Below are 45809 nucleotides of genomic sequence, written 5' to 3'. Positions count from 1 at the left end.
CCGATCCCGGGACTCCCGGCGGTTTCCTGCCGAACGGGGCCGCCGCGAAGGCCGGACTCAACCGCAGCATCCTCGACGCGGGTTGGGGGTTGTTCTTCGGAATCCTGGCGCAGAAGGCTGAGAGTGCCGCTCGCCGCGTGATCCCGGTGGACGCCCGCAACACCTCCCGCACCTGCCCCGCCTGTGGGCACGTCGCCAAGGAGAACCGCGTCACCCAAGCAAAGTTCGAGTGCGTCACGTGCGGGTTCGTGGAGAACGCCGACCGCGTGGGCGCGCTGAACGTCCTGCACAGGGCCGGGCTGGTCCTCTGCGCCGGTGCTTAGCCACCGACACAGGAAGCCCGCCGCTTCAGCGGTGGGTGGAGTCACCTCGATCCTGTCTTCGAGGACGGTCATCGTGGCGCTCCTCCCCGGCTGCCGCTCGATGCGTGCAGCCGCGCGGTACAACGATACGCACGGCGACCAGGACACGCGTGGACGTACTCGTGTTCCCAGGGGGCGGGGAGACTGGAGCCATGAGACTCTTCGCCGCCGTACTGCCCCCCGAGGACGTGGTCCAGGAGCTCGCCGCCGAGGTGGCCCGGTTGCGGAGGCTGCCCGGGGCGGACGGGATGCGGTGGACCGAGCGGGCCGGGTGGCACTTCACGCTCGCCTTCTACGGCGAGGTCGACGACGAGCTCGTGCCCGGGCTGACGGCGCGGCTGGGGCGGGCCGCGGCCCGGACGGACCCCTTCGAGCTGGCCCTGTGCGGCGGCGGCCGGTTCGGGCACGGCAGGGCGCTGTGGACCGGGGCGGAGGGAGACCTGCGCACCATGCGGCTGCTGGCCGAGCGGGCGGAGGCGGCGGCGCGGAGGGCGGGCGTGGCGATGGAGGAGCACCGGCGGTACAAGGCCCACCTGACGGTGGCCCGCAGCCGGGACGCCGTCGACGTACGACCGTACGTGGCGGCCCTGCACGCCTTCCACAGCCGCAGCTGGACCGTGGACGAGCTGGTACTGGTGCGCAGCAACCTGCCGGTGTCGGGGACACCGGGCGAGCAGCCCCGTTACGAGGCGGTCGCCCGCCGGGCACTGGGCGCGGCCGGTTAGGCTCGACGGCGTGGACCCGAAGACCCGGAACCGGATCATGGCCGGTGCGCTCGTGCTGATGTTCGTCGTGGTGGCACTGGCGGCGGCGCTGGGCAATTAGCGCCGCCGCCGGCTGTCGTACGCGCCGCTACCAGGCGAAGGCCTCCGGTGACGGCCCCGGACCAGGGAAGATCTCGTCCAGCGAGGTCAGCAGTTCCTCGCTCAGCTCCAGCTCGACCGCCCGCAGCGCGGAGGCGAGCTGCTCGGCCGTGCGCGGGCCGACGATCGGGCCGGTCACGCCGGGCCGGGAGAGCAGCCAGGCCAGCGCGGCCTCGCCGGGCTCGACGCCGTGCTTGTCGAGCAGGTCCTCGTACGCCTGGATCTGCGCGCGGGACGCCGGATCGGCCAGCGTGTCGGCGGCCCGCCCGGAGGCACGGCGACCGCCCTGTACCTCCTTCTTGAGCACACCGCCCAGCAGACCGCCGTGCAGCGGCGACCACGGGATGACCCCGAGGCCGTACTCCTGCGCGGCCGGGACGACCTCCATCTCGGCGCGCCGCTCGGCGAGGTTGTAGAGGCACTGCTCGCTGACCAGGCCGATGGTGCCGCCGCGCCGGGCGGCGGTCTCGTTGGCCTGGGCGATCTTGTAGCCGGGGAAGTTCGAGGAACCGACGTAGAGGATCTTGCCCTGCTGGACCAGGACGTCGATCGCCTGCCAGATCTCCTCGAACGGGGTGTTCCGGTCGACGTGGTGGAACTGGTAGACGTCGATGTAGTCGGTCCCCAGCCGCTTCAGCGAGGCGTCGACGGCCCGCCGGATGTTCACGGCCGACAGCTTGTCGTGGTTGGGCCACGCCTCACCGTCGGCGGCCATGTTCCCGTACACCTTGGTCGCGAGGACCACCTTGTCGCGGCGCTCGCCGCCCTTCGCGAACCAGCTGCCGATGATGCTCTCGGTACGGCCCTTGTTCTCGCCCCAGCCGTAGACGTTGGCCGTGTCGAAGAAATTCAGTCCCGCGTCCAGCGCGGCATCCATGATGGCGTGGCTGTCGGCCTCGTCGGTCTGCGGACCGAAGTTCATCGTCCCGAGGACGAGCCGGCTGACCTTGAGTCCCGTGCGTCCGAGCTGCGTGTACTTCATGGTCACCAAGCCAACGGCCTGGAGTGCGCTCTATGCAAGAGGGCTCAGTCGTGGGGGAAGTCGTCGGTCTTGAGAACGAGGCCCACACGGGTGGTCGTCATGTCGACCTCCCCGCCGTAGTCGATGGACGTGTCGCTCACATAGGTGCCGTTCTTGGGGTGGGTGAACAGGCGGCACTTGCGGACATAGGGATCGGCGATCAGATAAACCGGCACCTCTGCGAGGGCGTAAGCGGTCTTCTTGGGTTCGTAGTCGTTCTGCGCCGTGTCCTTCGAGATGACTTCGGCGACGAACTCCACGTCCTCGTATCGCCACTTGCCCTTGTCGTCCTTCTGCGCTCCGTCCCTGATCTTCGCCACGTCCGGGCAGAACCCGTTCCGGTGGCCGGGGAAGTCGATGCGGACGTCCGAGAACAGTTTGGCCTGTCGTCCGAATCGGTCTTCCAGGGCCCAGAGGATCATGCGAATGGTTTCCCAGTGAATGTCCCGCTGCGGTGCCATGTAGACAGCCCCCCCGACGATTTCGACCTTGTATCCCTCGGGGACGGGCATCTTCTCGAGTCGCTCGAACATCTCGTCGAGTTGGCGCGTGTTGTCGCTCTCGGCCATCGCGATCCTGTCGTCAAGGACGGTCATCGTGGCGCTCCTCCCCGGCCGCCCGACGGACGAGCGCGGCCGCGCGGTACAACGATACGCACGGTGAGCAGGACATGGGGCAGGGCACATATGCCAGAACCCCCCGGCCGCTACCCCACCTCGTACGGCCCGCCCAGCCCCCACCCCCGCCACATCGCCTCCGCGAAGGCCCCCGCGATCTTGTGCTCACCGCTCTCGTTGGGATGCGTGCCGTCGTACGTGTCCGTGCGGAAGTCGTACGACGCCGGCGGCGGGACGAACAGCAGCGGCGAGTCCGGTCCGTCCAGGTCGGCGACGGTCTTCGCCAGCAGTTCGTTGAAACGGGCGACCTGTTCGGCGAAGGCCGGGTCCGTCTCCACCCGGATGTTCCGGATCACCGGCAGCACCGCCACGCGGACGCGCGGCTCGGCGGCCCTCGCCCCGGCGACGAACGCGCGGACGTTCTCCGCGGTCTGCTCGGCGTTGGTGTAGAAACCCAGGTCGATCAGGCCCAGCGACACCAGCAGCACGTCCGCGCGGCAGGAGCGCACGGTCTCGCCGATCAGCGGGGTCATGTGCTGCCAGCCCTCGCCCCAGCCGGCCAGGTGGGCGCGGGGGAAGTCCGGGTCGGCGTACGCGTACGACGTGGGCGCGTCCGTCGACGGGTCGTGGAGCGTCTCGCGCGGGCCGACCAGCGTGAAGGGGCCGCCGTACGCCGTGCACAGGTGCTGCCACAGCCGGTAGCGCCAGGTGTGTTCACCCGCGCTCCCGATCGTCATCGAGTCACCTACGGGCATGAACCTGAGCACCCGGTCATCATGGACGATCGGTCCGGCCGTCGCGATGTGAGTCCGGACACCACCCGTGAAGTGCGCCGAGTAATGGCACTCTTGGCACATGCGCCGACCCTTCGCCCTGATCGCCGCGACCCTCCTCGTGGGCGCGCTCGCCGTGCCCGCCTCCGCAGCCGACGACGGGAACGAGGGGTTCACGATCGAGGATCCGCGCATCACCGAGTCCAGCGGACTCGCCGCCTCCCGCCTCCACCCCGGCGTCTACTGGACCCACAACGACAGCGACGACGGCCCCTACCTCTACGCCGTCGACAGCGCGACCGGCGAGACCGTCGCCCGCCTCACCCTCACCGGCATCGGCACGCCCCGGGACGTCGAGGCCGTCTCCGTCGGACCCGGCAACAAGATCTTCGTCGGTGACATCGGCGACAACCTCGGCGGCTCGTGGCCGTACGTCTGGATCTACGAGCTGCCCGAGCCGAAGGAGCTCGAGGACGCGACCGTGCGGGCCACCCAGTACGTCGTGAAGTACTCCGACGGGCCCCGCGACGCCGAGTCGGTGATCGTGCACCCGAAGACCGGGCGCGTCTACATCGTCGACAAGAAGGAGGAGGGCGGGCACCTGTACGAAGGGCCCGCCGAGCTGTCGGCGTCCGGGAGCAACGTGTTCCGGCCGGTCGCCCCCGTCGACCTGTGGGCCACCGACGCCGCGCTCTCCCCCGACGGCGAGCGGCTCGCCGTACGCGGCTACTTCGGCGGCATCCACTACGACTGGAACGGCGGGAAGCCGAAGCGCGAGGGCCGGCTGAGCGTGCCGCTCCAGGGGCAGGGGGAGTCCGTCACCTACTCCGCCGACGGCTCCCGGCTGATGTACGGCAGCGAGGGCGGTCGGAGTCCGGTCGAGTCCCGGGAGGCTCCCGGCGGCGACCGCGGGGACGGGGGCGGGAAGGGCGCCCGCGCGGAGGACGGGGAGAACACCGCCGGTGACGGGACCGGGGGCAGCGTCCGGATCGGGGGCGCCGTCGCGGTGGCCGTCCTCGTCGCGGTCCTGTTCGGACTGACCCGGCGGCGTCGCCGGGGCTGAACCGGGCGTCGGCCGGGCGGGGAGCGGTCACTCCGCCGCCCGCCGGGCGACGCACACCTCCAGGCCGTCCAGGATGCGCTGCAACCCGAACTCGAAGTGGTCGAAGTCGGAGCCGAAGGTGTCCTCGGAGAGGGCGGCCAGGACGGGGTAGCGCCCGCTGTTCATGGCCTTCTCCAGAGCCGGCCGCTGCGCCTCCCAGAACTGCGCGTCCGTCAGCCCGGAGCCGCGCTCCGCCTCCAGCTGGTACACCTGCGTACGGGCGGCCCCGACGACATACCCGTCGACCATGATGATCGCCGACAGCAGCTCCGGGTCGGACAGCCCCATCGGCTTGATCCGGGAGAGGACCCTCTCCATTCCGTCCAGCGCGCTCGGGCCCAGGATCGGGCGCGACTGGTTGACCTCCAGCAGCCAGGGGTGCCGGCGGTACAGGGCGAGGGCGGCGCGGCCCAGGGCCTCCAGCGCCGAGCGCCAGCCGCCGTCGCCGAGGTCCGCGGGGTTCTCCGAGGGCCGTTGCACCCGGTCCAGCATCAGGTCGAGCAGCTCGGCCTTGCCGGGGACGTAGCGGTACAGGGACATCGTGCCGGTGCCGAGCTCCGTGGCGATGCGGCGCATCGACAGCGCGCCGATCCCGTCCCGGTCGGCGACCTCGATGGCGGCCTCCACGATGCGCTCCAGTGTCAGGCCCGGTTTCGGCCCCCGGCTGGGCCGTGGGCCCGTGTCCCACAGGAGGTCGAGGGTGCGGGCGATGTCGCCGCTGCCGCTGGTCTCGGTACCGCTCCTGCCGCTGCTCATGAGGGCAGTTTAGGACCGAGCGAAAAAACTGGGTACGGCGTACGCGCAATCGGGTACGGTGTACCCAGTTACTGGAAGGGGGACCCATGAACGAGAACGACGACGACGGTTACGCGGTCCGTGCCGAGGGCCTGGAGAAGCGCTACGGGGAGAAACGCGCGCTCGACGGCTTCGACCTCGCCGTCCGGAAGGGCACGGTGCACGGACTGCTCGGGCCGAACGGCGCCGGCAAGACCACCGCCGTACGCATCCTGTCGACGCTGATCCGCCTCGACGGCGGCCGTGCCACGGTGGCCGGACTCGACGTCACCCGCAGGGCGCGCGAGGTGCGGGCCCGGATCGGGCTCACCGGGCAGTACGCGGCGGTGGACGAGGTGCTCACCGGACGGCAGAACCTGGAGATGTTCGGCAGGCTGTTCCACCTCGGCGGCGGGCGCGCCAAGGCGCGGGCGGTCGAACTGCTGGAGCGGTTCGACCTGACCGACGCCGCCGACAAGGGCGTGGGCGGCTACAGCGGCGGCATGCGGCGCCGCCTCGACCTCGCCGCCTCGATGATCCTCGCGCCGGCCGTGCTCTTCCTGGACGAGCCGACGACGGGACTGGACCCCCGTAGCCGGGGCGAAGTCTGGGAGTCGGTGCGGGCGTTGGTGGCGGACGGCACGACCGTGCTGCTGACCACGCAGTACCTGGAGGAGGCCGACAGGCTCGCCTCCCGGATCACCGTCATCGACCAGGGCCGGGCCATCGCCGACGACACCCCGGACGGACTGAAGAACCTGGTCGGCGGCGACCGCATCGAGGTCGTGGTCGCCGAGCGGTCCGAGATTGCGCGCGTGGTGAAGGTGGTCGCACGGGTCGCCGACGGCGAACCCGATTCGGACGAGGCCGAGTTGCGGGTGCACGCCCCCGTGACCGACCGGGTGGCCGCGCTGACCGACGTCGCACGCACCCTCCAGGACGAGGGCGTACGGGTCGAGGACCTCGGGCTGCGCAGGCCCAGCCTCGACGACGTGTTCCTGCGCCTGACCGGACACCGCGCGGAGAAGGAGGAGACGGCGGCATGAGCGCGCTCGACCTGACCACCGGACCGGCCACGCACGGCCGTGCGTACTGGGCCCTGGCGGACTGCTGGAACATCGTCCGCCGCGGCCTGACCCATTACCGGCGCCAGCCCGTCAACATCGCCTGGCAGCTGGGCTTCCCGATCCTGTCGGTCCTCCTCTACGGCTATGTCTTCGGCAGTGCGATGACCGTGCCCGGCGGCGGGGACTACAAGGACTTCCTGATGCCGGGCATGTTCGTGATGACGATGGCGTTCGGCTTCATCAACACCGCGACCGTCGTGGTCTACGACTCCACCAAGGGGGTCATCGACCGGTTCCGCTCCATGCCGATGGCCTCCTCGGCGGTGGTGGCCGGGCGCGGGGTGACCGATCTGGTCGTCGCCTGCGCCGAGTTGGGCATCATGATGCTGACCGCGCTGGCCATGGGCTGGCGTCCGGACGGCGGCTGGGGCTTCCTGGCGGCGTTCGGGCTGCTGCTGTGGCTGCGGTTCTCGCTGATCTGGATCGGGGTGTGGCTGGGATTGCTGGTGCCCAACCCGGAGGCGGCGGGCGGGCTGTTCGCGGTCGCGTTCCCGCTGACGATGATCTCCAGCATCTTCGTCGCCCCGCAGCTGATGCCGGACTGGCTGGGCTGGATGGCGGCCTGGAACCCGATCTCCTCCACGGCCGCCGCGGCCCGCGACCTGTTCGGCACCCCGGTCGGCGGTGGCGACTCCTGGGTCGAGCAGCACGCGCTGCTGATGGCGGGCGTGTGGCCGCTCGTACTGACGGCGGTCTTCCTGCCGCTCGCGGTGCGCAGGTTCCAGCGGCTCAGCCGGTGAGGTGCTGAAGCGCCGGTGAGGCGGGCGGTGTTCGTGAAGCGAATGCCGCCCGCCTTCTTGACGTGTCCATGGGTTCAAGTCTTCCATGGGGACGCGGGGTGATGGGAGCGCTCCCATCCGTTCCGGGCCCGTACCCGAGAGGAAGCAGCGACATGTTCCGCAGCTTGCGAAGAGCGCTGTGCGTGGCGATGGCGGCGCTCCTGTTGCCGCTGGCGGGTGCGCGGTCGGCCGGTGCGGCGGAGCCGGAGCCGGGCGACGGCTACTGGCACACCAGCGGCCGGCAGATCCTGGACGCGGCCGACCGGCCCGTGCGCATCGCCGGCATCAACTGGTTCGGCTTCGAGACCGACGTCCACGCGCCGCACGGCCTGTGGGCCCGCGACTACAAGAGCATGATCGACCAGATGAAGTCGCTGGGCTACAACACCATCCGGATGCCGTTCAGCGACGACATCCTCAAACCGGGTGCCCTGCCCGGAAGCATCAACTTCGACGGCAAGAACACCGACCTCCAGGGCCTGGACTCGCTCCAGGTGCTGGACCGGATCGTGGCGTACGCGGGCCGGTCGGGCCTGAAGGTCATCCTCGACCGGCACCGCCCGGACGCGGCCGGACAGTCCGCGCTCTGGTACACCCCCGCCGTCCCCGAGTCGACGTGGATCGCCAACCTCAAGGCACTCGCCGCCCGTTACGACGGCGACCCGACCGTCATCGGCATCGACCTGCACAACGAGCCCCACGACCCCGCCTGCTGGGGCTGCGGCGACACCACGAAGGACTGGCGGCTGGCCGCCGAACGGGCCGGCAACGCGGTGCTGTCCGTCAACCCCGAACTGCTGGTCTTCGTCGAGGGCGTCCAGTCGTACAACGGCGTCAACGGCTGGTGGGGCGGCAACTTGATGGGCGTCGCCGACCACCCCGTACGCCTCGACGTGCCGAACCGGCTCGTCTACTCCGCGCACGACTACGCCACCAGCGTGGCCCAGCAGGACTGGTTCAGCGACCCGTCGTTCCCCGCCAACATGCCGGAGATCTGGGACAAGTACTGGGGCTACATCTTCAAGCAGGACATCGCCCCGGTCTGGCTCGGCGAGTTCGGTACGACGCTGGAGTCCGAGGTGGACCAGAAGTGGCTCTCCACACTGGCGACGTACCTGCGGTCCACGTCCGAGCACGGCTCGGACGGCTTCCACTGGACCTTCTGGTCCTGGAACCCCAACTCCGGTGACACGGGCGGGATCCTGAACAACGACTGGACGACCGTGAACACGGTGAAGGACGGGTACCTGGCCGACATCAAGGCCCCGGGCTTCCCGGCCGGTGACCCCGGTGATCCGGACGACCCGGACGAGCCCGGCGGTGACAACCCCGCGTGCAGCGCCGCCTACACCGTCAGCAACGACTGGGGCGGCGGCTTCAACGCCGAGGTGAAGGTCACCAACACCGGTACGACCACGCTGAAGTCCTGGGCGGTGAAGTGGACCTGGCCCGGCACCCAGAAGGTGACGAACATGTGGAACGCCTCGTACACCCAGTCCGGCGCGACCGTCACCGCGACGAACGCCACCCACAACGGCGCGGTCGCGGCGGGTGCCTCGACGGACTTCGGCTTCGGGGGTGCGCCCGGCGGCGGGGGTGCGCCGAGCGTGAGCTGCACGGCGACGTGAGCGACGGGTAGGCGGTGAGGGGAGCGGATCTCCCGGCGACCCGCCGTCGGCGGGCCGTTCCGCCGGGAGATCCGCTCCCCTCGGCGCTTTGCCGCTGGATTCACCCCGGTCGCCGGGCGTAACGGGCGTGGACACCGTTCACCTCTGTGGAGTGTCAAGGTCCGAGGACGCAGGGGCGTACCACGTCGTCGGCGGTGTGCCAGGTGGCGGTCGGTGGCCTGCGCTCCGGGAGCTTCCAGCACTCCTCCTCGCGAGGGAACGGCAGGTAACGCCCTGCGGCGTGGCAGCGTTCGGACCAGCGGCGCCAGCGGGCGTCGTGCGGGTTCGGGAGGCGCCAGACGTACGAGTGCGGAAGCATCGAGGTCTGGCGTGTCATAGTCCGGAGACATATTCACTCGACCGGCTGAACCTACCCTCGTACTGCGGCAGACACGACGGCCGCCCCACTACGTTCCGGCACATGGTCGGTTCACCGCATGACACGCTGCATCAGATCTTCCGCAAGGAACCGGATCTGTTCGCGCGCCTTCTGCCGCGCGTGGGTATCGCGTTCCCCGAGTACCACTCGATCGAGTCCCTGGACACCGATCTCACCGAGATCAGACCGTTGGAACGGCGGGTGGACAGCCTCTTCCGGGTTCGTACGGTGGGTGAAGGGGGTGGCTTTCTGCTCGCGGTCGAATCGCAGGGCAAGCCGGTTCAGGAGAAGCACAACAGCTGGACGTACTACTTGGCGTACCTGTACGCCAAGTACCGTCTGCCGCCGGTCCTGCTGGTGGTGTGCCAGGACAGGGCGACGGCGTCCTGGGCTGCGGAACCCATTCGCGTCGGCAGCTGTTTCCACACCAGCATGCAGATCTTCCCGCTGGTGCTGGGGCCGAAGAACCTTCCGTTGATCGCAGATCCGGAGGAGGCGGCGCAGGACATTCCCGTCACCGCGTTCTCCGTGCTGGCACACGCCAAGGATCCTGGTCTGCTGGCCATAATGGATGGGGTCGGGCCGGTCGTGGGGCCGCACAAGGACTGGGCGGAAATCATCGAGGTGGGTCTGGGCGAGGGCCCGGCCCGTGATTACTGGAGGAAGCTGATGGAGGCGTACACCCCGGTATTCCCTGGCAACGGCACCGTGATGGAGGAGGCGTGGCACAAAGTGCACGCCGACGGTGAGGCGAGGGGCGAGGCGAGGGGTGAGGCGAAGGCTGTGCTGCGGGTGCTTCGCGCGCGGGGTGTCGAGGTCTCCGATGCCGTCTGCGAGCGGGTCATGGCCTGCGTGGACCTGGACGTTCTGGAGACCTGGCTCGACCGCTCCTTGACCGTGGCGAGCGCCGAGGAACTGTTCGCCGGGGAGTGAGGCCGGGGCGGAGCCGCCGACCCCGGGCCTTGCAGACGGAAGGGCGCCCGGTGACTTCTCACCGGGCGCCCTTCACCGCCGTACGCGAGGAATCAGAGCTGCTCGATCACGTAGTCGACGCACTTCGTCAGGGCCTCGACGTCCGCCGGGTCGATCGCCGGGAACATCGCGACGCGGAGCTGGTTGCGGCCGAGCTTGCGGTAGGGCTCGGTGTCGACGATGCCGTTGGCGCGCAGGGCCTTGGCGACGGCGGCGGCGTCGATCTCGTCCGTGAAGTCGATCGTGCCGATGACCTGGGAGCGCTTGGCCGGGTCGGTGACGAACGGGGTGGCGTACTTGGACTCGTCCGCCCAGCCGTACAGGCGGGTCGAGGAGTCCTTCGTGCGGGCCGTGGACCAGGCGAGGCCGCCCTGGCCGTTGATCCACTCCAGCTGGTCGTTCAGCAGGAAGAGGGTGGCCAGTGCCGGGGTGTTGTACGTCTGGTTCTTGCGGGAGTTGTCGATCGCCGTGGGGAGGGAGAAGAACTCCGGGACGTGGCGGCCGCTCGCGTGGACACGTTCGGCGCGCTCGATCGCGGCGGGGGAGAACACGCCGATCCACAGGCCGCCGTCGGAGGCGAAGGACTTCTGCGGGGCGAAGTAGTAGACGTCCGTCTCGGCGATGTCGACCGGGAGGCCGCCCGCGCCGGAGGTGGCGTCCACCAGGACCAGGGAGCCCTCGTCGGCGCCGGCCACCCGCCGGATCGGCATGGCGACACCGGTGGAGGTCTCGTTGTGGGTGAACGCGTACACGTCCACACCCGCCTCGGCGGCGGCCTCCGGGTGCGTGCCCGGGTCGGCGGAGACGACGGTGGGCTCGGCGAGCCACGGGGCGAGCTTGGCGGCCTTGGCGAACTTGGAGCTGAACTCGCCGAAGGTGAGGTGCTGCGACTTGTTCTCGATCAGGCCGTGGGTCGCGACGTCCCAGAACGCGGTGGAGCCGCCGTTGCCGAGGACGACCTCGTAGCCGTCGGGGAGCTGGAACAGCTCACGGATGCCCTCGCGCACCTTGCCGACCAGGTTCTTCACCGGGGCCTGGCGGTGGGAGGTGCCGAGCAGGGACGTGCCGGTCGCGGCCAGGGCGTCCAGCGCCTCTGTCCGTACCTTGGAGGGGCCCGCACCGAAACGACCGTCGGCGGGCTTGATGTCAGCAGGAATCCGGATCTCAGCCACGACCGGAGCCTAGCGGCTGAGGGAAACCCGGGCGAAACATCGTCCGTCCGCTGAGACGGGTGGCGGACGGCAAGGGGACGGGTGGCGGACGGACCGGGGGGAGGTCCGTCCACCACCCGCGTCGCTCACCCGCCGAGCTTCACCGGAAGCTCGAACAGGTCGTTCTGGGTGACCACCGGCTTGTTGCGCAGCTCGTCCGCCGGGACCGCCAGGTCCAGCTCCGGGAAACGGGCGTACAGGGCCGGGAGGGCCACGCCGGCCTCCAGGCGGGACAGCGCGGCGCCGGGGCACACGTGCGGGCCGTGGCCGAAGGAGATGTGCCGGTTGGTGATGTCGCGGGTGATGTCGAAGACGCCGGCCGACGGACCGTGCGCCTGCTCGTCGCGGCCGATCGCGGCGTACGACACGATCAGCGCGTCACCGGCCGGCAGGACCTTGTCGCCCACCGGTATGTCCTCCGTCGCGAACCGGATCAGCACGTGGGACGTCGGAGTGGCGTACCGCAGCGTCTCCTCGACCACCGCCGACCAGTCGACCTTGCCGGACAGCACCATTTCCCGCTGCTCGGGGTGGAGGGAGAGGTTGACCACCGCGTTGACGATGAGGGAGATCGTCGTCTCGTGGCCGGCCGCGACCATCAGCTGGAGCGTGGCGACGATCTCCTGGTCGGTGAGACGGTCGCCGTCCTCCGACGCCTGGATCAGCGCGGACGTCAGATCGTCGCCCGGGTTCTCCCGCTTGTACGCGACCGTCTCCGCCATGATCCCGGCCAGCTCGGTCAGCGTCGCGATGACCTCCTCCGGCGGGGTCTGCGTCGAGAAGAACTTCTCGAACAGCTCCTTCAGCCGCGGCAGCCGCTCCTCCGCAAGACCCATCAGGTCGGCGATGACGTACATCGGCAGCGGGTAGGCGAACGCCGCCTTCAGGTCGAGCGTGTCGCCGGACCGGTCGGCCACCTGGTCCAGCAGGCCGTCGGTCAGCTCCGTGATCCGCTCCCGCATCCGCTCCACCCGGCGGGGGGTGAGCGCCTGCGCGACCAGGGTGCGCAGCCGGCGGTGGTCGGCGCCGTCCACGGTGAGCATGGAGCGGGGCGGGTTGGCCAGCCCGATCAGCGGCCAGTCGGGGGCGATCTCGCCGCGCTGCCAGGCGGTCCAGACGTTGATGTCCTTCACCAGACGCGGGTCGGTGAGCAGCCTCTTCGCCTCGGCGTGGTGGGTGACCGCCCACACCGGTACGTCACCCGGCAGCGTCACGGCGGCCAGCGGCCCGGCGGCCCGCAGCGCGGCGCTCTCCCCGTCCAGGTCGGAGACGAAGGGATCGAGGGGGATGCGGGTCTGTTCGATGTCCGTCGTCGTCGTGTCCGTACCAGCCGTCATGCGAGCGAGCCTCCAAGGGCGGGAGTGGGTGTGAACGTGACCGGGAGTTCGGACAGCCCGCGCAACCACGGCGACGGGCGGCGGGTCAGGTTCGCGGCCGGCACCGCGAGGTCGATGTCGGGCAGCCGGTCCAGTACGACCTCGATGCCGGTCCGGGCGATCACCTCGGCGATCTCCTGTGCCGGGAACGGGCAGCGGTGCTCCCCGTGACCGAAGGAGAAGTGCGCGCTGTTGCCGCCGGTCAGCGCCGAGCCGTCGGTCCGCACCTGCGGGTCGGAGTTGGCGCCCTGCAGGCCGAGGAGCAGCATGTCGCCGGCGCGGACGCGGCGACCGCCGAGCTGGGTGTCGCGGGACGCCCAGCGGGCGGCGATGACCTGGGAGGGCGTGTCCTCCCACAGCACCTCGTTCATCGCCTCGGCGATGCTGTTGCGGCCCCCGAAGAGGGAGGCGGCGAACCGGGCGTCGGTGAGCATCAGATGCAGGGAGTTGCCGATCCAGTCGGCGGTCGGCTGGTGTCCGGCCGCCAGCATCACCATCATGTCCTGGACGATCTCCTCCTCGGTGAAGCCCGAGGTGTCGGCGAGCATCCGGGACGCGACGTCCTCGGCGGGCGCGCTCTTGCGGGTGGCCACCAGCTCCGTCATCGACGTGAACAGGTGGGTCTGGCCCGCGAGGGCCCGCTCCCGCCCGTCGATCATGTCGTTGAGAGCGGTGACCAGGGCCGGCCCCTCCTCGTCGGAGAAGCCGAAGAGCCGGGCCAGCACCCGCACCGGCAGCAGCATCGCGAACTCGCCGATGATGTCGGCGGTGCCCTTGGGGCAGATGCCGTCGATCAGCTCGTCCGCGAACTTCTCGGCGTAACCGCGCAGTTCGAACGGGTCGACCGCCTCCAGCGCGTTCACCAGCATCCCGGCCCGCTCGCGGTGCCGCTCGCCGACGGTGTACAGGATCGACGGCTGCTTACGGCCGATCATCGGCAGCAGCGGCCAGTCGTCGGGGATGTTCTCCCACTGGTTCCACAGGTCGGAGTCGCGGCTGAACAGCACCGGGTCGCCGGTGATCTGGTGCAGCTCGCGGTAGCCGAGCACCAGCCACGCCGGGGCGTCCCCGTCCAGCAGCACCGGGACGACGCTGCCGTGCTCGCGTCGCATCTCCCGGTACACGCGGGCCGGGTCGTCCTGGAGCAGGGCCCCGCTGAAGCGGACGGTGTTGGGGGCGGAGGCGGGACTCACACCAGCTCCTGACGAGGGGCTCGGGCCGGGTCGGCGTACAGGGACTGGATGTGCTCCACCAGCGTGATCAGCACGATCTTGCTGGACTCCCGGGACCGCGCGTCGCAGTTGACCAGCGGCACGTGCGGATCGAGGTCGAGGGCCTCGCGGATCTGCTGGGGAGTGAACGTGGCGCCGCCGAAGTCGTTGCACGCCACGATGAACGGCGTGCCGTGCTTCTCCAGCCGGTCGATGGCGTACCAGGAGTCGTCGATGCGCCGGGTGTCGACCAGCACGACCGCGCCGAGCGTGCCGGAGAACAGCCGGTCCCACAGGAACCAGAAGCGTTCCTGGCCGGGGGCGCCGAACACGTACAGCACATTGTGCGAGTCGAGGGTGATGCGGCCGAAGTCGAAGGCGACGGTGGTCGCGGTCTTGCCGCTCACCCCGCTGGTGTCGTCGACGGCCTCCCCGGCCTGGGTCATCGTCTCCTCGGTGTTGAGGGGACGGATTTCGCTGACCGAGCGGACCATCGTCGTCTTGCCGGCGCCGAAGCCGCCCACGACCACGATCTTCAGGCCGTTGTCGGCCGACGCGCCCAACGGCGTGCGCGTCTCAGAGGTTGCGGAGTCCAACGAGCACCTGCTCCAGGATGTCGGGGTCGGGTACGGCGGCCTTGCGGGGGTGACGGGCGCTGACCCGGCCCGCCGCCTGTAGGTCGGAGAGCAGGATCCGGGTGATGCTCACGGGCAGCTTCAGCTCGGCCGCGATCTCCACGACCGCCGTGGGGCGGTCGGTCAACCGCAGGATCGCCGCGTGCTCGGACTGCATGCCGGGCACCGGATCGCACTCGGCGACGACCAGGGTCACCAGGTCGAAGGGGTTGTCGGGACCGGACCGGCTGCGCCCTCCGGTGAGGGTGTAGAGCCGGTCCGGGGAGTCGTCCCTGCCGGGCCTGCTCATGAGGTGCGCGGCTGCGCGGTCAGGTGTTCGCCGAGCTGCTCCACGAGCTCGCTCATGTTGTGACCGATGAGCCCGGCGTCCGCGTCCTCGGTGGTGACGACGGCCAGGTGCGCGCCCTCGCCGGCCTCCACGATGAACAGCACGCCACCGTAGAACTCGGTCATCGCCGAGCGCACGCCGCCGCTGCCGTCGCCGAACTCGACGGAGGCGCCGTGCGACAGCGACTGGATGCCGGCGGCGATCGCGGCGAGCTGGTCGGCCTGGTCGGTGGACAGCTCCGGGGTGCGGCACAGTTTCAGGCCGTCACGGGAGAGCACGAGCGCGTGCCGCGCGCCCGGCGTGCGCTCCAGCAGGCCCTCTATCAGCCAGGTGAGCTTCTCGTCGGCGGTCGTCGTGCCGGTCATGAGGTGGTGTCGCCTTCCGGGGTCGCGGGGGTGGGCTGTGTTTCGGGGGTCGCATCGGCGGTGGTGCCGGTGTCCGGGTCGGCCGTGTCGTCCGGGGTGGGAGGGCGGACGGCCTGGCGGAAGCTGCTGAAGCGTGCGGTGCGGGCCTTGGTCTCCTCGGCGGTCGGGGCGGGCCGGGGCGTGGTGTCACGGGTGCCCGGACGCGTGCGCTCCGCCTCGGCGAGGGTCCGGCCCCGGCGCCGGCGGGGCAGCACGAGCGGGGGTGCGTCGGAGTCCCGGTCCGGGGACTCGTGGGTCGGCACCGGGTCGGGGTCGAGGTCGGCGCCGGCGCGGGAGGCCGCGTAGGAGGGGGTGGGGCGGGTGCTCCCGGGGGTTGTCGTCCGGTCCGCCGCGGCGGTGCCGGTGCCGCCGTCGCCCCTGCTGTCGCCCGGGGCGCCGCCGCCGTGCGCGGTGACGTGGCTCGTCTCCGGTTCCGGCCGGTCGGTGGTGGAGGCCGGGCCGGTCTTCGGGCGGTCGCTCCGGCGCTGGGGCAGGACGTGCTCCGGCGTTTCGGTGAGGCCGGCCGGGGTGGCGGGGACGGACGGTGTGCCGGCCGGGGCGGCGCTGCGGGCCGTCGACGCGGTGCCCGTCGCCGGGGCGGCGGTGGCGGACGGAGCGGTGGCCGGTGTCGCCGTGCGGGCCGTCGGTGCGGCGGCGATGCCGGCCGTCGGGGTGCCCGCCGACGGGGCCGTGGGCCCGTCCGGCGGTACGAGGATGTCCTGCGGGACGAGTATCAGGACGCCCGTGCCGCCGCGGGCCGAGGGCCGGTAGGAGACCCGGAGCCCGTACCGCCGGGACAGCCTGCCGACCACGGCGAGGCCGAGCCGGGTGCCGGTGAGGCCCCCGAGTCCGGTGGACTCGCCGGAGACCGCGCGCTCGGCGCGACGCAGCTGCGCCTCGCCCATGACGAGCCCGCTGTCCTCGACGGACACGATGACCCCGGCCGGGACCTCCTCGACGTACACGTGGACCTCGGCGGTCGGCGGCGAGAAGTTCGCGGCGTTGTCGAGGAGTTCGGCGAGCGCGTGCATCACGCCCTCGGCGGCGTGCCCGGCGACCGCGATGTCGCTGGCGGAGTGGATCCTGACCCGCTGGTAGCCGCTGATCCGGCCCATGGCGCCGCGCAGGATCGACTCCATGGCGATGGGCCGGGCCCAGCGGCGGCCGGAGCGGGCACCGGTGAGGACGGCGACGGAGTCGGCGATCCTGCCCGCCTGCGCGGTGCGGTGGTCGAGGTGGAGCAGGTCGGCGAGGACCTCCTCGTCGTGGTGCTTCTCCTCCATCGCGCGCAGGTCGGCGAGCATGCCGGTGGAGAGGGCCTGCATGCGTCCGGCCGCGTTGGCGGTCGCGGACAGTGCGGCGGTCCGGGCGCCGTCGGCCTCGCGCAGTCGGGCGGTCAGCCGCGAGTTCTCCGCGGTGAGCCGGTCCCGCTCCGCCCTGAGCCGGTCCCGCTCCTCGGCCAGCCGGTCGCGCTCCTCCGCGTGGTCGCGGGCCGACCGGGCGGTGTGGGCGCCGTGTTCCTCGGTGATGAGGCGCAGTTTCTCGGCGTGCTCCTCGGCGATCCGCTTCAGCGCGGCGGTGTGGTCGTCCGTGAGCCGGGCCCGCTCGTCGGCGTGGTCACCGATGAGCCGGACCCGCTCGTCGGCGTGGTCCCGCGTCAAGCGGGCGGTGTCCGCGGCGTGCTGCTCGGTGAGGCGGTCGCGTTCGGCGGCCAGGGTCTTGGCGAGGTGGTTGCGCTCCTGGTCCAGTTCGGCGGACAACCGGGCCCGCTCGCGGGTGAGTTCGCCGGTCAGCCGCTCGTGCTGGCGGCGGGACTCCTCCGTCAGCCGGGCGCGTTCCTGGAGCAGCCGGCCGACGTCCTGGGTGACGGCGTCCAGCCGTGTCCGGGCGGCTCGCGCCGACAGGACGGCGTACGTGGCCACCGTGGCCGCCGCGCACAGCAGCACGGCGGCCACCGTGCCGGCCACGGCGAGAGCGGTGATCGCGTCGTCCGGCCCGAGGAAGACGGCGGCGAGGACCGCGATCGCGGCGACTGCCGCGGTGATCAGGGGAACGGGCAGCAGACTGCGGGGGGTGGGGCGGTCACCGGGGAGCAGGGGGGAGGTCATCAATCAGGGTCCTCGGTCGGGTCCTCGGTCGGGTCCGCGGGCGTGCGCCGTCATGCCTGCGCGGCCCCCGGGCGGGTTCCATGGCGATACCGGACCTGATTCGGGGGTCGCTTTTCGAACGAGGTCCGACAACTGCGCGCAACTCGCGGTCACTATATGAGAGTTCGTGATTGACTTGGGAAGATTCCGCTTCCATTTTCGGTAATGAACCCATCCCGTGCGGGTTCCGGGAAGGTCCGGGAGGCCACGGGACGCGTGCGCCGTCGCCCGTGCCCGGCCCTCGCGGAGGCATCCTGAGGGCATGACGGATCACCGGGAACTGTCGGCCGGGCTGCGGGCCGCCGTGCGCGGCGAGGTCGACTTCACCGCGACCGCACGGGCGCTGACCACGATGGACGCCTCCAACTACCGCCGGGTGCCGCTCGGCGTGATCGCCCCACGGGACGCCGACGACGTGGCGGCGGCGCTGTCGGTGTGCCGGACGTACGGCGTCCCCGTGGTGCCGCGCGGCGGCGGCACGTCGATCGCGGGGCAGGCGACCGGCACCGGTGTGGTGCTCGATTTCACACGGCACATGAACCGTCTGCTGTCCCTCGACCCGGAGGCGCGCACGGCCGTCGTCCAGCCCGGCCTCGTCCTCGACCGCCTCCAGGAGGCCGCAGCCCCCCACGGCCTGCGCTTCGGCCCCGACCCCGCCACCCACAGCCGCTGCACCCTCGGCGGCATGATCGGCAACAACTCCTGCGGCTCCCACTCGGTGGCCTGGGGTACGACGGCCGACAGCGTGCGGGAACTGTCGGTCGTCACCCCGCGCGGGGAGCGCCTGCGACCGGGACGGGCGTGGGCGGGCGCCCCGGCGGGACTGCGCGAGCTGGTCGACGGCGAACTGGCCCGTCTGCGCACGGGTTTCCCCGACCTCCCCCGCCGTATCTCCGGATACGCCGTGGACGCCCTGCTGCCCGAGAGGGGCGCCGATGTCGCCCGCTCCTTCTGCGGCTCGGAGGGCACGCTGGGCGTGCTCACGGAGGCGGTCGTGGATCTCGTACGGGCACCCCGCGCGCGTGCGCTCGCCGTGCTGGCGTACGTGGACGAGAGCGGGGCCGCGGAGGCGGCGGCGGGGCTCCTGGAGCACGGACCGCTGACGGTGGAGGGCATGGCGGCCGATCTCGTGCCGCCCGGCGCGGACCTCCCGCGCGGGGGCGCCTGGCTGTTCGTGGAGACCGGCGGGGACACGGAGGCGGAGGCACGCGCGCGTGCGGAGACGATCGCCCGCGCGGCGGACGTCCTGGACACGCTGGTGGTCACCGACCCGGCCCGGCAGCGCGCACTGTGGCGGATCCGGGAGGACGCGAGCGGTACGGCGACCCGGATGCCGGACGGCAGGGAGGCCTGGCCCGGCTGGGAGGACTGCGCGGTGCCGCCCGCCCGGCTCGGCGCGTACCTGCGCGACTTCCGGGCGCTCATGGTGGACCACGGGCTGCGCGGCACCCCGTACGGGCACTTCGGGGACGGCTGCATCCACGTACGCATCGACTTCGACCTGCTGACGGCGCCGGGCATCGCCCGCTTCCGGCGCTTCTCGGAGGAGCTGGCCGGCCTGGTCGTGGCGCACGGCGGCTCGCTCTCCGGGGAGCACGGCGACGGACAGGCACGCGCCGAGCTGCTGCCGCGCATGTACGGCGCGGAGACGGTCGCCCTCTTCGAACGCGTGAAGGCCGTCTGGGACCCGGACGACCTGCTCAACCCCGGCATGCTGGTCCGCCCGGCACCCCTGGACGCGAACCTCCGCTTCTCCGTCCTCCCGCGCGAACCGGTGGACGTCGCCTTCGGCTACCCCGCCGACGGCGGCGACTTCTCGGCGGCGGTGCGGCGCTGCGTGGGCGTCGCCAAGTGCCGTACGACGACGGTGTCCGGCCCTGCGGTGATGTGCCCTTCCTTCCGCGCGACGGGCGAGGAACAGCACTCCACGCGCGGGCGCGCACGCCTGCTGCACGAGATGCTCGCGGGCGAGCTGGTGACCGACGGCTGGCGCTCCACGGAGGTACGGGACGCGCTGGACCTGTGCCTGTCCTGCAAGGGCTGCCGCTCGGACTGCCCGGTCGAGGTCGACATGGCCACGTACAAGGCGGAGTTCCTGCACCACCACTACGAGGGCCGCCGCCGTCCGGCCGCGCACTACGCGATGGGGTGGCTGCCGGTGTGGCTGGGCTGGGTGGGGCGGACGAGGTCGGCGGGGGTGGTCAACGCTCTCGCCTCCGTAGGACCGTTCGCACGGGCGGCGAAACGGCTGGGCGGCATCGCGGGCGAGCGGGAGATCCCCCGGGTGGCGGGGGAGACGTTCACGCGGTGGTGGCGGGGGCGGCGAGCGCCCTCCGGTGGGGGGAAGCTGGTGGTCCTGTGGCCGGACACCTTCACCGAGCACCTGTCGCCGTCGGTGGGCCGGGCGGCCGTACGGGTACTGGAGGCGGCGGGTCTGCGGGTGGCGCTGCCTCCGACCCTACGGACGACCGGCAGGGTGGGCGACGCCCGCACCCGCTCGGCCCTGTCCCTGCTGACGGCCCGCAGGGGCCGGGTCTGCTGCGGCCTGACGTACATCTCCACGGGCCAGCTGGACCGCGCCCGTGCGGTCCTGCGTCACACCCTCGACCTCCTGGAACCGGTCCTGGACACGGACGCCCCGCTGGTCGTCCTGGAACCGAGCTGTGCGGCGGCCCTGCGCACGGACGCCCCGGAACTCCTCCACGACGACCCCCGCGCGGCGCTGCTCGCGGCACGGGTCCTGACCTTCGCGGAGGTGCTGGAGCAGCACGCCCCGGACTGGACCCCACCGTCCCTGGACCGCCCGGTCACCGGTCAGACGCACTGCCACCAGCACGCGGTCCTGGGGGAGGCGCCGGACCGCCGGCTGCGCGCGGCGGCGGGCCTCACCGGCGAACTGGCGGGCGGCTGCTGCGGTCTGGCGGGCAACTTCGGCTTCGAGGAGGGCCACTACGAGGTCTCCAGGGCCTGCGCGGAGGACCAGCTCCTGCCGTCGGTACGGGAAGCCCCGGAGGAGGCGGTCGTCCTGGCCGACGGCTTCTCCTGCCGTACACAGCTGGAGCAGCTGGCGGGCGTTCGGGGGCGGCACCTGGCGGAGGTGCTGGCGACCGCTCTGGAAAACACGTGAGCAGTCGCCGCCCTTCTGTCCTGGGTGCGCTCAATTGAGCCGTTACAGCCTGCCTCCCGGCGCCCTCAGGGAACCGTCTCGCCCCGCACCAGCGGGTGACACGCCGGCTGGACGCCCTCCGGGAGGTCGTCCGGGCGGCACCAGCGGGCCTCCAGGATCTCGAAGGGGTCGAGGCGCAGTTCGCCGCCGAGCAGGCGGGCCTCGTAGGCCACCTCCATGCGCGTGCGGAAACCGCTGTTCAGCATGACCAGGCGGCCCACCTCCACGTCGAGGTCGGTCTCCTCCTTGACCTCGCGCACCACGGTCGCCCGGAAGTCCTCGCCCTTGCGCGCGAAGCCGCTCGGCAGGCCCCACTGGCGGCCCGGCGGCCACATCCGGTGCCGGAGCAGCAGCACCCGCCCCTCGTCGTCGCGCACCACACCGGTCACGCCCACCACGAACTTGGCGTGCAGCAACCACATGATGCGGCTCTGAACCGGGCGCAGGAGGCGCCAGAGTCGGGCAATGAGTCGTCGCACGGGGCCTCGGATGATGGGAGCGGTGGCGGGTGTCAGCAGTGGAAACCGTATCTTTCCCGCGCTGTCCGAACGTGATGCGGTCCAAGAGCGACGGGTCCACGTGACGGACGGAGTTGACCGCGGCGGGGCGCGGATCGCATGGTCAGGTATGTAGCTGCTTCACGGTGCTGACTCGGTTTAATGTAGTGGACTGAGCAGTCCATCAGGATGCACAATCCCTACAGGCAAGTTCTCGTCCCCACGTCCCTGGAAGGCACCGTGACCACCTCCAGCGCCGCCACCCCGTCCACCGCAACCGGGACGGGGCAGCAGCACGGCCGTGCGCCCACACCGGCCGGCGTTCCGCGCGGGCGGGGCTCCCTGGGGCCGGTCGGGCTGGTCCTCGCCGGTGGGGTCTCCGTGCAGTTCGGCGGGGCGCTGGCGGTGACGCTGATGCCGCGGGCCGGTGCGCTCGGGGTCGTGACCCTGCGGTTGCTGGTGGCCGCGATCGTGCTGATGGTGCTGTGCCGGCCCCGGCTGCGCGGACACTCGCGCGCCGACTGGGGCACGGTGATCGTCTTCGGTGTCGCCATGGCGGCGATGAACGGCCTCTTCTACCAGTCCGTCGCCCGCATCCCGCTCGGCCCGGCGGTCACGCTGGAGGTCCTCGGCCCGCTCATCCTCTCCGTCCTGGCCTCCCGGCGTGCGGTCAACCTCGTGTGGGCCGGGCTGGCCCTCGCCGGTGTGTTCCTGCTCGGCGGTGGAGGCTTCAGCAGCCTCGACCCGCTGGGTGTGGTCTTCGCACTGGGCGCCGGCGCCATGTGGGCGGCGTACATCGTCTTCAGCGCACGTACGGGCCGCCGCTTTCCCCAGGCGGACGGGCTCGCCCTCGCCATGGCCGTGGCGGCCGTACTGTTCCTTCCCCTCGGGGTCGTGGAGTCCGGCACGAAGCTCCTCGACCCGACGGTCCTCGCCCTGGGCGCGGCGGTCGCGGTGCTGTCCTCCGTGCTCCCGTACACCCTGGAACTCCTCGCCCTGCGCCGCCTGCCCGCCTCCACCTTCGCGATCATGATGAGTTTGGAACCGGCCCTCGCGGCCACCGCGGGCTTCCTGATCCTCGACCAGGCCCTCTCCGCCGCCGAGGCCGCCGCCATCGCCCTGGTCATCGCGGCGAGCATGGGCGCGGTGCGGACGCAGGTGGGGCGGGGGAAGGTGAAGGGGGCGGAGGCCGTCTCCTGACGGTCGCCGGGCGTGGCGAGGTGTGTCAGGACTAGAGTCGCACTCGTCTCTCGAAGCAACCGGCCCCGTCGCGTGACCGGCCCGTCCCCAGAGGCACGAAGGGAACAGCGCCAATGAGCGTGCAGCACACCGAGACCGTCGGCGATCGCCCGCTGATTCCCCGCCCGGAGCGAACACCCGGCGCCCTGCGGGCTGCCTGCACGGTGGTCGCTCCCGGCCTGTTGGCGGCATACGACCAGGCGAAGGATCAGGCGCTCTCGGAGGCGGTGGAGCACGGTTCGCTCAAGCCGGTACACGCTTACCTCAGCCATTGGGCCGCTCTGATCGAGATCGAGCGACACCCGGTTACGGCCAGGGAGTACCACCGCGCGGAGTACCTCGCCCGGATCGCCACCACAGCGGATGAGGCCCAGAGGCATCTCAGGACAGCGAGCTCCCTCTATCGCCAGGCTGCCGAGGCGGTGCGCGCGGAGTGACCTGGCGTTGGGAGTACGTGCCCGACCACGAGACGGTTGCAGGCGGAGCTCCGGACGGCTTCCTCGCAGAGGTGGCGAGGGCGGCCGATGAACTGGTCAGGGCGGCTGAGGTGCTTCACCTTCACGGACCCGGGTACCAGGGCGCCGACGAGGGTGCCAAGCACGCGTTCGTCGCCGGTGGCTTTTTCGTGTACATGATTACGCCGCGCTCGGAGCTCGTCACCATTTGGCAAGTGACACCGGATCCACTCTCCTGAGAGTCCGGCGAAGAACGGGGCGGCCGCTCAGGCGATCGGAGTCCCGGGAACAGTGCTCGCAAAAATCCATGCAAGCGTGCTTGCTTGTTTCCGGCTCCGCTGCCATGCTCCACGCAACCGCGCCGCACACCGCCGTGCCGGTGTCCCGAGGGGAGCGCCTCGTGTCCGATCCGACGCCCGTGATCGACGACCTGCGTGAGGAGAGCGAGGAGGTCGACCGGCTCGTGGCCGGGCTGAGCCCCGGGCAATGGGCGCTGCAGACGCCCGCCGCCGGCTGGACCCTGGCCCACCAGATCGCCCACCTCGCCTGGACCGACCACTCGTCGCTGCTCGCGGTCACCGACGCGGACGGGTTCCGGACGCTGGTGGAAGGGGCCCTGGCCGCCCCGCAGACCTTCGTCGACGACGGTGCCGAGGAGTACGCCCGGGCCGAGCCCGCCGAGCTGCTCGCGCGGTGGCGGGAGGGGCGCGCGGCGCTGGAGAAGGCGCTGCGGGAGGCGCCGGCCGGGGCGCGGTTCCCGTGGTACGGGCCGCCCATGTCGGCCGCCTCCATGGCCACCGCCCGCCTCATGGAGACCTGGGCTCATGGACTCGACATCGCCGACGCGATCGGTGTGACGCGGCCACCCAGTGACCGGCTGAGGCATGTGGCCTGGCTCGGGGTGCGGACCCGGGACTTCGCGTACGGGGCGCATGGGCTCACCCCGCCCGCCGAGCCCTTCCGCGTCGAGCTCGTCGGGTCGGGGGGTGAGGTATGGGCGTACGGTCCCGAGGACGCGTCCCAGCGGGTCACCGGGCCCGCGCTCGACTTCTGCCTTCTCGTCACCCAGCGCGCCCACCGCGCGGACCTCGCCCTCACCGCCGACGGCCCCGACGCCGACCGCTGGCTGGACATCGCCCAGGCCTTCGCCGGACCGCCCGGCGGCGGACGGGAGCCGAAGGGGGACACCGCGCGGTGACCGCGAAGTCGACGGCAACGGAAGCGACCCTGCGCATCGGGAACTTCTCCGGCTTCTACGGCGACCGCTTCGACGCCCTGCGCGAGATGCTCACCGGCGGCGAGGTCGACGTCCTCACCGGCGACTACCTCGCCGAGCTGACCATGCTCATCCTCGCCCGCGACCGGCTGAAGGATCCGACGGCCGGATACGCCCGGACCTTCCTGCGGCAGCTGGAGGAGACCCTCGGGCTCGCCCACGAGCGGGGCGTCAGGATCGTCACCAACGCGGGCGGGCTGAACCCGGCGGGGCTCGCCGACGCCGTGCGCGCCCTCGCCGGCCGGCTCGGCGTCCCCGTACGGGTCGCCCACGTCGAGGGCGACGACCTCACCGCGCGGTACCCAGGCAGCCTCGCCGCCCACGCCTACCTCGGCGGATCCGGGATCGCGGAATGCCTCCGCGCGGGTGCCGACGTGGTCGTCACCGGGCGGGTCACCGACGCGGCCCTCGTCACCGGTCCCGCCGCCGCCCACTTCGGCTGGGCGGCGACGGACCACGACCGGCTCGCGGGGGCCGTCGTCGCCGGGCACCTCCTGGAGTGCGGGACGCAGGCCACCGGCGGGAACTACGCCTTCTTCGGCGAGCGCGAACCCCGTGACCTCCGGCGTCCCGGATTCCCCCTCGCCGAGATCCACGCCGACGGCAGCAGCGTCATCACCAAGCACCCCGGCACCGGCGGCTTCGTCGACGTGGGGACCGTCACCGCGCAGCTGCTCTACGAGACGGGCGGCGCCCGGTACGCCGGGCCCGATGTCACCGCGCGGCTGGACACCGTACGGCTCACCCAGGACGGGCCCGACCGGGTGCGCGTCGAAGGCGCCCGAGGAGAAGCCCCTCCGCCCACGCTCAAGGTCGGGCTCAACCGGCTGGGCGGGTTCCGCAACGAGGTCGTGTTCGTGCTCACCGGGCTCGACATCGAGGCCAAGGCCGACCTCGTGAAGGAGCAGATGGGCGACGCGCTCGCCAAGTCGCCGCCCGCCGAGGTGCGCTGGGAGCTGGCACGCACCGACCGGTCCGACGCGGGCACCGAGGAGACCGCCGGCGCGCTGCTGCGGCTCGTCGTACGCGATCCCCGGCAGGAGGCGGTCGGGCGGGTGCTGAGCGGGGCCGCCATCGAGCTGGCGCTGGCGAGCTACCCCGGGTTCCATGTCATGGCACCACCGGGGAAGGGCTCCCCGTACGGGGTCTTCGAGGATGTGTACGTCCCCCATGGCGACGTCGGCCATGTGGCCGTCCTCCATGACGGACGCCGTATCACCGTGGACGCGCCGCACGACACCGCCGTACTCGACGACATCCCCGAACCGGAGCTGCCCGAGCCCTTGGCGGCCGGACCCGCTCGTCGCGCCCCCCTCGGCCTCCTCGCCGGTGCCCGCAGCGGCGACAAGGGCGGGAACGCCAACGTCGGCGTCTGGGTCCGCTCCGACGAGGCCTGGCGGTGGCTCGCGCACGAGCTGTCCGTCGAGCGGTTCCGGGAGCTGATCCCCGAGGCCCGCGACCTGCCCGTCACCCGGCACGTCCTGCCCCGCCTGCGCGCCCTGAACTTCCTCGTCGAAGGCATCCTCGGCGAGGGCGTCGCCGCGCAGGCCCGTTTCGATCCGCAGGCCAAGGCGCTCGGCGAATGGCTGCGCTCCCGGCACCTCGACATCCCGGAGGCCCTCCTGTGACGGTCCTCGAATCGGCCCTGAACACGACCGACCCGGAGTACCGGGCGCACCGCGACGCCATGCTCGCCAAGCTCGCCGAGCTCGAAGCCGAACATGCCAAGGCCCTCGCGGGCGGCGGCGACAAGTACGTCGAACGGCACCGTACGCGCGGCAAGCTGCTCGCCCGCGAGCGCGTCGAACTGCTCCTCGACCCCGACACGCCCTTCCTGGAGCTCTCCCCGCTGGCCGCCTGGGGCAGCGACTACACCGTCGGCGCCTCCCTCGTCACCGGCATCGGGGTCGTCGAGGGCGTGGAGTGCCTGATCACCGCCAACGATCCGACCGTGCGCGGCGGCGCCAGCAACCCCTGGAGCCTGAAGAAGGCCCTGCGCGCCAACGACATCGCGCTCGCCAACCGGCTCCCGGTGATCAGTCTCGTCGAGTCCGGCGGCGCCGACCTGCCGTCCCAGAAGGAGATCTTCATCCCGGGCGGAGCCATCTTCCGGGACCTCACCCGGCTGTCCGCAGCCGGCATCCCCACCGTCGCCGTCGTCTTCGGCAACTCCACCGCCGGGGGCGCGTACGTCCCCGGCATGTCCGACCACGTGATCATGGTCAAGGAGCGGGCGAAGGTGTTCCTCGGCGGGCCGCCGCTGGTGAAGATGGCCACCGGGGAGGAGAGCGACGACGAGTCCCTGGGCGGCGCCGAGATGCACGCGCGCGTGTCGGGCCTCGCCGACCACTTCGCCGTCGACGAACCGGACGCCCTCCGCCAGGCCCGCCGGGTCGTCGCCCGCCTCAACCACCGCAAGGCGCACGCCGACCCGGGACCGGCGGCGCCCCCCAAGTACGACGAGGACGAACTCCTCGGCATCGTCCCGGGCGATCTGAAGATCCCCTTCGATCCGCGCGAGGTCATCGCGCGGATCGTCGACTCCTCCGACTTCGACGAGTTCAAACCGCTCTACGGCACCAGCCTCACCACCGGCTGGGCCGCCCTCCACGGTCATCCCGTCGGCATCCTCGCCAACGCCCGGGGGGTCCTCTTCAGCGAGGAGTCCCAGAAGGCCGCCCAGTTCATCCAGCTCGCCAACCAGCGCGACATCCCCCTGCTCTTCCTGCACAACACCACCGGCTACATGGTCGGCAAGGAGTACGAGCAGGGCGGCATCATCAAGCACGGCGCCATGATGATCAACGCGGTCAGCAACTCGAAGGTCCCCCACCTCTCCGTCCTCATGGGCGCCTCCTACGGTGCCGGGCACTACGGCATGTGCGGCCGCGCCTACGACCCGCGCTTCCTCTTCGCCTGGCCCAGCGCCAAGTCCGCCGTCATGGGCCCGCAGCAGCTCGCCGGCGTGCTGTCGATCGTCGCGCGGCAGTCGGCGGCGGCGAAGGGACGGCCGTACGACGACGAGGCGGACGCGGCGCTGCGCGCCATGGTGGAGCAGCAGATCGAGTCCGAGTCGCTGCCCATGTTCCTGTCCGGGCGGCTGTACGACGACGGTGTCATCGACCCGCGCGACACCCGCACCGTTCTCGGCCTGTGCCTTTCGGCCATCCACACCACGCCCTACGAGGGCGCGCGCGGTGGCTTCGGCGTCTTCCGGATGTGAGGGCCATGATTACTTCCGTACTGGTGGCGAACCGCGGCGAGATCGCCTGCCGTATCGTCCGCACCTGCCGTGAGCTGGGCATCCGCACGGTCGCCGTGCACTCGGACGCCGACGAGGACGCGCTCCACGCGCGCGTGGCGGACGCGGCGGTACGCCTCCCGGGAGCGGCGCCCGCGGACACCTATCTGCGCGGTGACCTGATCGTGAAGGCCGCCCTCGCGGCCGGCGCGGACGCCGTGCACCCCGGCTACGGCTTCCTCTCCGAGAACGCCGGCTTCGCGCGGGCCGTACGGGACGCGGGTCTGGTGTGGATCGGACCGTCTCCGGAGGCGATCGAGGCGATGGCGTCCAAGACGCGCGCCAAGGAGCTGATGGGCATCGAGCCCCTGCGCGAGGTCACCGAGACCGATCTGCCGGTGCTGGTGAAGGCGGCGGCGGGCGGCGGCGGGCGCGGCATGCGCGTCGTACGGCGGCTCGTGGACCTGGACGGCGAACTGTCCGCCGCCCGCGCGGAGGCCGCGAGCGCCTTCGGCGACGGCGAGGTGTTCGTCGAGCCCTATGTGGAGGGCGGACGGCACGTCGAGGTGCAGGTGCTCGCCGACACCCACGGCACGGTGTGGGCGCTCGGCACCCGCGACTGCTCGCTCCAGCGCCGTCACCAGAAGGTGATCGAGGAGGCCCCGGCACCCGGGCTGCCCGCGCGGCTCACCGAGGAGCTCCACGCCCTCGCCGTACGCGCCGCGCGTGCCGTCTCCTACGTCGGGGCCGGCACGGTGGAGTTCCTCGTCGCCGACGGCCGGGCGCACTTCCTGGAGATGAACACCCGTCTCCAGGTGGAACACCCGGTGACGGAGGCCGTGGCCGGTGTCGATCTCGTCGCCGAGCAGATCCGCGTCGCCGAGGGGCACGCCCTGGACCACGACCCCCCACGCGCGCACGGTCACGCCGTGGAGGCCCGCCTCTACGCCGAGGACCCCGCCCACGACTGGACCCCGCAGACCGGCCGGCTGCACCGCCTCGCCGTCCCCGACGGCGTGCGCCTGGACACCGGCTACACGGACGGCGACGACATCGGCGTCCACTACGACCCGATGCTCGCCAAGGTCGTCGCCCACGCGCCCACCCGCGCGGAGGCGATCCGCAAGCTCGCCTCGGCACTGGACCGCGCGGTGATCCACGGCCCCGTCACCAACCGGGACCTCCTCGTCCGCTCCCTGCGGCACGAGGAGTTCGTAGAAGCCCGTATGGACACCGGCTTCTACGACCGCCACCTGCCCGAGCTGACCACCCCCGTCGCCGACCCCTGTGCCCCGCTCGCCGCCGCCCTCGCCGACGCCCACGGCCGCTCCCGCTTCGGCGGCTGGCGCAACGTGGCCTCGCAGCCGCAGACCAAGCGGTACGCCATGGGGGGCGAGGAACACGAGGTCCGCTACCGGTACACGCGCGAGGGCCTGACAGCCGACGGGGTGCGGGTCGTCCGGGCCGACGCGGGGCTCGTGATCCTGGACGTGGACGGTGTGCGGCGCCGTTACGAGGTGAGCCGCTACGGCGACCGCGTGTACGTCGGCGCCACCGCCCTCACCGCCCTGCCCCGCTTCCCCGACCCCGCCACCCAGCACGCCCCCGGCTCCCTCCTGGCCCCCATGCCGGGCACGGTCGTCCGCATCGCGGAGGGTCTGACCGAGGGAGCCGCCGTGGAAGCCGGACAGCCCCTCCTGTGGCTGGAGGCCATGAAGATGCAGCACAGGATCACGGCCCCGGCGACAGGGACCGTGAGCGCCCTCCACGCCACCCCGGGACAGCAGGTGGAGGTCGGCATGTTGCTGGCAGTGGTGCAGCCGGCTTAGGGGCGCGGGGAACCGCGCGAGCGACCACGACAGACCCGCGCCCTCCACACGACGCGAAGCCCCTCCCCCTTAGGAGCGCTCATGCCCGTGATCGAATCAGAAGAGCACAAGGCCCTCCGCACGGCCGTAGCCGCCCTGGGCAGCAAGTACGGCCGCGCCTACCTCACCCGCACCGTCGCCGAAGGCAACCCGCCACAGGAACTGTGGTCGGAAGCCGCCAAGCTCGGCTACCTGGGCGTCAACCTGCCGGAGGCATACGGCGGTGGGGGCGGCGGCATCTCCGAACTCTCCATCGTCCTGGAAGAACTCGGCGCGGCGGGCTGCCCGTTGCTCCTCATGGTGGTCTCCCCGGCCATCTGCGGCACGGTGATCGCCCGTTTCGGCACCGAGAACCAGAAACAGGAGTGGCTCCCGGCCCTCGCCGACGGCTCCCGCACCATGGCCTTCGGCATCACCGAACCCGACGCCGGCTCCAACAGCCACCGCATCACCACGACGGCACGCAGGGACGGTGCCGACTGGCTGCTCACCGGCCGCAAGGTGTTCGTCTCCGGGGTCGACATCGCCGACGCCACCCTCATCGTCGGCCGTACCGAGGACGCCCGCACCGGAAGCCTCAAGCCCTGCCTGTTCATCGTCCCGCGCGACACACCCGGATTCGAGCGCCACAAGATCGACATGGAACTCGACGCCGCCGAGAAGCAGTTCGAGCTGGTCCTCGACGACGTACGGCTGCCCGCCGACGCGCTCATCGGCGACGAGGACGCCGGGCTGCTCCAGCTCTTCGCCGGTCTCAACCCCGAGCGGATCATGACGGCCGCCTTCGGGATCGGCATGGGCCGCTACGCGCTGGCCCGCGCCGTCGAGTACGCGCGTGAGCGCACCGTCTGGAAGGCTCCCATCGGCTCCCACCAGGCGATCGCCCACCCCCTCGCCCAGGCGCACATCGAACTCGAACTCGCGCGCCTGATGATGCAGAAGGCCGCCCACCTCTACGACGCCGGTGACGACATCGGCGCGGGCGAGGCCGCCAACATGGCCAAGTACGCGGCCGCCGAGGCCTGCGTGAAGGCCGTCGACCAGGCCGTGCACACCCTCGGAGGCAACGGCCTCACGCGCGAGTACGGGCTCGCCTCGCTGATAACGGCCGCGCGCGTGTCTCGTATTGCCCCGGTGAGCCGGGAGATGATTCTCAACTACGTCTCCCACCAGACCCTGGGCCTTCCCAAGTCGTACTAGGCCCCGCCTGCCGTTCTGGAGGAACCATGTTCCGAAGCGAGTACGCAGACGTTCCGCCCGTAGAACTCCCCATCCACGAAGCGGTGCTCGCCCGGGCCGCCGAGTTCGGGAGCACCCCGGCACTGATCGACGGCACCGACGGCACCACCCTCACGTACGAGCAGGTGGACCGCTTCCACCGGCGGGTCGCCGCCGCCCTCGCCGAGGCGGGTGTGCGCAAGGGGGACGTGCTCGCCCTGCACAGCCCCAACACGATCGCCTTCCCCACCGCGTTCTACGCGGCCACCCGCGCGGGTGCCTCCGTCACCACCGTGCACCCGCTGGCGACCGCCGAGGAGTTCGGCAAGCAGCTGAAGGACTGCGCGGCCCGCTGGATCGTCACCGTCTCGCCGTTGCTGGACACCGCGCGGAGGGCCGCCGAGCTGGCCGGCGGGATCGAGGAGATCTTCGTCTGCGACAGCGCGCCCGGACACCGCTCCCTGATCGACATGCTGGCCTCCACCGCGCCCGAGCCGGTGGTCGACATCGACCCGGCCGAGGACGTCGCCGCCCTGCCGTACTCCTCCGGCACCACCGGCCTCCCCAAGGGCGTGATGCTCACCCACCGCCAGATCGCCACCAACCTCGCGCAGCTCCAGCCGCTGATCACGGTGGGCCCCGGTGACCGCATCCTCGCCGTGCTCCCGTTCTTCCACATCTACGGGCTGACGGCCCTGATGAACGCCCCCCTGCGCCAGGGCGCCACCGTCGTCGTGCTCCCGCGCTTCGACCTGGAGACATTCCTCGCGGCCATCCAGAACCACCGCATCACCGGCCTGTACGTGGCCCCGCCGATCGTCCTGGCCCTCGCCAAGCACCCCCTGGTCGACCGGTACGACCTGTCGTCCCTGAAGCACGTCGTCAGCGCCGCCGCGCCCCTGGACGCGAGCCTCGCCGCCGCCTGTTCGCAGCGGCTCGGGCTGCCGCCCGTCGGCCAGGCGTACGGCATGACGGAACTGTCGCCGGGCACCCACGTCGTCCCCCTGGACGCCATGGGCGACGCGCCTCCCGGCACCGTCGGCAAGCTGATCGCCGGCACCGAGATGCGCATCGTCTCCCTCGACGACCCCGGCAAGGACCTCGGCCCCGGCGAGTCCGGCGAGATCCTCATCCGTGGCCCGCAGGTCATGAAGGGCTACCTCGGACGCCCCGACGCCACCGCCGCGATGATCGACGAGGACGGCTGGCTGCACACCGGCGACGTCGGCCACGTCGACGGTGGGGGAGGCTGGCTCTTCGTCGTCGACCGCGTGAAGGAACTCATCAAGTACAAGGGGTTCCAGGTCGCCCCCGCCGAACTCGAGGCGCTGCTCCTCACCCACCCCGGTGTCGCCGACGTCGCCGTCATCGGCGTCTACGACGAGGACGGCAACGAGGTCCCGCACGCCTACGTCGTCCGTCAGCCGTCCGCGCCGGAGCTGTCCGGGGGCGAGGTCATGATGTACGTCGCCGAGCGTGTCGCCCCGTACAAGAGGGTCCGGCACGTCACCTTCATCGACGGCGTCCCGCGCGCCGCCTCCGGAAAGATCCTGCGCCGTGAACTCCGCGCGGCGCACAAGGAGCCCTCGTGACCCTGATCGGCCACGCGCGTGCGCGGGGCGTCGAGACGCTCTCCCTCGACGCCCCGGAGCGCCGCAACGCCCTGTCCGCCGCCCTCGTCGGCGACCTGACCGGCGCGCTGAGCGACGCCGGCCAGGACGGTGACGTCCGCGCGGTGGTCCTCACCCACACCGGCAACACCTTCAGCGCGGGCGCGGACCTGCGCGACCCGCCCGCCCCCGAGGCGCTGGTGGGCCTGCTGCGGGGGATCGTCGAGCTGCCGAAACCGGTCCTCGCGCGGGTCACCGGGCACGTCCGCGCGGGCGGCCTCGGCCTGCTCGCGGCCTGCGACATCGCCGTCGCCTCCCGCGCGGCGACGTTCGCCTTCACCGAGGTCCGTATCGGGGTCGCCCCCGCAGTGATCTCGCTGCCGCTGCTGCCCCGCACCGACCCGCGCGCCCTGGCCCGCTACTACCTCACCGGCGAACGCCTCGACACCGCCGAAGCCACCCGCATCGGCCTGCTCACCGCCGCCGGTGACGACGTGGACGAGGTCCTCGCGCCGATCCTCGACGGGCTGCGCAGATCCGCCCCCGAAGCCCTGACCGAGACGAAACGGCTGCTCACGGCTAGGGTGCTGGAGACCTTCGACCGGGACGCGGCCGCCCTGACCGCGCTCTCGGCGCGCCTCTTCGCCTCCGCCCACGCGCGCGAGGGAATGACGGCCTTCCTCGAACGACGGGATCCGGAATGGGTGGTGTGAGCACGGCCGACCGTGCGGAACGAGTCCCCAAGCAGGACCGCAGCCGGGCCACCCGGCAGCGGCTCCTGGAGGCCGCCGTGGCCTGCCTCGCGGAACACGGCTGGGCGGGTTCCACGGTCTCCGTCGTCGCCGAACGCGCCGGCGTCTCCCGGGGGGCCGCCCAGCACCACTTCCCGACCCGTGAGGACCTCTTCACGGCCGCCGTCGAGTACGTCGCCGAGGAGCGCTCCACCGCCCTGCGCGCCCTCTTCCCGGAGGGCGCCGCGGCCGGCGACCGCCGCGCGGTGATCGCGGCGCTGGTCGACCTCTACACCGGACCCGTCTTCCGCGCGGCGCTCCACCTGTGGGTCGCCGCCTCCAACGAGGAACAGCTGCGCCCGCGCGTGACCGAGCTGGAGCTGCGCGTCGGCCGCGAGTCCCACCGCACCGCCGTCGAACTCCTCGGCGCCGACGAGTCACGCCCCGGCGTCCGCGAAACCGTCCAGGGCCTCCTCGACATGGCCCGCGGCCTGGGCCTCGCCAACCTCCTCAGCGACGACGGGGCCCGCCGGGAGCGGGTGGTGGGGCAGTGGGCGATGCTGCTGGACGAGGCGCTGGACTGACCCGTGGGTGACTTTCTGCAGGTGATCGTCGACCTCGACGCGACCGGGGCGGAGGCGGAACGGCTCGCGGACCGCGTGGTCGCGTGGCTCGCGGCCGAGGGCGTCGTGCTCGCCGAGCGCACGCCGTGCGTGCCGGGACAGCCACTGGGGCACCCGCCGGGACCGCACTGGCACCGGGCGGTGACCGACGACTGGGACCGGCCCCCTTCCGACGGTCTCGCCGTCCACACCGGCCGCACCGGCTTCACCAGCGGCGCGGACATGCCCGGTGCGGCCCTCTGCCCGCGTTGCGCATCGGCCACCGCGTTGGACGATGCGACCTGGGAGCGTTTCACCCGCGCCATGCAGACCTGGTACGACGGGGGCGCCGCCGTCGTCGGCTGCCCCGTCTGTGCTGCGGCCGTCTCCGTCCCGGACTGGACCTGGGACGAGGCACCCCTCGCCTTCGGCAGCCTGGGCCTGGAATTCTGCAATTGGCCCGATCTCACCCCGGAGTTCCGCGCCCGGGCGGCCGAGGCGCTGAACGGGCACCGCACCGCGTACGTGTGGGGCAAGCTGTAGGAACCCGCGCGGTCACGCCCGCTTGCGGGCCTCGCGCACCGCGCGGAGGACGTCGATGACGTCGTCCGGCGTGACGTCTCCGCGCGTGGCGAGGGCGCGGGCCTCGACCGCGGCCGCGTGCGGCGACAGCGCCGCGGCCCCGTCCGGCCCACCGGTTCCCTGTCCGTTCACGGGCTCAGCCGCTCCACCCGCCAGCCTCCGTCCGCCCCGGCGACGTACCGCAGGCGGTCGTGCAGGCGGTTCTCCCTGCCCTGCCAGAACTCCACCGTCCGCGGGGTGACCCGGAAGCCGCCCCAGTGCGGCGGCACCGGTACCTGCTCGCCCTCCGGGTAGCGGGCCGCCAGGTCGGCGTAGGACGCGTCGAGCTCCGCGCGGCCGGCGATCACCGAGGACTGGCCGCTGGCCCACGCGCCCAGCTGGGAGCCGTGCGGGCGGGTGCGGAAGTAGGCGGCCGTCTCGTCGCGGCCGGTGCGGCGCGCGGTGCCGGTGACGATGACCTGCCGGGCCATCGGATGCCAGGGGAACAGCAGTGAGACGTGCGGGTTCTCGGCCAGGTCACGGCCCTTGCGGGAGTCGTAGTTCGTGTAGAAGACGAACCCGTCGTCGTCGAAGTGCTTCAGCAGCACCGTGCGCGAGCTGGGCCGTCCCTCCGCGTCCGCCGTCGAGACGATCACGGCGTTCGGTTCGAACAGCCCGCCGTCCGTCGCGGCCTGTTTGAACCAGCGCGCGAACTGTTCGACGGGTGTGGCGGCCAGGTCGGTCTCGGAGAGCCCCTCGGTCCGGTACTGCTTGCGCATCGAGGCGAGATCGAAGGGGGCGGCGTCTCGGTCGGTCACGCCGTCATCCTGCCGTATGCGCGAGGCCCCCGGGAGCGCGGTGTCCTTCGTCACGCGGTGGCACTGAGTGCCGCGAACTCTCCCCAAAGATGGCACTCGGGGATATCGTGCTGCCACTGATCCGGTTGGGTGACCGCCGGCCGGGCATCACAGGGGTGACGTCCCGGACCGCGAATCCGTTCGAACGGACCGTGGATCCACCGGACACGCGCCCCCGCTTCTGCCGACTGCCGACACATGGTCGTCCCACCCCACAACACCATCTGTCACCCACCTCACAAGGAGCCGCCAGATGTCCGACTTCGTACCCGGGCTCGAAGGAGTCGTCGCGTTCGAGACGGAGATCGCCGAACCGGACAAGGAGGGCGGCGCCCTGCGGTACAGGGGCGTCGACATCGAGGACCTGGTCGGGCACGTCTCCTTCGGCAACGTCTGGGGGCTCCTCGTCGACGGGGCGTTCAACCCCGGACTGCCGCCCGCCGAGCCGTTCCCGATCCCCGTGCACTCCGGCGACATCCGCGTCGACGTGCAGTCCGCGCTGGCCATGCTGGCGCCCGTGTGGGGCCTGAAACCGCTCCTCGACATCGATGCCGAGCAGGCCCGCGACGACCTCGCCCGCGCCGCCGTCATGGCCCTGTCCTACGTCGCCCAGTCCGCGCGCGGACAGGGCCTGCCCATGGTGCCGCAGCGCGAGATCGACAAGGCCGAGTCCGTCGTCGAGCGCTTCATGATCCGCTGGCGCGGTGAGCCCGACCCCAAGCACGTCGCGGCCGTCGACGCGTACTGGACGTCGGCCGCCGAGCACGGCATGAACGCCTCCACGTTCACCGCGCGGGTCATCGCCTCGACGGGCGCGGACGTCGCGGCGGCCCTCTCGGGAGCCGTCGGCGCCATGTCCGGCCCGCTGCACGGCGGCGCCCCCTCGCGCGTGCTGGGCATGATCGAGGAGATCGAGCGCACCGGGGACGCCGAGGCGTACGTCAAGCAGGCCCTCGACAAGGGTGAGCGCCTCATGGGCTTCGGCCACCGCGTCTACCGCGCGGAGGACCCCCGCGCCCGCGTCCTGCGCCGTACCGCCCGCGATCTCGGCGCCCCGCGCTTCGAGGTCGCCGAGGCGCTGGAGAAGGCCGCCCTGGCCGAGCTCCACGCCCGCCGTCCCGACCGGGTGCTGGCCACCAACGTCGAGTTCTGGGCGGCCATCGTGCTGGACTTCGCCGAGGTCCCGGCGCACATGTTCACCTCGATGTTCACCTGCGCCCGTACGGCCGGCTGGTCGGCGCACATCCTGGAGCAGAAGCGCACGGGCCGTCTGGTCCGCCCGTCGGCCCGTTACATCGGCCCGGGTACGCGCGACCCGCGCGAGATCGAGGGATACGGGGACATCGCCCACTGAGCCGGGGTCCCGAGAACGCAGGCGACCCGCGAGTCGGGTTCCTCCCTCGGGAGGAGCCGGCCGGACGTTACCGGCGACTCGCGGGTCGGGTGACTGCGCTGGGTTAGGCCGGCTGCGTGTATCTCGCACACGCTGGCCCGGCGCCGAACCGAGTGCGACGGCGGGCCACTAGCCCGCAGCCACCTCTTCCGTCCGGTTTGCATACATCTGCCGAACCACCTCCTTTCCGAAGTACCGCCACACTAAGAAGCGATCGCCGTCATATCAACCACTTTTTTCGTTGACCTCCGAGCGGGGGCGCGATTGGCTTGCCGGATGAGTGATCTTCGTATCGAAGTCGTGGACGGCGACGCCATGCTGGAGCAGTGGCGGCACGTCCACAACGTGATCGTGCCGCCCGCCGCGATGACACTCGACGAGGCACGGGAGCGCGTCACGCGCGGGTACCGGCTGGAGAACGCGTACGCCGGTGACGTGCTGGTCGGCTGCTCGACGGTGCGGCCCCCGCAGGGGGAGGACGCCGTGGTGACGGTCATCGCGCGGGTGCTGCCCGAGCACCGGCGCAGGGGATACGGGGCGGCGCTCTACGCGTCGGGGCTCGGGCACGCGCGCGTGGCGGGCGCCGGGGCCGTCGAGACCGTGGTCCTGGCCGCCAACGAGGACGGCGTCCGGTTCGCTCACGCGCGGGGCTTCGACGAGGTCGAGCGGTATGTTCTGCCGGGGGAGAGCGAGCTGTGGCTGACGCTGCGACTGGCGCCTTTTCCCTCGTAGACGGGCGGATCGGGCGGTGCCGTACAACGATTCCCTCAATCTTGCGGGAACTCGATGTGCGCTGCGTCACGTTCAAGTTGAATGATTGCGAGTGAGCGAACCGTCGTGCCGTACGTGCGGACGCAGCCTGCAGGGGGTCCAGGTGAGTGCTTCCCGGCGTAGTGGGACCACCGACGAGCTGGGGCCGGACGAGCCCGAGCCCGCGCGGGAGGGTTCGGACGGCTCCGATCTCCTCGCCGCGCTGCTCGACGGTATGGACGCCGCCCTGTGTGCCTTCGACGCGGACGGGACGGTCACGCACTGGAACCGTGAGGCGGAGCGGATCCTCGGCTGGACCGCGGCCGAGGCGGTGGGCCGGGCCGGGTTCGCCGGGTGGGCCGCGCGCAGCGCGGACGCCGAGGAGGTCGAGGCGCGGCTGATGTCGGCCATGGACGCGCCGGGCCGGCAGGTGAACGAGTTCGCGCTGCTGACGAAGGACGGCGGCCGGGTGCTGGTGCGGACGCAGTCCGCGGCGGTGCGCGGGCCGGACGGGAAGCCGGCGGGGGTGTACTGCGCGTTCAGCGAGGTGCACGCGCAGATCGATCTGGAGCGGTCGATCGCGCTGAGCGAGGCGCTGCTGGAGGAGGCGAGCTGGGGCGTCGTGCTGGTCGACGCCGATCTGCGGCCCGCGGTGGTGAACGCGCACGCCGCGCGGGCGCTGGGCACGGGGCGTACGGCGGTGCTGGGGCGCCCGCTCGGGGAGCTGCTGACGCAGGGCGTGGAGGAGCTGGAGAGCGCGCTCGCCCATGTGCTCGCGGAGGGTGCGCCGCCCGCGCCGGCCGAGCTGTGGGTGAGTGTGCGCACGCCGGAGGGCGAGCGGCGGCGGTGCTGGCGGAGCGGGTTCGTGCGGCTGTCGTCACCACTCGCGGAGGAGCCGGTTCCGCTCGGGGTCGGCTGGCTGTTCCAGGACGTGACCGAGTCCCGGCAGGGTGAACAGGAGGCGTCGCTGCTGCGGTTCCGCGCGCAGCAGCTGCACCGCGCGGCGCGTGCGGCGGCGGAGTGCGAGGACCCGGCGGAGGCGGCGACGGTCCATCTGGACTTCGCGCTGGCCGGGTTCGCCGATTACGCGCTGATCGACCGGGTGGCCGACGGCGCCCAGGACGTCGACCGGGTGCGGCTGGTACGGATCGCCGCGACCCCCTCCGGCGCGCCGGGACCGGGCAGGCTCGCCGGGCGGGCGGGGCTGCCGGTGCGGTACGGCGAGGGGCACCCGGTGGTGCAGTGCGTGGAGCGGGCCGGGACGGTGCGGGCCGGTGCCGGCTCCATGGGTGCCGAGGAGGCGCGGGCGTGGGCGCTGTCCCGGCAGTGGCCGGCGGACGCGGTGCACGCCCTGTGCACGGTGCTGCGCAGCCGGGGGCGCACGCTTGGTGCCGTGACGTTTCTGCGGGGGGCCGGCCGCCATGCGTTCGAACGCTCCGACGCGATGTACGCGGAAGACGTGGCGGTCCACATCGCCACGGCTCTGGACCTGGCGGCCCTCCTCACCCCCGACCGCTGACCCCCTCCGGCTCCGGTCCGGCTTTTTCGCCCCCGCCGACCCTTCCCGCCCCGGCCCGGGACTCCGCCCCGGACCCCGTTCCTCGAACGCCGGAGGTGCTGGATCGGCCCGCCCGGGGACGGGATCAGCGGCGGTAGAAGATCCGGTCGGCGTACTCGTCGAAGACGCGGGCGTTCCAGTCGTGGCCGCCGTCCACGTTGCCGGAGCGCAGGAGCGGGGGCTCGATGCCGCGGTCGGCGAGGGTGGCGGCGGCGGTGGCGACGACGGCCTGGAGGAGTGCCGAGGTGACGACCGTGGAGGCGGGGGCGAAGGGCGCGGGCACGTTGTCGAGGGTGAGCTCCGCGTCGCCGACCGCGACCCCGGAGTCCAGGACGAGATCGCAGTGGTCCTTCAGGAACGTCCCGGAGGAGTGCCGGGACGTGGTCTGCGCCGCGTACGCCACCGACGTCACGCCGATCACCTTGATGCCCCGGCCCCGGGCCTTCATGGCCATCTCCACGGGCAGCGCGTTGCGCCCGGACAGGGAGACGACGATCAGCGCGTCACCCGCGCGCAGCGGCGAGGACTCGAGCACGACGCCCGCGAGCCCGTCGACGCGTTCCAGGGCGGAGCCCAGCGTGGCCGGCATCACGTCGACGCCGACGACCCCCGGGACGGCGAGCAGGTTCATCAGGGCGAGTCCGCCGGCCCGGTAGACGAGGTCCTGCGCGGCGAGCGAGGAGTGCCCGGCGCCGAAGGCGAAGAGCCGGCCGCCGTCCGCGACCGTGTCGGCGAGCAGCGTGCCCGCCGCCGTGACGGACTCGGCCTCCTCGTCGCGGATCCGCTGCAGCAGGTCGATCGCGGCGTCGAGGAACCGGCCGGCCGGCGTGCGGTCGCTCATGCGGCATCCCTTCGGGCAGGAGTGTTGCGGATCACCGTGCGGTCTGGACCAGTGCCGTGTCAATACGACGCCCGATGGCGTGGTTTCCCCTCCGCGCAGCCCCTCGTTTTCACTGTGCGGCCCGGTTGTCGGTCCAATGCGTCAGAATTGGGTCCTGGGCCAGCGCACGCGCCGGTGAGCCGTCCAGCCTCCGGCAGAGCCATCCACAGATCTCATCGAGGGGCATGTATGTCCGGACTGATCGACACCACGGAGATGTATCTCCGCACCATCCTCGAGCTGGAGGAGGAAGGTGTGGTCCCCATGCGCGCCCGGATCGCCGAGCGGCTCGACCAGAGCGGTCCGACGGTCAGTCAGACGGTGGCGCGGATGGAGCGCGACGGCCTGGTGTCCGTCGCCCCCGACCGGCACCTGGAGTTCACCGAGGAGGGCCGCCGGCTGGCCACGCGCGTGATGCGCAAGCACCGCCTCGCCGAGTGTCTCCTGGTCGACGTGATCGGCCTGGAGTGGGAGCAGGTCCACGCCGAGGCCTGTCGCTGGGAGCACGTGATGAGCGAGGCCGTCGAGCGCCGCGTGCTGGAGCTGCTGCGGCACCCCACCGAGTCGCCGTACGGCAATCCGATCCCCGGCCTGGAGGAGCTGGGCGAGAAGGACGGCGCCGACCCGTTCCTGGACGAGGGCATGGTGTCCCTGGCCGACCTCGACCCGGGCGCCGGGGGCAAGACGGTCGTGGTGCGCCGGATCGGCGAGCCGATCCAGACGGACGCGCAGCTGATGTACACGCTGCGCCGGGCGGGTGTGCAGCCCGGTTCGGTGGTCAGCGTGACGGAGTCGGCGGGCGGCGTGCTGGTGGGCAGCAGCGGCGAGGCGGCCGAGCTGGAGTCGGAGGTGGCCTCGCACGTGTTCGTCGCCAAGCCCTGACCGGCCGGGGGGACGGGACGCCGGGCGGGCGAGCGGTTCGCGCCCGGCGGTGTGAACGCGCCGAATCCGAGATCCACTGCGTCGAATCGCAGCGCTCGCCGGATTCGCGTGCGAGGCTGTCGCGTGAGGCATATGACCTGAGTGGCTCTGGCCGGGTCCGACAGCGATGTCACCCCGGCAGGGGAGGGGCGGGACGATGTGCCGTGACCACGTGAGGAGCCCCGGCGCCGCATGGCGCCGGGGCCTGTCCTCCCCTGTGCTGACCCGGAGCCCCGAGCTCTCAGGGTCATTCCCCTCGGACCGGTTTCCCCGAGCGGTCCGCCTCCCGTTGAAGATCTCCCCCGGGCCACGGCGATCAATCCCCGCAGGGGGTCACTCGAACGAGGGGTGTTGCCGGGCAGGAAGCCATTCTCGAATGAGCATTCGATAACCTGCGGGCAGTGGCAACAGGCAGGACCAGCACAACAGGCAGCGGGCAGGCAGCGAGCTTGGGGGGTGCCAGGACCATGGCGCGACGCATCGACGTGACCGGGGCGGACGGCGTACGACTCGCCGCCTGGGAGTTCGGCGACCCGCCCAAGAACGGGGCCGATCCGGCGGAAACCACCGAGCGGAACGCGCCCGGTGTGCTGTTACTGCACGGTCTGATGGGCCGTGCCTCGCACTGGGCGTCCACCGCCCGCCGGCTCTCCGGGCGGTACCGCGCGGTCGCCCTCGACCAGCGCGGCCACGGCCGCAGCGACAAGCCCCCGCGGGCCTCCTTCACCCGTGACGCCTACGTCGACGACGCCGAGGCCGCCCTGGAGCAGCTCGGCCTCGGCCCCACCGTCCTCATCGGCCACGCGATGGGCGCGCTGACCGCCTGGCAGCTGGCCGCCAAACGCCCCGACCTGGTGCGCGGGCTGGTCATCTGTGACATGCGGGCCTCCGCCCTCGGGGCCGCCTCGCAGCGCGAGTGGGCGGAGTGGTTCAAGGCCTGGCCGGTCCCGTTCGCCACGCTCGCCGACGTACGCAAGTGGTTCGGCGAGGACGACCCCTGGGTGGAGCGGCCCAACCCGGCCCGCGGCGCGTTCTACGCCGAGGTGATGGCCGAGTCCCCGGACGGCTGGCGTCCGGTCTTCGACCCGGACCAGATGCTCCGCTCCCGCGAGACCTGGGTGTTCGACGCGCACTGGGAGGAACTGGCCCAGGTGCGCTGCCCCGCCCTGGTGGTCCGCGGCCTCGACGGCGAGCTCGGCCGTGCGGAGGCCCAGGAAATGGTCCGCGTCCTGCCCCGCGGCCGGTACGCGGAGGTGGCCGACGCCGGCCACCTGGTCCACTACGACCAGCCGGAGACCTGGCTCGCGGCGATCGAACCCTTCCTGGGCTCACTGGACGACGACTGACCTCGCTCCGTGACGGGAACCCGGCGATGTCGCTCCCCGCTCACCGGCGCGGCCCGCTCGGACCCCCGCCCCTTGGACGCCCCCGACCGGACGCCCCCGACCGGCGGGAGACCTGACCGGCTGCGTTCCAGCCGCCCCGGGTGACACTCCCGCCCCTCAGCCCTTGCTCACCGCCGTCAGGATCTCCGGCAGCCGGCGGGCCGTCTGCGGGGCCGCCAGCCGCAGGCCGAGGAACGTCAGGGCCGCGCCGTACGCCGTACCCGCCGGCAGCAGCAGCCACAGCCAGTCGTCGCCGCCCGCGCCGGCGTTCAGCCAGATGGTGAGGGCGATGACCGGGACGCACAGCACCGCCGCCGCGACCATGCCGCCGAGGATGGAGATCCACGCCAGCCCGACCTGTCCCGGAGCGACGTTCTTGTGGCCCTCCTGCGGGATGGAGTAGGGGAAGCGCGCCGAGGTCCACGCGCCCGTCGCGAGCATCGCGCCGAGCAGCGCGAAGGACAGCCCCAGCGCCTCCGGCAGCCGCGCCCAGTCGCCCAGCATCGCCGTCGTCAGCACGGTGACGAGTGCGGAGTAGGGCAGGGTGATCAGCAGCAGGGCCAGCGCGCGGGCGCGCAGTTCGACGTACGCGTCCCGGGCCGACGAGATGGTCATCGCGACCATCCAGAACGCGGAGGTGTCCTGCCCGAACTGGTTGTACATCATGACGCCGAGCATCCCGGCGGCGAAACAGGCGAAGTAGACCGAGCCGGTGCCCTGCCAGGCGTTGAACACCGGCACGATCAGCCCGATCGCCAGCGAGGTCACCCACGCGGCCTTCGTCTTCGGGTCGCGCCAGACGTAGCGCAGGCTGCGCTCCATGGCCGTACCCGTGCGGCCCGGCGGCAGCAGCCGGGACAGGCCCGTCGACGTACGGTCGCGGACCGCCGTGTCCCCGGCCGCCTGGAGGGTGGAACCGTCCGGCGAGGTCATCAGCCGCGTCAGGGACCGCGACCACAGCGTGAGCAGTCCCGTCAACGCCGCCGCGCTCACGACCAGTTGCGCCAGTGCGACCCCGTACGACCCCTCGCCCGCCGCATGCACTGCGGCGACCGCCGACGCCGGCGGGAACCACCGCAGTACGTCCGCCACCGGGTCCAGCTGCTCCAGACCGGAGGAACCCAGCCGCTGTGCCGCGAAGTTGACCACCTGCGCCCCGATGGCGATCACCAGCCCGCTGAGCACCGCGAGATCCCGGCCCTTGCGGCTGGTGAGCAGCCGTACGTTGGCGGCGGCCACCGCCCGCGCGAGCGCCACGCACACCAGCAGCGCCAGCGGCACGGCGAGGACGCCCACGGCGAACGCCGCCCCGCCGTGCGCCACGGCGATCACGGAACCGGCGAGCAGGCACAGCGTGAACAGCGGCCCGATACCGACCAGCGAGGACGCGAGCAGGGCCCGCACCAGCGGCTGCGGCCGCAGCGGCAGCATCACCAGCCGGGTCGGGTCGAGGGTCTCGTCGCCCCCGGGGAAGAACAGCGGCATCACCGCCCAGCCCAGCCCCAGCACCGCCACGAGCAGCACCACCAGCGACTCGACATGACCGGAGCCGCGCAGCGCGATCAGTCCGAGGAGCTGCAGCGCGGCGAACAGCAGGGCGACGACGGCGGAGGCGATGTACGCCGCCCTGCGCCCGCCGGACTGCCGCAGCCCGTTGCGCAGCAGGGACAGTTTCAGCCGGACGAAGACGGGGGTGAGGGCGGCGGGGGCGCTCACCGGGAACCCCCGCCCAGCCAGTCGAGATCCGAACCGGTGTCGCGGCTGTCCGCGCCGACGAGCTCCAGGAACGCCCGCTGCAGCGAGGGCGCGTCCCCGCGCACCTCGGCGAGCGGACCGTGGGCGCGGATCCGGCCGGCGGCCATCACGGCCACCCAGTCGCACAGCGACTCGACGAGCTCCATGACGTGGGAAGAGAACACGACCGTGGCGCCGGACGCCGTGTACCGCTCCAGGACGCCCCGGATGGTCTGCGCGGAGACCGGGTCGACACCCTCGAACGGCTCGTCGAGAAACAGGACTTCGGGATTGTGCAGCAGGGCGGCGGCGAGTCCGATCTTCTTGCGCATGCCGGTCGAGTAGTCGACGACGAGCTTGTGCTGGGCACCGGCCAGATCGAGGACGTCGAGCAGCTGCGTGGCCCGCTTGTCGACCTCGTCACCGGGCAGCCCCCGCAACCGCCCCGTGTAGGCCAGCAGTTCACGCCCCGACAGCCGCTCGAACAGCCGCAGCCCCTCCGGCAGCACCCCGATCCGGGCCTTGACCTCCGCCGGATCCCGCCACACATCGCGCCCGACGACCTCGACGGTGCCCTGATCGGGCCGCAGCAGCCCGGTCACCATGGACAAGGTGGTGGTCTTCCCGGCCCCGTTGGGCCCGACCAGCCCGATGAACCGCCCCGCGGGCAGCTCCAGATCGATCCCCCCGACCGCGACCTGCTCCCCGAACCGCTTCCAGAGCCCTTGCACGCGTACGGCACTGACACCCACCACGTCTCCCTCCGTCAGCAGGAAGCCTAGGGGAGCGGAGCGTCCCGAAGGGGTGCGGGACCGCGTCGACATGGGGCTCCGCCGCGCGGGCGCGACCAGCCACGACACGGCCGCAGTCGCCCACGGACAGGAACCACACACCTCACACGGGTGACCTAGCGATCCCTGCCGCACGCGTACGCCAACGGCGAGACCAACTCCTCCACATCCGGCAACCACCGATTCGCAGCCGTAGGCCGGCAGGCCCACTGCACGGCCCCCCGGCACCCGAACCGCGTGGGCGGCGCAGCCACGTACGCCCCCTCCCCCAGGACCACCAGGTCGAGCGAGGACGGCGCCCAGCCCGACTTCCGCACCAGATCGGGAACCTTCAAGGAGGCCCCCGGCAGCACGAAGAACTCCATCCGCCGGTCCGGTGTCACCGTGACCGGCCCCAGCGTCAGCTCCATCCGCTCCATCCGCGCGAGAGCCAGGAACCCCGCCGTCTCCGGCACGGAGATCGCGTCGAACGTCCGCCCGGTGGGCAGCAGGATCGACGCGGACGGCTGCCCCTGCCACAGCCGGCGGACGACGGTGGCGCTGCCGGTCGCCCGGGTCGCCCAGTCCGGACGGGCCGGGTGCGCGCCGGGTGCGGGACACGCGGTGTCACCGCACGAGCAGCACTGCACCCCCTCGACGGCCTCCAGCCAGGTGCCCGGGAACACGTCCCAGTGCCGCTCCTCGGCGTAGCGAACTGCGGTGTCCAGCAGCGATTCTCCGCGCTGCTTCGGGATCTGTACGGCGTCGGCGCCCGCGATCGTCTCTTCCACGATGAACACAACTACGGCCGTCACCAGGGGTTACGCCTGTGCGCATGCGCGGGGGAGGAGCATCGGTTCCGTGTTCGGGGCGCATGGGTGCATCCATGGGGGCGCGCGGGAGGATCCGCGTCCCCGGTGGGTAACCAGGAGGGGGGCCGGCAACTGCCGTTACCCCGGCAATCCTCACATGTCCCGCATTGTCAGCACTTCGGTGGGGCATTGATCTTCCCGGCCGTGTTTCTCGCCGGGACGCGAGACGTACGGCCGCGGAAGACACGTCAACTCGGTGCGTGGGCAGGGCACCGCAGCCTCAGGGGGTACGCCATGGCCGCAAGGCCTCTCGTCGCGCGGCAGCCGAACGAACGGCTGCAGGCGCTCATCCAGGAAGCCGGATGCTCCAACGCCGGGCTGGCCCGCAGGGTCAACATGTGCGGCGCCGAGCACGGCCTCGATCTGCGTTACGACAAGACGTCGGTGGCCCGCTGGCTGCGCGGACAGCAGCCGCGGGGCCGGGCACCGGCGGTCATCGCGGAGGCACTGGGCCGCAAACTGGGCCGTACGGTCACG

Annotated in this window: 45 protein-coding genes (1 of these 45 running past the window's edge); 26 read left to right on the top strand and 19 right to left on the bottom strand. The window is 72.0% G+C overall.

The genetic code is table 11. The features are described from left to right. Together ACH4VX_RS16930 and thpR are read left to right on the top strand one after the other, a co-directional pair. A partial coding sequence (locus ACH4VX_RS16930; protein ID WP_398368171.1) for an RNA-guided endonuclease InsQ/TnpB family protein occupies positions 1-323 on the top strand: 323 nt, incomplete at its 5' end. Positions 324-514: 191 nt separating this feature from the next. Then, positions 515-1087: an RNA 2',3'-cyclic phosphodiesterase gene (gene thpR, locus ACH4VX_RS16925; RefSeq protein ID WP_398368170.1), complete on the top strand. Its 573-nt coding sequence runs from the start codon at positions 515-517 to the stop codon at positions 1085-1087. Between the two features lie 127 nt (positions 1088-1214). Here the strand turns inward: thpR and ACH4VX_RS16920 are convergent, their stop codons facing one another. The 3 genes from ACH4VX_RS16920 to ACH4VX_RS16910 all read right to left on the bottom strand — a co-directional run bounded on the left by ACH4VX_RS16920 (position 1215) and on the right by ACH4VX_RS16910 (position 3630). After that, complete coding sequence (locus ACH4VX_RS16920) at positions 1215-2207, bottom strand: aldo/keto reductase (RefSeq protein WP_398368169.1); 993 nt, start codon at positions 2205-2207, stop codon at positions 1215-1217. A 44-nt stretch (positions 2208-2251) separates the two neighbouring features. Then, positions 2252-2842, bottom strand: a complete 591-nt coding sequence (locus ACH4VX_RS16915) for a Uma2 family endonuclease (protein ID WP_398368168.1) — start codon at positions 2840-2842, stop codon at positions 2252-2254. Between the two features lie 110 nt (positions 2843-2952). Beyond that, positions 2953-3630, bottom strand: coding sequence for an SGNH/GDSL hydrolase family protein (locus tag ACH4VX_RS16910; RefSeq protein ID WP_398368167.1), 678 nt, complete (start codon positions 3628-3630; stop codon positions 2953-2955). Between the two features lie 88 nt (positions 3631-3718). On the opposite strand from ACH4VX_RS16910, the gene ACH4VX_RS16905 reads away from it, so the two are divergent. Next, on the top strand, positions 3719-4699 hold the full coding sequence (locus ACH4VX_RS16905) for a WD40 repeat domain-containing protein (RefSeq protein ID WP_398368166.1): 981 nt from the start codon (positions 3719-3721) through the stop codon (positions 4697-4699). Between the two features lie 27 nt (positions 4700-4726). Here ACH4VX_RS16905 and ACH4VX_RS16900 read toward each other — a convergent pair whose 3' ends face one another. Next, positions 4727-5494, bottom strand: coding sequence for a TetR/AcrR family transcriptional regulator (locus tag ACH4VX_RS16900; RefSeq protein ID WP_398368165.1), 768 nt, complete (start codon positions 5492-5494; stop codon positions 4727-4729). A gap of 86 nt (positions 5495-5580) precedes the next feature. On the opposite strand from ACH4VX_RS16900, the gene ACH4VX_RS16895 reads away from it, so the two are divergent. The 3 genes from ACH4VX_RS16895 (at position 5581) to ACH4VX_RS16885 (ending at position 9046) form a co-directional block, all read left to right on the top strand. Further along, on the top strand, positions 5581-6558 hold the full coding sequence (locus ACH4VX_RS16895; RefSeq protein ID WP_398368164.1) for an ATP-binding cassette domain-containing protein: 978 nt from the start codon (positions 5581-5583) through the stop codon (positions 6556-6558). Then, positions 6555-7379, top strand: coding sequence for an ABC transporter permease (locus tag ACH4VX_RS16890; protein WP_398368163.1), 825 nt, complete (start codon positions 6555-6557; stop codon positions 7377-7379). Before ACH4VX_RS16895 ends, ACH4VX_RS16890 begins: the two co-directional genes overlap by 4 nt. 152 nt (positions 7380-7531) lie before the next feature. Next, complete coding sequence (locus ACH4VX_RS16885; protein ID WP_398368162.1) at positions 7532-9046, top strand: cellulase family glycosylhydrolase; 1515 nt, start codon at positions 7532-7534, stop codon at positions 9044-9046. Positions 9047-9200: 154 nt separating this feature from the next. On the opposite strand, the gene ACH4VX_RS16880 is transcribed toward ACH4VX_RS16885, so the two are convergent. Next, on the bottom strand, positions 9201-9422 hold the full coding sequence (locus tag ACH4VX_RS16880) for a hypothetical protein (RefSeq protein WP_398368161.1): 222 nt from the start codon (positions 9420-9422) through the stop codon (positions 9201-9203). 84 nt (positions 9423-9506) lie between these two features. Here ACH4VX_RS16880 and ACH4VX_RS16875 point away from each other — a divergent pair, with 84 nt between their 5' ends. After that, the gene (locus ACH4VX_RS16875) at positions 9507-10397 is read left to right on the top strand and encodes a hypothetical protein (protein WP_398368160.1); all 891 of its coding nucleotides are present in this window, start codon (positions 9507-9509) and stop codon (positions 10395-10397) included. Positions 10398-10489: 92 nt separating this feature from the next. Here the strand turns inward: ACH4VX_RS16875 and serC are convergent, their stop codons facing one another. The 7 genes from serC to ACH4VX_RS16840 form a co-directional block, all read right to left on the bottom strand. Further along, positions 10490-11608, bottom strand: a complete 1119-nt coding sequence (gene serC, locus ACH4VX_RS16870; protein ID WP_398368159.1) for a phosphoserine transaminase — start codon at positions 11606-11608, stop codon at positions 10490-10492. Between the two features lie 125 nt (positions 11609-11733). Beyond that, positions 11734-12984 carry a cytochrome P450 gene (locus ACH4VX_RS16865; RefSeq protein WP_398368158.1) on the bottom strand — a complete coding sequence of 417 codons (1251 nt, stop codon included), beginning with the start codon at positions 12982-12984 and terminating at the stop codon, positions 11734-11736. Next, on the bottom strand, positions 12981-14216 hold the full coding sequence (locus tag ACH4VX_RS16860) for a cytochrome P450 (RefSeq protein ID WP_398368157.1): 1236 nt from the start codon (positions 14214-14216) through the stop codon (positions 12981-12983). Before ACH4VX_RS16860 ends, ACH4VX_RS16865 begins: the two co-directional genes overlap by 4 nt. Continuing rightward, a complete protein-coding gene (locus ACH4VX_RS16855; protein ID WP_398368156.1) occupies positions 14213-14830 on the bottom strand; it encodes a GTP-binding protein in 618 nt (205 codons plus the stop codon). The genes ACH4VX_RS16860 and ACH4VX_RS16855 overlap by 4 nt, the downstream gene beginning before the upstream one ends. After that, positions 14811-15158, bottom strand: coding sequence for a DUF742 domain-containing protein (locus ACH4VX_RS16850; RefSeq protein ID WP_398368155.1), 348 nt, complete (start codon positions 15156-15158; stop codon positions 14811-14813). The genes ACH4VX_RS16855 and ACH4VX_RS16850 overlap by 20 nt, the downstream gene beginning before the upstream one ends. Continuing rightward, positions 15155-15562: a roadblock/LC7 domain-containing protein gene (locus ACH4VX_RS16845; protein ID WP_398368154.1), complete on the bottom strand. Its 408-nt coding sequence runs from the start codon at positions 15560-15562 to the stop codon at positions 15155-15157. Before ACH4VX_RS16845 ends, ACH4VX_RS16850 begins: the two co-directional genes overlap by 4 nt. Next, entirely contained in the window at positions 15559-17709 is a 2151-nt protein-coding gene (locus tag ACH4VX_RS16840; protein WP_398368153.1) for an ATP-binding protein, read from the bottom strand. Before ACH4VX_RS16840 ends, ACH4VX_RS16845 begins: the two co-directional genes overlap by 4 nt. 301 nt (positions 17710-18010) lie before the next feature. Between ACH4VX_RS16840 and ACH4VX_RS16835 the strand changes: the two genes are divergently transcribed. Then, on the top strand, positions 18011-20875 hold the full coding sequence (locus ACH4VX_RS16835; protein WP_398368152.1) for an FAD-binding and (Fe-S)-binding domain-containing protein: 2865 nt from the start codon (positions 18011-18013) through the stop codon (positions 20873-20875). 65 nt (positions 20876-20940) lie between these two features. On the opposite strand, the gene ACH4VX_RS16830 is transcribed toward ACH4VX_RS16835, so the two are convergent. Continuing rightward, positions 20941-21393, bottom strand: coding sequence for an NUDIX hydrolase (locus tag ACH4VX_RS16830; RefSeq protein ID WP_398368151.1), 453 nt, complete (start codon positions 21391-21393; stop codon positions 20941-20943). A 258-nt stretch (positions 21394-21651) separates the two neighbouring features. Between ACH4VX_RS16830 and ACH4VX_RS16825 the strand changes: the two genes are divergently transcribed. The 12 genes from ACH4VX_RS16825 to ACH4VX_RS16770 all read left to right on the top strand — a co-directional run bounded on the left by ACH4VX_RS16825 (position 21652) and on the right by ACH4VX_RS16770 (position 34194). After that, positions 21652-22611: an EamA family transporter gene (locus ACH4VX_RS16825; RefSeq protein ID WP_398368150.1), complete on the top strand. Its 960-nt coding sequence runs from the start codon at positions 21652-21654 to the stop codon at positions 22609-22611. A 113-nt stretch (positions 22612-22724) separates the two neighbouring features. Further along, positions 22725-23087 (top strand): DUF6247 family protein, encoded by a 363-nt coding sequence (locus ACH4VX_RS16820; protein WP_398368149.1) that lies wholly within the window; start codon positions 22725-22727, stop codon positions 23085-23087. A gap of 17 nt (positions 23088-23104) precedes the next feature. Then, the gene (locus tag ACH4VX_RS16815) at positions 23105-23344 is read left to right on the top strand and encodes a hypothetical protein (RefSeq protein WP_398368148.1); all 240 of its coding nucleotides are present in this window, start codon (positions 23105-23107) and stop codon (positions 23342-23344) included. A gap of 161 nt (positions 23345-23505) precedes the next feature. Further along, positions 23506-24303: a TIGR03084 family metal-binding protein gene (locus ACH4VX_RS16810; protein WP_398368147.1), complete on the top strand. Its 798-nt coding sequence runs from the start codon at positions 23506-23508 to the stop codon at positions 24301-24303. After that, complete coding sequence (locus ACH4VX_RS16805) at positions 24300-26009, top strand: acyclic terpene utilization AtuA family protein (RefSeq protein WP_398368146.1); 1710 nt, start codon at positions 24300-24302, stop codon at positions 26007-26009. The genes ACH4VX_RS16810 and ACH4VX_RS16805 overlap by 4 nt, the downstream gene beginning before the upstream one ends. Continuing rightward, positions 26006-27604, top strand: coding sequence for an acyl-CoA carboxylase subunit beta (locus ACH4VX_RS16800; RefSeq protein WP_398368145.1), 1599 nt, complete (start codon positions 26006-26008; stop codon positions 27602-27604). The genes ACH4VX_RS16805 and ACH4VX_RS16800 overlap by 4 nt, the downstream gene beginning before the upstream one ends. Before the next feature lie 5 nt (positions 27605-27609). Further along, positions 27610-29451 carry a biotin carboxylase N-terminal domain-containing protein gene (locus tag ACH4VX_RS16795; RefSeq protein ID WP_398368144.1) on the top strand — a complete coding sequence of 614 codons (1842 nt, stop codon included), beginning with the start codon at positions 27610-27612 and terminating at the stop codon, positions 29449-29451. Positions 29452-29532: 81 nt separating this feature from the next. Beyond that, positions 29533-30690 carry an acyl-CoA dehydrogenase family protein gene (locus ACH4VX_RS16790; protein ID WP_398368143.1) on the top strand — a complete coding sequence of 386 codons (1158 nt, stop codon included), beginning with the start codon at positions 29533-29535 and terminating at the stop codon, positions 30688-30690. Between the two features lie 26 nt (positions 30691-30716). Beyond that, positions 30717-32300, top strand: a complete 1584-nt coding sequence (locus ACH4VX_RS16785) for a 4-coumarate--CoA ligase family protein (protein ID WP_398368142.1) — start codon at positions 30717-30719, stop codon at positions 32298-32300. Beyond that, entirely contained in the window at positions 32297-33031 is a 735-nt protein-coding gene (locus tag ACH4VX_RS16780; protein WP_398368141.1) for an enoyl-CoA hydratase family protein, read from the top strand. Before ACH4VX_RS16785 ends, ACH4VX_RS16780 begins: the two co-directional genes overlap by 4 nt. Next, on the top strand, positions 33019-33633 hold the full coding sequence (locus tag ACH4VX_RS16775; protein WP_398368140.1) for a TetR/AcrR family transcriptional regulator: 615 nt from the start codon (positions 33019-33021) through the stop codon (positions 33631-33633). Before ACH4VX_RS16780 ends, ACH4VX_RS16775 begins: the two co-directional genes overlap by 13 nt. Before the next feature lie 3 nt (positions 33634-33636). Beyond that, positions 33637-34194, top strand: a complete 558-nt coding sequence (locus ACH4VX_RS16770; RefSeq protein ID WP_398368139.1) for a hypothetical protein — start codon at positions 33637-33639, stop codon at positions 34192-34194. A gap of 12 nt (positions 34195-34206) precedes the next feature. Here ACH4VX_RS16770 and ACH4VX_RS16765 read toward each other — a convergent pair whose 3' ends face one another. Both ACH4VX_RS16765 and pdxH read right to left on the bottom strand, forming a co-directional pair. Beyond that, positions 34207-34365 (bottom strand): hypothetical protein, encoded by a 159-nt coding sequence (locus tag ACH4VX_RS16765; protein WP_398368138.1) that lies wholly within the window; start codon positions 34363-34365, stop codon positions 34207-34209. Further along, positions 34362-35030 (bottom strand): pyridoxamine 5'-phosphate oxidase, encoded by a 669-nt coding sequence (gene pdxH, locus ACH4VX_RS16760; protein WP_398368137.1) that lies wholly within the window; start codon positions 35028-35030, stop codon positions 34362-34364. Before pdxH ends, ACH4VX_RS16765 begins: the two co-directional genes overlap by 4 nt. A gap of 292 nt (positions 35031-35322) precedes the next feature. Here pdxH and ACH4VX_RS16755 point away from each other — a divergent pair, with 292 nt between their 5' ends. From ACH4VX_RS16755 to ACH4VX_RS16745, 3 genes are all read left to right on the top strand, one after another. Beyond that, entirely contained in the window at positions 35323-36423 is a 1101-nt protein-coding gene (locus tag ACH4VX_RS16755; protein ID WP_398368136.1) for a citrate synthase 2, read from the top strand. A gap of 315 nt (positions 36424-36738) precedes the next feature. Beyond that, a complete protein-coding gene (locus ACH4VX_RS16750) occupies positions 36739-37194 on the top strand; it encodes a GNAT family N-acetyltransferase (RefSeq protein WP_398368135.1) in 456 nt (151 codons plus the stop codon). Positions 37195-37336: 142 nt separating this feature from the next. After that, positions 37337-38731: a PAS domain-containing protein gene (locus tag ACH4VX_RS16745; RefSeq protein ID WP_398368134.1), complete on the top strand. Its 1395-nt coding sequence runs from the start codon at positions 37337-37339 to the stop codon at positions 38729-38731. Between the two features lie 124 nt (positions 38732-38855). Here ACH4VX_RS16745 and ACH4VX_RS16740 read toward each other — a convergent pair whose 3' ends face one another. Continuing rightward, a complete protein-coding gene (locus tag ACH4VX_RS16740; protein WP_398368133.1) occupies positions 38856-39611 on the bottom strand; it encodes an SIS domain-containing protein in 756 nt (251 codons plus the stop codon). Positions 39612-39839: 228 nt separating this feature from the next. On the opposite strand from ACH4VX_RS16740, the gene ACH4VX_RS16735 reads away from it, so the two are divergent. Further along, positions 39840-40532 carry a metal-dependent transcriptional regulator gene (locus ACH4VX_RS16735; protein ID WP_398368132.1) on the top strand — a complete coding sequence of 231 codons (693 nt, stop codon included), beginning with the start codon at positions 39840-39842 and terminating at the stop codon, positions 40530-40532. A gap of 506 nt (positions 40533-41038) precedes the next feature. Then, positions 41039-41917, top strand: a complete 879-nt coding sequence (locus tag ACH4VX_RS16730; RefSeq protein WP_398368131.1) for an alpha/beta fold hydrolase — start codon at positions 41039-41041, stop codon at positions 41915-41917. Positions 41918-42073: 156 nt separating this feature from the next. On the opposite strand, the gene ACH4VX_RS16725 is transcribed toward ACH4VX_RS16730, so the two are convergent. From ACH4VX_RS16725 to ACH4VX_RS16715, 3 genes are all read right to left on the bottom strand, one after another. Further along, a complete protein-coding gene (locus ACH4VX_RS16725; protein ID WP_398368130.1) occupies positions 42074-43672 on the bottom strand; it encodes a transporter in 1599 nt (532 codons plus the stop codon). Next, a complete protein-coding gene (locus tag ACH4VX_RS16720; protein WP_398368185.1) occupies positions 43669-44460 on the bottom strand; it encodes an ABC transporter ATP-binding protein in 792 nt (263 codons plus the stop codon). The genes ACH4VX_RS16725 and ACH4VX_RS16720 overlap by 4 nt, the downstream gene beginning before the upstream one ends. Positions 44461-44597: 137 nt before the next feature. After that, positions 44598-45260, bottom strand: a complete 663-nt coding sequence (locus ACH4VX_RS16715) for a bifunctional DNA primase/polymerase (protein WP_398368184.1) — start codon at positions 45258-45260, stop codon at positions 44598-44600. Between the two features lie 306 nt (positions 45261-45566). Here ACH4VX_RS16715 and ACH4VX_RS16710 point away from each other — a divergent pair, with 306 nt between their 5' ends. Beyond that, positions 45567-45809: the beginning of a transcriptional regulator gene (locus tag ACH4VX_RS16710; protein ID WP_398368129.1), read on the top strand. It continues 1143 nt past the right edge of the window; the window shows 243 of its 1386 coding nt (coding positions 1-243); its start codon is at positions 45567-45569; its stop codon lies off the right edge, out of view.

This window comes from Streptomyces sp. NPDC020731 (genome assembly GCF_044334705.1).
GTDB lineage: Bacteria > Actinomycetota > Actinomycetes > Streptomycetales > Streptomycetaceae > Streptomyces.
The sequence above is the reverse complement of the archived record's forward strand: the minus strand, read 5'-3'. Positions and strand labels throughout refer to the sequence as shown.

Bases quoted from the DNA above. Each gene is read 5' to 3' on its own strand.
- ACH4VX_RS16845 (WP_398368154.1), bottom strand. From the start codon at position 15,562: ATGACCGGCACGACGACCGCCGACGAGAAGCTCACCTGGCTGATAGAG.
- ACH4VX_RS16865 (WP_398368158.1), bottom strand. From the start codon at position 12,984: ATGACGGCTGGTACGGACACGACGACGACGGACATCGAACAGACCCGC.
- ACH4VX_RS16920 (WP_398368169.1), bottom strand. From the start codon at position 2,207: ATGAAGTACACGCAGCTCGGACGCACGGGACTCAAGGTCAGCCGGCTC.
- ACH4VX_RS16795 (WP_398368144.1), top strand. From the start codon at position 27,610: ATGATTACTTCCGTACTGGTGGCGAACCGCGGCGAGATCGCCTGCCGT.
- ACH4VX_RS16755 (WP_398368136.1), top strand. From the start codon at position 35,323: ATGTCCGACTTCGTACCCGGGCTCGAAGGAGTCGTCGCGTTCGAGACG.
- ACH4VX_RS16730 (WP_398368131.1), top strand. From the start codon at position 41,039: ATGGCGCGACGCATCGACGTGACCGGGGCGGACGGCGTACGACTCGCC.
- ACH4VX_RS16875 (WP_398368160.1), top strand. From the start codon at position 9,507: ATGGTCGGTTCACCGCATGACACGCTGCATCAGATCTTCCGCAAGGAA.
- ACH4VX_RS16790 (WP_398368143.1), top strand. From the start codon at position 29,533: ATGCCCGTGATCGAATCAGAAGAGCACAAGGCCCTCCGCACGGCCGTA.
- ACH4VX_RS16775 (WP_398368140.1), top strand. From the start codon at position 33,019: ATGGGTGGTGTGAGCACGGCCGACCGTGCGGAACGAGTCCCCAAGCAG.
- ACH4VX_RS16885 (WP_398368162.1), top strand. From the start codon at position 7,532: ATGTTCCGCAGCTTGCGAAGAGCGCTGTGCGTGGCGATGGCGGCGCTC.
- ACH4VX_RS16915 (WP_398368168.1), bottom strand. From the start codon at position 2,842: ATGACCGTCCTTGACGACAGGATCGCGATGGCCGAGAGCGACAACACG.
- ACH4VX_RS16850 (WP_398368155.1), bottom strand. From the start codon at position 15,158: ATGAGCAGGCCCGGCAGGGACGACTCCCCGGACCGGCTCTACACCCTC.
- ACH4VX_RS16840 (WP_398368153.1), bottom strand. From the start codon at position 17,709: ATGACCTCCCCCCTGCTCCCCGGTGACCGCCCCACCCCCCGCAGTCTG.
- ACH4VX_RS16735 (WP_398368132.1), top strand. From the start codon at position 39,840: ATGTCCGGACTGATCGACACCACGGAGATGTATCTCCGCACCATCCTC.
- ACH4VX_RS16750 (WP_398368135.1), top strand. From the start codon at position 36,739: ATGAGTGATCTTCGTATCGAAGTCGTGGACGGCGACGCCATGCTGGAG.
- ACH4VX_RS16820 (WP_398368149.1), top strand. From the start codon at position 22,725: ATGAGCGTGCAGCACACCGAGACCGTCGGCGATCGCCCGCTGATTCCC.
- ACH4VX_RS16905 (WP_398368166.1), top strand. From the start codon at position 3,719: ATGCGCCGACCCTTCGCCCTGATCGCCGCGACCCTCCTCGTGGGCGCG.
- ACH4VX_RS16880 (WP_398368161.1), bottom strand. From the start codon at position 9,422: ATGACACGCCAGACCTCGATGCTTCCGCACTCGTACGTCTGGCGCCTC.
- ACH4VX_RS16835 (WP_398368152.1), top strand. From the start codon at position 18,011: ATGACGGATCACCGGGAACTGTCGGCCGGGCTGCGGGCCGCCGTGCGC.
- ACH4VX_RS16900 (WP_398368165.1), bottom strand. From the start codon at position 5,494: ATGAGCAGCGGCAGGAGCGGTACCGAGACCAGCGGCAGCGGCGACATC.
- ACH4VX_RS16740 (WP_398368133.1), bottom strand. From the start codon at position 39,611: ATGAGCGACCGCACGCCGGCCGGCCGGTTCCTCGACGCCGCGATCGAC.
- thpR (WP_398368170.1), top strand. From the start codon at position 515: ATGAGACTCTTCGCCGCCGTACTGCCCCCCGAGGACGTGGTCCAGGAG.
- ACH4VX_RS16785 (WP_398368142.1), top strand. From the start codon at position 30,717: ATGTTCCGAAGCGAGTACGCAGACGTTCCGCCCGTAGAACTCCCCATC.
- ACH4VX_RS16890 (WP_398368163.1), top strand. From the start codon at position 6,555: ATGAGCGCGCTCGACCTGACCACCGGACCGGCCACGCACGGCCGTGCG.
- ACH4VX_RS16895 (WP_398368164.1), top strand. From the start codon at position 5,581: ATGAACGAGAACGACGACGACGGTTACGCGGTCCGTGCCGAGGGCCTG.